Origin of the sequence: Streptomyces montanus (assembly GCF_005786655.1) — a bacterium.
In the GTDB taxonomy this organism is placed as follows: Bacteria; Actinomycetota; Actinomycetes; order Streptomycetales; family Streptomycetaceae; genus Streptomyces; species Streptomyces sporangiiformans.
The window spans coordinates 32,266-89,936 of sequence record NZ_VBZC01000025.1; the positions used below are offsets into that span (position 1 = coordinate 32,266).

At 68.1% G+C, this 57,671-nt stretch carries 47 protein-coding genes, 1 tRNA gene and 2 pseudogenes (1 of these 50 running past the window's edge); 29 read left to right on the top strand and 21 right to left on the bottom strand.

Going from position 1 to position 57,671, the window contains the following annotated elements; translation table 11 throughout:
- Nucleotides 1-181: pseudogene (locus FE633_RS47845) on the bottom strand (hypothetical protein); the annotation flags it as partial.
- 207 nt (nucleotides 182-388) lie between these two features.
- Here FE633_RS47845 and FE633_RS22875 point away from each other — a divergent pair.
- Together FE633_RS22875 and FE633_RS22880 are read left to right on the top strand one after the other, a co-directional pair.
- Nucleotides 389-1,063 carry a Crp/Fnr family transcriptional regulator gene (locus FE633_RS22875; protein WP_016642758.1) on the top strand — a complete coding sequence of 225 codons (675 nt, stop codon included), beginning with the start codon at nucleotides 389-391 and terminating at the stop codon, nucleotides 1,061-1,063.
- A 119-nt stretch (nucleotides 1,064-1,182) separates the two neighbouring features.
- A complete protein-coding gene (locus FE633_RS22880; RefSeq protein ID WP_138047026.1) occupies nucleotides 1,183-2,001 on the top strand; it encodes a nucleotidyltransferase domain-containing protein in 819 nt (272 codons plus the stop codon).
- A gap of 59 nt (nucleotides 2,002-2,060) precedes the next feature.
- On the opposite strand, the gene FE633_RS22885 is transcribed toward FE633_RS22880, so the two are convergent.
- The 4 genes from FE633_RS22885 to sp36 form a co-directional block, all read right to left on the bottom strand.
- Nucleotides 2,061-2,900 carry an MBL fold metallo-hydrolase gene (locus tag FE633_RS22885; RefSeq protein ID WP_138047027.1) on the bottom strand — a complete coding sequence of 280 codons (840 nt, stop codon included), beginning with the start codon at nucleotides 2,898-2,900 and terminating at the stop codon, nucleotides 2,061-2,063.
- Nucleotides 2,897-3,766 (bottom strand): NUDIX hydrolase, encoded by an 870-nt coding sequence (locus FE633_RS22890; RefSeq protein ID WP_138047028.1) that lies wholly within the window; start codon nucleotides 3,764-3,766, stop codon nucleotides 2,897-2,899. The genes FE633_RS22885 and FE633_RS22890 overlap by 4 nt, the downstream gene beginning before the upstream one ends.
- Nucleotides 3,767-3,842: 76 nt before the next feature.
- Complete coding sequence (locus FE633_RS22895) at nucleotides 3,843-4,310, bottom strand: RidA family protein (protein WP_119101526.1); 468 nt, start codon at nucleotides 4,308-4,310, stop codon at nucleotides 3,843-3,845.
- On the bottom strand, nucleotides 4,307-4,468 hold the full coding sequence (sp36, locus tag FE633_RS22900) for a Sp36 family protein (RefSeq protein ID WP_003975360.1): 162 nt from the start codon (nucleotides 4,466-4,468) through the stop codon (nucleotides 4,307-4,309). Before sp36 ends, FE633_RS22895 begins: the two co-directional genes overlap by 4 nt.
- A 72-nt stretch (nucleotides 4,469-4,540) precedes the next feature.
- Between sp36 and bagA the strand changes: the two genes are divergently transcribed.
- Both bagA and bagB read left to right on the top strand, forming a co-directional pair.
- The gene (bagA, locus tag FE633_RS22905) at nucleotides 4,541-5,518 is read left to right on the top strand and encodes an ATPase BagA (RefSeq protein ID WP_138047029.1); all 978 of its coding nucleotides are present in this window, start codon (nucleotides 4,541-4,543) and stop codon (nucleotides 5,516-5,518) included.
- Complete coding sequence (bagB, locus tag FE633_RS22910) at nucleotides 5,515-6,879, top strand: ATPase BagB (RefSeq protein ID WP_138047030.1); 1,365 nt, start codon at nucleotides 5,515-5,517, stop codon at nucleotides 6,877-6,879. The genes bagA and bagB overlap by 4 nt, the downstream gene beginning before the upstream one ends.
- A 246-nt stretch (nucleotides 6,880-7,125) precedes the next feature.
- Here bagB and wblA read toward each other — a convergent pair whose 3' ends face one another.
- A complete protein-coding gene (gene wblA / locus FE633_RS22915; RefSeq protein WP_059133594.1) occupies nucleotides 7,126-7,464 on the bottom strand; it encodes a transcriptional regulator WblA in 339 nt (112 codons plus the stop codon).
- Nucleotides 7,465-7,872: 408 nt separating this feature from the next.
- Here wblA and FE633_RS22925 point away from each other — a divergent pair, with 408 nt between their 5' ends.
- Nucleotides 7,873-10,134, top strand: coding sequence for a transglycosylase domain-containing protein (locus FE633_RS22925; protein WP_138047031.1), 2,262 nt, complete (start codon nucleotides 7,873-7,875; stop codon nucleotides 10,132-10,134).
- Between the two features lie 85 nt (nucleotides 10,135-10,219).
- Here the strand turns inward: FE633_RS22925 and FE633_RS22930 are convergent, their stop codons facing one another.
- The gene (locus FE633_RS22930; protein WP_138047032.1) at nucleotides 10,220-10,684 is read right to left on the bottom strand and encodes a GatB/YqeY domain-containing protein; all 465 of its coding nucleotides are present in this window, start codon (nucleotides 10,682-10,684) and stop codon (nucleotides 10,220-10,222) included.
- 119 nt (nucleotides 10,685-10,803) lie between these two features.
- Between FE633_RS22930 and FE633_RS22935 the strand changes: the two genes are divergently transcribed.
- Both FE633_RS22935 and FE633_RS22940 read left to right on the top strand, forming a co-directional pair.
- Nucleotides 10,804-11,730 (top strand): metallophosphoesterase, encoded by a 927-nt coding sequence (locus FE633_RS22935; protein ID WP_138047033.1) that lies wholly within the window; start codon nucleotides 10,804-10,806, stop codon nucleotides 11,728-11,730.
- Nucleotides 11,731-11,869: 139 nt separating this feature from the next.
- Nucleotides 11,870-11,943, top strand: a tRNA-Pro gene (locus FE633_RS22940).
- A 350-nt stretch (nucleotides 11,944-12,293) separates the two neighbouring features.
- Here the strand turns inward: FE633_RS22940 and FE633_RS22945 are convergent.
- The 5 genes from FE633_RS22945 to FE633_RS22980 all read right to left on the bottom strand — a co-directional run bounded on the left by FE633_RS22945 (nucleotide 12,294) and on the right by FE633_RS22980 (nucleotide 18,677).
- Complete coding sequence (locus FE633_RS22945) at nucleotides 12,294-13,367, bottom strand: hypothetical protein (protein ID WP_138047034.1); 1,074 nt, start codon at nucleotides 13,365-13,367, stop codon at nucleotides 12,294-12,296.
- Nucleotides 13,368-14,582: 1,215 nt separating this feature from the next.
- Entirely contained in the window at nucleotides 14,583-15,422 is an 840-nt protein-coding gene (locus tag FE633_RS22955) for a PE-PGRS family protein (protein WP_138047035.1), read from the bottom strand.
- A gap of 596 nt (nucleotides 15,423-16,018) precedes the next feature.
- A complete protein-coding gene (locus tag FE633_RS22965) occupies nucleotides 16,019-16,213 on the bottom strand; it encodes a hypothetical protein (protein ID WP_138047036.1) in 195 nt (64 codons plus the stop codon).
- A gap of 892 nt (nucleotides 16,214-17,105) precedes the next feature.
- On the bottom strand, nucleotides 17,106-17,663 hold the full coding sequence (locus FE633_RS22975) for an Eco29kI family restriction endonuclease (RefSeq protein ID WP_212747264.1): 558 nt from the start codon (nucleotides 17,661-17,663) through the stop codon (nucleotides 17,106-17,108).
- Nucleotides 17,664-17,837: 174 nt separating this feature from the next.
- Nucleotides 17,838-18,677, bottom strand: a complete 840-nt coding sequence (locus tag FE633_RS22980) for an Eco29kI family restriction endonuclease (protein WP_138047038.1) — start codon at nucleotides 18,675-18,677, stop codon at nucleotides 17,838-17,840.
- 118 nt (nucleotides 18,678-18,795) lie between these two features.
- Between FE633_RS22980 and FE633_RS22985 the strand changes: the two genes are divergently transcribed.
- Nucleotides 18,796-20,130, top strand: a complete 1,335-nt coding sequence (locus tag FE633_RS22985; RefSeq protein WP_138047039.1) for a DNA cytosine methyltransferase — start codon at nucleotides 18,796-18,798, stop codon at nucleotides 20,128-20,130.
- A 4-nt stretch (nucleotides 20,131-20,134) separates the two neighbouring features.
- On the top strand, nucleotides 20,135-20,932 hold the full coding sequence (locus tag FE633_RS48585; RefSeq protein WP_246113776.1) for a very short patch repair endonuclease: 798 nt from the start codon (nucleotides 20,135-20,137) through the stop codon (nucleotides 20,930-20,932).
- On the opposite strand, the gene FE633_RS49525 is transcribed toward FE633_RS48585, so the two are convergent.
- Nucleotides 20,913-21,104 (bottom strand): AbrB/MazE/SpoVT family DNA-binding domain-containing protein, encoded by a 192-nt coding sequence (locus FE633_RS49525; protein WP_342791202.1) that lies wholly within the window; start codon nucleotides 21,102-21,104, stop codon nucleotides 20,913-20,915. The genes FE633_RS48585 and FE633_RS49525 overlap by 20 nt on opposite strands.
- Before the next feature lie 511 nt (nucleotides 21,105-21,615).
- Here FE633_RS49525 and FE633_RS23005 point away from each other — a divergent pair.
- From FE633_RS23005 to FE633_RS23020, 4 genes are read left to right on the top strand one after another with little or no spacing between them, the layout of a single operon-like run.
- Nucleotides 21,616-23,970, top strand: a complete 2,355-nt coding sequence (locus FE633_RS23005) for an ATP-binding protein (RefSeq protein WP_138047040.1) — start codon at nucleotides 21,616-21,618, stop codon at nucleotides 23,968-23,970.
- Nucleotides 23,967-25,631, top strand: a complete 1,665-nt coding sequence (locus FE633_RS23010) for a DEAD/DEAH box helicase family protein (RefSeq protein ID WP_138047041.1) — start codon at nucleotides 23,967-23,969, stop codon at nucleotides 25,629-25,631. Before FE633_RS23005 ends, FE633_RS23010 begins: the two co-directional genes overlap by 4 nt.
- Nucleotides 25,628-26,227 (top strand): hypothetical protein, encoded by a 600-nt coding sequence (locus tag FE633_RS23015; RefSeq protein ID WP_138047042.1) that lies wholly within the window; start codon nucleotides 25,628-25,630, stop codon nucleotides 26,225-26,227. Before FE633_RS23010 ends, FE633_RS23015 begins: the two co-directional genes overlap by 4 nt.
- Nucleotides 26,228-26,254: 27 nt before the next feature.
- Entirely contained in the window at nucleotides 26,255-27,589 is a 1,335-nt protein-coding gene (locus FE633_RS23020; RefSeq protein ID WP_246113777.1) for a sigma factor-like helix-turn-helix DNA-binding protein, read from the top strand.
- A 328-nt stretch (nucleotides 27,590-27,917) separates the two neighbouring features.
- Here the strand turns inward: FE633_RS23020 and FE633_RS23025 are convergent, their stop codons facing one another.
- The 3 genes from FE633_RS23025 to FE633_RS23035 are packed head-to-tail and all read right to left on the bottom strand — an operon-like array spanning nucleotide 27,918 to nucleotide 33,899.
- Nucleotides 27,918-29,672 (bottom strand): hypothetical protein, encoded by a 1,755-nt coding sequence (locus FE633_RS23025; protein ID WP_138047044.1) that lies wholly within the window; start codon nucleotides 29,670-29,672, stop codon nucleotides 27,918-27,920.
- 22 nt (nucleotides 29,673-29,694) lie between these two features.
- Nucleotides 29,695-32,745, bottom strand: a complete 3,051-nt coding sequence (locus tag FE633_RS23030; RefSeq protein ID WP_138047045.1) for a helicase C-terminal domain-containing protein — start codon at nucleotides 32,743-32,745, stop codon at nucleotides 29,695-29,697.
- On the bottom strand, nucleotides 32,742-33,899 hold the full coding sequence (locus FE633_RS23035) for a sigma-70 family RNA polymerase sigma factor (protein ID WP_138047046.1): 1,158 nt from the start codon (nucleotides 33,897-33,899) through the stop codon (nucleotides 32,742-32,744). The genes FE633_RS23030 and FE633_RS23035 overlap by 4 nt, the downstream gene beginning before the upstream one ends.
- Nucleotides 33,900-34,756: 857 nt before the next feature.
- Between FE633_RS23035 and FE633_RS23040 the strand changes: the two genes are divergently transcribed.
- Nucleotides 34,757-37,021, top strand: a complete 2,265-nt coding sequence (locus FE633_RS23040) for an nSTAND3 domain-containing NTPase (RefSeq protein WP_246113778.1) — start codon at nucleotides 34,757-34,759, stop codon at nucleotides 37,019-37,021.
- 390 nt (nucleotides 37,022-37,411) lie between these two features.
- Here the strand turns inward: FE633_RS23040 and FE633_RS23045 are convergent, their stop codons facing one another.
- Nucleotides 37,412-39,508 (bottom strand): nuclease-related domain-containing DEAD/DEAH box helicase, encoded by a 2,097-nt coding sequence (locus tag FE633_RS23045; protein WP_138047047.1) that lies wholly within the window; start codon nucleotides 39,506-39,508, stop codon nucleotides 37,412-37,414.
- Between the two features lie 243 nt (nucleotides 39,509-39,751).
- Between FE633_RS23045 and FE633_RS23050 the strand changes: the two genes are divergently transcribed.
- Complete coding sequence (locus FE633_RS23050; protein ID WP_138047048.1) at nucleotides 39,752-39,952, top strand: SCO3870 family protein; 201 nt, start codon at nucleotides 39,752-39,754, stop codon at nucleotides 39,950-39,952.
- A 78-nt stretch (nucleotides 39,953-40,030) separates the two neighbouring features.
- Here FE633_RS23050 and FE633_RS23055 read toward each other — a convergent pair whose 3' ends face one another.
- A complete protein-coding gene (locus FE633_RS23055) occupies nucleotides 40,031-40,507 on the bottom strand; it encodes an ATP-binding protein (protein WP_246113779.1) in 477 nt (158 codons plus the stop codon).
- A 235-nt stretch (nucleotides 40,508-40,742) separates the two neighbouring features.
- Between FE633_RS23055 and FE633_RS23060 the strand changes: the two are divergent.
- Nucleotides 40,743-41,102: pseudogene (locus FE633_RS23060) on the top strand (helix-turn-helix domain-containing protein); the annotation flags it as partial.
- 109 nt (nucleotides 41,103-41,211) lie between these two features.
- On the opposite strand, the gene FE633_RS23065 reads toward FE633_RS23060, so the two are convergent.
- Nucleotides 41,212-41,784, bottom strand: coding sequence for a hypothetical protein (locus FE633_RS23065; protein WP_212747265.1), 573 nt, complete (start codon nucleotides 41,782-41,784; stop codon nucleotides 41,212-41,214).
- Between the two features lie 13 nt (nucleotides 41,785-41,797).
- Nucleotides 41,798-43,966 carry a DUF3289 family protein gene (locus FE633_RS23070; protein ID WP_171060079.1) on the bottom strand — a complete coding sequence of 723 codons (2,169 nt, stop codon included), beginning with the start codon at nucleotides 43,964-43,966 and terminating at the stop codon, nucleotides 41,798-41,800.
- 175 nt (nucleotides 43,967-44,141) lie between these two features.
- Here FE633_RS23070 and FE633_RS23075 point away from each other — a divergent pair, with 175 nt between their 5' ends.
- The 6 genes from FE633_RS23075 (at nucleotide 44,142) to FE633_RS23105 (ending at nucleotide 48,553) form a co-directional block, all read left to right on the top strand.
- On the top strand, nucleotides 44,142-45,140 hold the full coding sequence (locus FE633_RS23075; RefSeq protein WP_246113780.1) for a carbohydrate ABC transporter permease: 999 nt from the start codon (nucleotides 44,142-44,144) through the stop codon (nucleotides 45,138-45,140).
- Nucleotides 45,141-45,165: 25 nt separating this feature from the next.
- Nucleotides 45,166-45,498 carry a transposase family protein gene (locus tag FE633_RS23080; protein ID WP_171060090.1) on the top strand — a complete coding sequence of 111 codons (333 nt, stop codon included), beginning with the start codon at nucleotides 45,166-45,168 and terminating at the stop codon, nucleotides 45,496-45,498.
- Nucleotides 45,499-45,615: 117 nt separating this feature from the next.
- On the top strand, nucleotides 45,616-46,155 hold the full coding sequence (locus FE633_RS48590; RefSeq protein ID WP_246113781.1) for a DUF5753 domain-containing protein: 540 nt from the start codon (nucleotides 45,616-45,618) through the stop codon (nucleotides 46,153-46,155).
- Entirely contained in the window at nucleotides 46,067-46,249 is a 183-nt protein-coding gene (locus FE633_RS23090; RefSeq protein ID WP_246113782.1) for a DUF397 domain-containing protein, read from the top strand. The genes FE633_RS48590 and FE633_RS23090 overlap by 89 nt, the downstream gene beginning before the upstream one ends.
- Before the next feature lie 272 nt (nucleotides 46,250-46,521).
- The gene (locus tag FE633_RS23095; protein WP_171060081.1) at nucleotides 46,522-47,406 is read left to right on the top strand and encodes a hypothetical protein; all 885 of its coding nucleotides are present in this window, start codon (nucleotides 46,522-46,524) and stop codon (nucleotides 47,404-47,406) included.
- A 415-nt stretch (nucleotides 47,407-47,821) separates the two neighbouring features.
- Nucleotides 47,822-48,553: a dienelactone hydrolase family protein gene (locus tag FE633_RS23105; protein WP_138047053.1), complete on the top strand. Its 732-nt coding sequence runs from the start codon at nucleotides 47,822-47,824 to the stop codon at nucleotides 48,551-48,553.
- 556 nt (nucleotides 48,554-49,109) lie between these two features.
- Here FE633_RS23105 and FE633_RS23110 read toward each other — a convergent pair.
- Nucleotides 49,110-50,594: an alpha/beta hydrolase gene (locus FE633_RS23110; protein ID WP_171060082.1), complete on the bottom strand. Its 1,485-nt coding sequence runs from the start codon at nucleotides 50,592-50,594 to the stop codon at nucleotides 49,110-49,112.
- 148 nt (nucleotides 50,595-50,742) lie between these two features.
- Between FE633_RS23110 and FE633_RS23115 the strand changes: the two genes are divergently transcribed.
- The 7 genes in view from FE633_RS23115 to FE633_RS23145 are tightly spaced (at most 23 nt apart) and all read left to right on the top strand, a layout consistent with a single transcriptional unit that may run on beyond the window.
- Nucleotides 50,743-51,999: an ATP-grasp domain-containing protein gene (locus FE633_RS23115; RefSeq protein WP_171060083.1), complete on the top strand. Its 1,257-nt coding sequence runs from the start codon at nucleotides 50,743-50,745 to the stop codon at nucleotides 51,997-51,999.
- Complete coding sequence (locus FE633_RS23120) at nucleotides 51,996-52,886, top strand: Rossmann-like domain-containing protein (RefSeq protein ID WP_138047054.1); 891 nt, start codon at nucleotides 51,996-51,998, stop codon at nucleotides 52,884-52,886. Before FE633_RS23115 ends, FE633_RS23120 begins: the two co-directional genes overlap by 4 nt.
- Nucleotides 52,883-53,971 (top strand): PLP-dependent cysteine synthase family protein, encoded by a 1,089-nt coding sequence (locus tag FE633_RS23125; RefSeq protein WP_138047055.1) that lies wholly within the window; start codon nucleotides 52,883-52,885, stop codon nucleotides 53,969-53,971. The genes FE633_RS23120 and FE633_RS23125 overlap by 4 nt, the downstream gene beginning before the upstream one ends.
- A complete protein-coding gene (locus FE633_RS23130) occupies nucleotides 53,968-55,026 on the top strand; it encodes a dipeptide epimerase (RefSeq protein ID WP_138047056.1) in 1,059 nt (352 codons plus the stop codon). The genes FE633_RS23125 and FE633_RS23130 overlap by 4 nt, the downstream gene beginning before the upstream one ends.
- A complete protein-coding gene (locus tag FE633_RS23135; protein WP_138047057.1) occupies nucleotides 55,010-56,272 on the top strand; it encodes an MFS transporter in 1,263 nt (420 codons plus the stop codon). The genes FE633_RS23130 and FE633_RS23135 overlap by 17 nt, the downstream gene beginning before the upstream one ends.
- 13 nt (nucleotides 56,273-56,285) lie before the next feature.
- On the top strand, nucleotides 56,286-57,089 hold the full coding sequence (locus FE633_RS23140; RefSeq protein WP_138047058.1) for a class I SAM-dependent DNA methyltransferase: 804 nt from the start codon (nucleotides 56,286-56,288) through the stop codon (nucleotides 57,087-57,089).
- A 23-nt stretch (nucleotides 57,090-57,112) separates the two neighbouring features.
- Nucleotides 57,113-57,671 carry the 5' portion of an ABC transporter substrate-binding protein gene (locus FE633_RS23145; protein ID WP_138047059.1) on the top strand. Its footprint extends 1,016 nt past the window's final position, so 559 of the gene's 1,575 nt are visible here — the first part of the coding sequence; the start codon lies at nucleotides 57,113-57,115; the stop codon falls past the right edge of the window.

Here is a 57,671-nt window from a genome sequence, read left to right on the forward strand (position 1 = left end):
CCTTCTTCGAGGTTGTCGCCGCCTTCTTGGCGGGCATAGTCACCTTCTTCACCGGCGATGAATTTGCCGCTTTTGTCGTTTTATCTGTTCCGTCGGGACTGTGTTCGCCCACAGCGGAATCGCGACGTACAACCACCCGCCCAGCCCCCTTGGCCTGTGCTCTCACCGGCGATTTGGACACCCGGCCAGCCTAAAGCCCGCCACCGACATCCGCCCCGGCCCTCGAAGATCAGCCCCCAATTGGCCCCCTGCCTCACTGCTCGGCCCGCCGGTGCGGCAGACTTGTGACTGATCACACTGTTTGGACCGTCCGGCAAGATGGGAAGCACGGTCCCCTGGTACCACGGGGGAGCCACATCCCCTGAGCAGGTCGACAAGGAGAGAACTCGTGGACGACGTTCTGCGGCGCGCCCCGCTCTTCGCGGCGCTCGATGACGAGCAGGCCGCGGAGCTCCGCGCCTCCATGAGTGAGGTGACCCTCGCACGCGGCGACGCGCTTTTCCACGAGGGTGACCCGGGTGACCGCCTGTACGTGGTCACCGAAGGAAAGGTCAAGCTTCACCGCACGTCCCCCGACGGCCGCGAGAACATGCTGGCCGTCCTCGGCCCCGGCGAGCTCATCGGTGAGCTGTCGCTGTTCGACCCGGGTCCGCGCACGGCGACCGCCAGCGCGCTGACCGAGGTCAAGCTGCTGGGCCTGGGCCACGGCGACCTCCAGCCGTGGCTGAACGCGCGCCCCGAGGTGGCCGCAGCCCTGCTGCGCGCCGTCGCGCGGCGCCTGCGCAAGACCAACGACCAGATGTCCGACCTGGTCTTCTCCGACGTTCCGGGCCGCGTGGCCCGCGCGCTCCTGGACCTCTCGCGCCGCTTCGGCGTGCAGTCCGAGGAGGGCATCCACGTCGTGCACGACCTCACCCAGGAAGAGCTGGCCCAGCTGGTCGGCGCCTCCCGGGAGACGGTCAACAAGGCACTCGCCGACTTCGCGGGCCGCGGCTGGCTCCGTCTGGAGGCCCGCGCGGTGATCCTGCTGGACGTGGAGCGGCTGGCGAAGCGCTCGCGCTAGCCACGGCGTCTCATACGCGTCTGAAGGGCCCTGCCACACGGCGGGGCCCTTCTCGTATCGCACTGGTGCGCTCCGCGAAAAGACCTGACGCCGTTCCGCCGCCGATGCACAGTGGTCCCATGCAGAACCAGGGCCTGGACAGCCAGGGCTACATCGAGCGCGAGGGTTCCCTCGGCCGGATACCACGGGCGTTCCGGCCGGTCGTGGCGACGGCCCGCGACCGAGTGCTGGACGTGTTCGGGGCGCGGCTGCACAGCGCGTACCTCTACGGTTCGATCCCGCGCGGCACCGCACGCGTGGGACGCAGTGACCTCGATCTGCTGCTCGCTCTGCGCGAGGAGCCCACGGATGCGGACCGGGCGGACGCGCGCACGATCGAGGAGGCGCTCGACAAGGAGTTCCCGCAGATCGACGGGGCCGGAGTGCTGCTGGTCAGCAGGGCCGGCGCGCTGAGCGAGCTGGAGAGGTACGACCTCGGGTGGTTCGTCGCCTGCCTGTGTACGCCGCTGGCGGGCGAGGATCTCGCCGAGTACCTGCCGCGCTACCGGCCCGACTCTCTCCTCGCCCGGGAGACGAACGGCGATCTCGCGCTCTTCCTGTCCCGCTGGCGCGAGCGCATCGCCGAGGTCACGGCCGGGGCGGGCGACTCGGACGAGGCCGCGCGGCCGCTGGTGCGCTCCGCGTCCCGCCACCTCGTCCGCACCGGCTTCACACTCGTCATGCCCCGCTGGAAGGGCTGGACCAGCGATCTCCACGAGATGGCCGAGGTGTTCGGGCGGTACTACCCGGAGCGGGCGGCCGAATTGCGGGCGACGGCGGTCGCGGCGTACGAGCCCACGGGGGGTCTCGCCGTCCTGCGGTCGTACGTGGACGACCTCGGTCCGTGGCTCGCCGAGGAGTACGCGCGCGTGCACGGCGTCAAGGAACCGCGCCCCTAGGAAGACCTCGGGCGGTCCTCGGGCGACTCTCAGGCGGTTCTCAAGCGGTCCTCGGGTGGTCAGGCGTCCTCGATGAGCCCGTGCTCCCGCAGATAGTCCAGCTGCGCCCGCACCGACAGCTCGGCCGCCGGCCACAGGGAGCGGTCGACATCGGCGTACACATGCGCCACGACCTCGCCGGGTGACCGGTGGCCTTGCTCGACCGCCGTCTCGACCTGGGCGAGGCGGTGGGCGCGGTGGGCGAGGTAGAACTCGACGGCACCCTGGGCGTCCTCCAGGACGGGCCCGTGGCCCGGCAGCACCGTGTGCACCCCGTCGTCGACCGTCAGGGACCTGAGCCGCCGCAGGGAGTCCAGATAGTCACCGAGGCGACCGTCGGGGTGCGCGACGACCGTGGTGCCCCGGCCCAGGATCGTGTCGCCGGTCAGGACGGCCCGGTCGGCGGGCAGATGGAAGCAGAGCGAGTCGGCGGTGTGGCCGGGGGTCGGCACGACACGCAGTTCCAGGCCGCCCGTCCTGATCACGTCGCCGGCCGCCAGGCCCTCGTCGCCGAGCTGCAGCGCCGGGTCGAGCGCCCGCACCTTCGTCCCCGTCAGCTCCGCGAACCGTGCCGCGCCCTCGGCATGGTCGGGGTGCCCGTGTGTCAGCAGGGTCAGCGCGACCCGCTTGCCGGCCTTCTCGGCGGCGTCGACGACATGGCTCAGGTGTACGTCGTCCAGGGGCCCCGGGTCGATCACCACCGCCAGCTCGGAGTCCGGCTCGGCCACGATCCAGGTGTTCGTGCCGTCGAGGGTCATCGCGGACGCGTTGGGCGCGAGGACGTTCACGGCACGTTCGGTTGCGGGGCCGGAGAGGACCGCGCCTCGCGGCTGGCCGGGAAGGGCTGTCGCGTCCGTCATGCGGGGGCTCCACCGTTGGGGATGTGCTTGGTGAACTCGTCGTGTCCGGGCCAGGTGAGCACCAGCTCGCCGTCTTCCAGACGGGCCTGGGCCAGAACGGGGGCCAGGTCACGGCCGGGCGCCGCGGCGAGGGCTTCGTCGGCGGTGGCGTACGAGCGGAGTTGGCGCAGGGTCGCGATGGTGGGCGGCATCATCAGCAGGTCGCCCTTGTCGTACGCGTCCGCCGCGTCCCCGGGGGAGATCCAGACCGTACGGTCGGCCTCCGTGGAGGCGTTGCGGGTGCGCTGGCCCTCGGGGAGGGCGGCCACGAAGAACCACGTGTCGTAGCGGCGCGGCTCGAACTCCGGGGTGATCCAGCGGGTCCAGGCCCCCAGGAGGTCGGATCGCAGCACGAGCCCCCGGCGGCCCAGGAACTCGGCGAAGGAGACGTCCCGGGAGACCAGTGCCGCGCGGTCCGCTTCCCAGTCGTCGCCCGTGGTGTCGCCGACCACGGTGTCCGGGGTGGCGCCGGCGAGCAGCACGCCCGCCTCCTCGTACGTCTCGCGCACCGCCGCGCAGACGATCGCCTGGGCGGAGGTTTCGTCGACGCCGAGCCGGGACGCCCACCACGCGCGCGTGGGGCCGGTCCAGCGGATCTGCCGGTCGTCGTCCCTGGGGTCGACGCCGCCCCCGGGATACGCGTACGCGCCTCCGGCGAAGGCCATGGAGGCGCGTCTGCGCAGCATGTGGACGGCGGTGGCGCCGCCGGTGTCCTTGAGCAGCATGACGGTGGCCGCCCGCTTGGGGGTGACCGGTGTGAGCCTGCCCTCGGCGAGCGCACGGATCCGCTCGGGCCACTCCGGTGGGTACCACTGCCCATTCGCCATGGGCGGAGGCTATCCCGTAGTCAGCTGATGTTCGAGAGGCAACAATCGGCTGCTCCGGGGGTGGGCCCGGAACCGCCTACGCCTCCGTCAGCTCCACCTGGATCTCGACCTCGACGGGCGCGTCCAGCGGGAGCACGGCCACGCCGACCGCGCTGCGCGCGTGGACACCCTTGTCGCCCAGGGCGGCGCCCAGCAGTTCGCTCGCGCCGTTCACCACGGCGGGCTGGCCCGTGAAGTCGGTGGCCGAGGCCACGAAGCCGACGACCTTCACTACGCGCGCGATGCGGTCGAGGTCGCCCGCGACCGACTTGACCGCGGCCAGAGCGTTCAGAGCGCACGTCGCCGCGAGCTCCTTGGCCTGCTCCGGCGCGACCTCCGCGCCCACCTTGCCGGTGACCGGCAGCTTGCCGTCCACCATGGGGAGCTGGCCGGAGGTGTAGACGTACACCCCGGACTGCACGGCAGGTTGATACGCGGCCAGCGGCGGCACGACCTCGGGCAAGGTCAGTCCGAGTTCGGCCAACTTGGCCTCGACCGCGCTCACGCCTGCTTCTCCCGCTTCAGATAGGCCACCAGCTGCTCGGGGTTGTTCGGCCCGGGCACGACCTGGACGAGCTCCCAGCCGTCCTCGCCCCAGGTGTCCAGAATCTGCTTCGTGGCATGGACGAGCAGCGGCACGGTTGCGTATTCCCACTTGGTCATACGGCCGACTGTAGCCGCTGTTATCCACAGCCTCCCGCGTAGCCCGGGCACAGACTGGTTAGGCTCGAAGATGTGAGCAGGCTCCAGGTCGTCAGCGGCAAGGGCGGTACCGGTAAGACGACGGTCGCCGCGGCCCTCGCGCTCGCCCTCGCGACCGAGGGGAAGCGCGCCCTCCTCGTCGAGGTCGAGGGCAGGCAAGGCATCGCGCAGCTCTTCGAGACGGAGGCGCTGCCCTATGAGGAGCGGAAGATCGCGGTCGCTCCCGGGGGCGGGGAGGTGTTCGCCCTCGCCATCGACCCCGAGTTGGCACTCCTCGACTACCTCCAGATGTTCTACAAACTGGGAGGTGCCGGACGTGCCTTGAAGAAGCTCGGCGCCATCGACTTCGCGACCACGATCGCGCCCGGCCTCAGGGACGTACTCCTGACGGGCAAGGCCTGCGAGGCGGTTCGCCGGAAGGACAAGCGCGGGCGGTTCGTATACGACTACGTCGTCATGGACGCCCCGCCGACCGGCCGCATCGCCCGCTTCCTGAATGTGAACGACGAAGTGGCCGGGCTCGCCAAGATCGGTCCGATACACAATCAGGCGCAGGCGGTCATGCGGGTCCTCAAGTCACCGGAGACGGCTGTGCACTTGGTGACGCTCCTGGAGGAGATGCCCGTCCAGGAGACGGTGGACGGCATCGCCGAGCTGCGCGCCGCGAGGCTGCCGGTGGGGCGGCTCATCGTGAACATGGTGCGGCCCGCGATCCTCGACGAGGCCGACCTGGACCTCACGCGTGACGCGTCGCGTGCGGCCATCGCCAAGTCGCTGTCCGCGGCCGGACTCGGCGGCGCGCGCCGCGGCGGGGGCGCGGAGCGGCTGGTGGGTCCGCTGCTGACCCAGGCGGACGAATACGCCGAGCGGTACGCGCTGGAGCGCGATCAGCGGGCCGAGCTCCAGGAGCTCGGCCTCCCGCTGCACGAACTCCCGCTCCTCGCCGAGGGAATGGACCTGGCGGGCCTGTACGAACTCGCCACGGAACTGCGTCAGCAAGGGATCTCATGAGCTTGGACCCGGCCCGCATCCTGGACATCGACCCGCTGCTCGACGACCCGAAGACCCGCATCGTGGTGTGCTGCGGCGCGGGCGGCGTCGGCAAGACCACCACGGCGGCGGCCCTCGGACTGCGCGCCGCCGAGCGCGGGCGCAAGGTGGTCGTCCTCACCATCGACCCGGCGCGCCGGCTCGCCCAGTCGATGGGCATCGACGCCCTCGACAACACCCCGCGCCGGGTGAAGGGCATCGACGATTCCTCGGGCGGCGAACTGCACGCGATGATGCTCGACATGAAGCGCACCTTCGACGAGATCGTCGAGGCGCACGCGGACCGCGAGCGGGCGGACGCGATCCTGGGGAACCCCTTCTACCAGTCGCTCTCGGCGGGCTTCGCGGGCACGCAGGAGTACATGGCGATGGAGAAGCTGGGCCAGCTGAGGGCCCGCGACGAATGGGATCTCATCGTCGTCGACACCCCGCCCTCGCGCTCGGCCCTCGACTTCCTGGACGCCCCGAAGCGGCTCGGGTCCTTCCTGGACGGCAGGCTGATCCGGCTGCTGACCGCGCCGGCGAAGCTGGGCGGCCGCGCCGGGATGAAGTTCCTGAACGTCGGGATGTCGATGATGACGGGCACCTTGGGGAAGCTTCTCGGCGGGCAACTGCTCAAGGACGTCCAGACGTTCGTGGCCGCGATGGACACCACCTTCGGTGGCTTCCGTACGCGTGCGGACGCCACGTACAAGCTCCTCCAGGCGCCCGGCACGGCGTTCCTGGTGGTGGCGGCCCCGGAGCGGGACGCGCTGCGCGAGGCCGCGTACTTCGTGGAGCGCCTGGCCGCCGAGGACATGCCGCTCGCGGGTCTGGTCCTGAACCGGGTCCACGGCAGCGGCGCCGCTCAGCTGTCCGCCGAGCGGGCGCTCGCCGCCGCGGAGAACCTCGCTCTCGCCGCGGCTCCGTCCGCCGCGGAAAATCTTGCGGAAGCCCGCATTGTGGATCAGGAGGACGGGAAAGCTGGACTTCGTAACTCTCCCGACACGTATGGCAGTTCAGAATCTCCCGCTTCCCAGCCCGCCGTTCCCGAGGCTCCCGCACCCGACGCAGGCTCCCCCGCCGCGGACCGGATCAACGCCGAAGGGGCCGGGGCGGCCCGAACCATCGACCAACTCACCGCAGACCTGCTGAGGCTGCACGCCGAGCGCATGCAGCTGCTCTCCCGCGAGCAGCGCACGCGTGACCGCTTCGCCGCGCTCCACCCCGAGGTGGCTGTGACCGAAGTGGCCGCGCTGCCCGGAGATGTGCATGACCTCGTGGGGCTGCGGGACATCGGCGACCGGCTCGCGGCCGACGAGTCGCCGACCCGAGCTGAGTGAGCCTCCTGGGGCCGCGATGGGCCCCCACTGCGTGTGCCGCGTGCCGCGTACGGCCGTGTGGTGCCGCATACGGGCCACTCGGGCCCTGGTCACATACGAGCTGCACGGTGTGTGCAGCGCGTGTCGCATACGCCCTGTACTACGACTGACCTGTACGGCTGTACGGCCTGTACCGCTTGAGCGGCTTTGTACGCCTTGCGCGGCTTTGTACGGCGTGACCGCGGCAGGCGGTCAGCCGGCAGGCGGTCAGCCCACCGCCGCGTAGTTCTCGTACACCTCTTCCTCGTCGAGGGGCAGCAGTCCCGCCCCCCGCTCGTACTCAGTACGCGCGGTTTCGAGCAGCCTGCGCCAAGAGGTGACAGTGGGCCGCCTGCGCAGCAGTGCGCGGCGCTCCCGCTCGGTCATCCCTCCCCACACGCCGAACTCGACGCGATTGTCGAGCGCGTCGGCCAGGCACTCCGTGCGTACCGGACATCCGGTGCACACCGCCTTGGCCCTGTTCTGCGCTGCTCCTTGAACGAACAGTTCATCCGGATCGGTAGTGCGACAGGCCGCCTGCGCACTCCAGTCGGTTACCCAGCCCATACCGGCGCCGTCCTCTCCCGAATCGAGGCTCCCCCACGGCGGCAGCGGCATATTCACCGCCGCCAGTTGAGGACGTTACGGAAGGTGGGCACAGTCAACCAGCCCCTTCGGGCCCAATCTTGAATGGCCCGAATGGACTATGGGTACGCGGCAGATCACCCAACGGAGTGACCTGAGGACATACATAACCTTCCTGGCGAACCAGGACAGTTGAGCCGCGTCACAACGGGCGCCAGGTGACACATAAGGCGGATTCGGACACGCGGCCGAGAAAAAAGTTTCGGCACGACCGAAACGATTCGGGGTCGCCGGACGTATTGATACGTGGTCCTACTGCTGTGACAGTTGAGAGCAGCTTAGGCCAAGGCCTATACGCGTGTCCGGAGAATGAGAACGTAGGCTGCCCTCATGGCAAACAAGCGCTCGGGTGGGGGTCTGTCGCCGACTCAGCAGGCCGCCAAGTTCCTAGGGGTCAGCGTGCTCGCAGGAGCCGTCATGGCAGGCATCGCCCTGCCCGCGGCCGGCGCGCTCGGCCTGGCGGCCAAGGGTTCGGTCGAGGGTTTCGACGAGATCCCCGCCAATCTCAAGCGGCCGCCGCTCAGCCAGCGCACCACGATCCTGGACAACCAGGGCGGCCAGATCGCCACGGTCTACTCACGCGACCGCACGGTGGTCGACCTCAAGGACATCTCGCCGTACATGCAGAAGGCGATCGTCGCGATCGAGGACGCCCGGTTCTACGAGCACGGTGCGGTGGACCTCAAGGGCATCCTGCGCGCCCTCAACAAGAACGCGCAGAGCGGCGGAGTGACCCAGGGCGCGTCCACGCTGACGCAGCAGCTGGTGAAGAACGTCGCCGTGGAGGAAGCCGGTGACGACCCGACGAAGGTCGCCCAGGCCACGCAGCAGACCATCGGCCGCAAGATCCGCGAGCTGAAGTACGCCATTCAGCTCGAGGAGGAGTTCGGCAAGAAGCAGATCCTCGAGAACTACCTGAACATCACGTTCTTCGGGCAGCAGGCCTACGGCGTCGAGGCCGCGTCCCAGCGCTACTTCTCCAAGTCCGCCAAGGATCTGAAGCTGGAGGAAGCAGCGCTGCTCGCGGGTGTCGTCCAGTCACCGACCCGCTACGACCCGATCAACGACGAGACGGAAGCCACCAAACGGCGCAACATCGTGCTGCAGCGCATGGCCGACGTCCACGACATCTCCCAGGCGGAGGCCGACAAGGCCAAGGAGCAACCGCTCCGCCTGAAGGTGAGCAAGCCCAAGAACGGCTGCATCACGGCGGTCAAGGGCTCCGCGTTCTTCTGTGACTACGTGCGCGAAGTGGTGCTCACCGACCCGGTCTTCGGCAAGACCAAGGCGGCCCGGGCCAAGGTCTGGAACCAGGGCGGTCTCACGATCCGTACGACACTCGACCCGCAGTCGCAGAAGTCGATACAGGATTCGATCAAGACGCACGTCAGGAAGTCGGACAAGGTCGCCACGGCCGCGACGCTGGTCGAGCCGGGCACCGGCAAGATCCTCGGGATGGGCCAGTCGAAGGCGTACGGCTACGGCAAGAACCAGACCGAGTACAACTACTCGGTCAACGCGGCCATGGGCGGCTCGAACTTCGGCTTCCCGACCGGTTCGACCTTCAAGCCCTTCCTGGCCTCGGCCGCCCTCGAGCAGGGCAAGCCGGCGACTCAGTCGTATCCGGCGCCGTACGAGATGCCGTATCCGGACTCGGTGCAGACCTGCAACGGGAAGGCGTGGCGGAACTCGGGGAACGCCAAGGTCGAGAACGAGGACGAGTCGGAGGTCGGCCCGTACCGGCTGAAGCAGGCCATGGAGAAGTCGGTCAACACCTACTTCGTGGAGATGCTCGAGGACATCGGCATGTGCCCGGTGTCCAAGATCCTCGACAAGATGGGCGTGGTGCAGGGCAACGGCACCAAGCTCCCCATCGTGCCGTCCTCCCTCACCCTGGGCTCCACCGGCATCTCACCGCTGACGATGGCGAACGCGTACGCGACCTTCGCCAACCGCGGCACGTACTGCACGCCGGTCGCCATCGAGTCGATCAAGCAGCGGGTCGGCGGCGAGACGAAGTCGCTGAGGGTGCCGAAGTCGACCTGCAGGCGAGCGATGTCCGAGACGACGGCCGACACCATAAACACACTGCTGAGCGGTGTGGTCGACTCCGGTACCGGTAAGCAGGCCGGCCTCACGGACCGCGCCAACGCGGGTAAGACGGGTACGACCGACGAGCGCAAGAACGCCTGGTTCGTCGGCTACACGCCGAACCTGTCCGGCGCTGTCTGGGTCGGCAGCGCCACCCAGAGCGTCAAGATGACCAACATCACGATCGGCGGCGTCTGGCACGAAAAGGTATACGGCGGCCAGGTGCCCGGCCCGATCTGGAAGGACGCCATGACCGGCGCCCTCGCGGGCAAGCCGTCCCCGGGCTTCAACCTCGTCAACATCCCCGACCTGGACAAGGACAAGGACAAGGACAAGGGCCGCGACCCGGGCGACGGGGACAACAACGGCAACGGCGGGAACGGGAACGGCGGCGACAACGGCGGCTTCCCGTTCCCCGACCCCACCTTCACGATCCCGGACGAATGGACGATCGGCGGGAACGGGAACGGGGGGAACGGGAACGGCGGGCGGTTTCCGTAATCCCTGAGCGGTACGTCGGTGGGGCGCCCCTTGTTGCGAGGGGCGCCCCACTTGCGTATGGAGGTGGTATGGCTGGCTCAGGACCTCAGCCGGCGAGCAGCTTCTTGACCGCGGCGGCGACGCGGCCGCCCTCGGCCTGGCCCGCCACCTTCGGATTCACGATCTTCATGACCTGGCCCATGGCGCGCGGCCCCTCGGCGCCCGCCGCCTTGGCCTCCTCCACAGCCTGGGCGACGATCTGCTGGAGCTCGTCGTCGGACAGCTGCTTGGGCAGGTAGTCGGCGAGGACCTCGCCCTCCGCCTTCTCCCGCTCGGCCGACTCGGCGCGACCGCCCTGTGCGAAGGCCTCGGCCGCCTCACGGCGCTTCTTCGCCTCCTTGGCGATCACCTTCTGCACCTCGTCGTCGGAGAGCTCGCGCTTCTCCTTGCCCGAGACCTCCTCCTTCGTGATCGCGGCGAGGGTCAGCCGGAGCGTCGAGGAGCGGAGCTCATCGCGCCCCTTGATCGCGGCGTTGAGGTCTTCCTGCAGCTTCGACTTGAGCGTGGTCATGGTGTTGATTGTCGCAGGTGTGGGGCGAGGGCCGCCCGTTGATTACGGGCACCCCCTCCGATGGCCTCCGGGCCCCTGCGATGGCTTCAAGGACGCGTGCGGTCTGACACGATGGTCGTATGCGCGCGCGATACGGAGTACCCCTGGGAATCACGGCGGTCGGTGCCGCCGGACTGTTGTACGCGGCGGGCTTCGAGGCCCGCTCCTTCCGCCTCCGGCGGGTGACGGTCCCGGTCCTGCCGGCGGGTATGCGGCCGCTCCGCGTCCTCCAGGTCTCCGACATCCACATGGTGAGCGGCCAGCGCAAGAAACAACGCTGGCTGCGCTCACTGGCCGGGCTGCGCCCCGACTTCGTCATCAACACCGGCGACAACCTGTCCGACCCGGAAGGCGTGCCCGAGGTCCTGGACGCGCTGGGGCCCCTGATGGACTTCCCGGGCGCGTACGTCTTCGGCTCGAACGACTACTACGGACCCACACTCCGCAACCCCGTGCGGTACTTGTTCGAGAAGGCACAGGGGCGACACGGGCTGAACGGAAACCCTCCCGTCGTCGGCGCGATCCACAATCCGTGGGAGGACCTGCGCGACGGGTTCGACTCGGCGGGGTGGCTGAACCTGACGAACGTACGCGGGGCCCTGAAGATCGACGGCGTCGAGATCGAGCTGACCGGCATCGACGACCCGCACATCAAACGGGACCGGTACGCGCAGGTGGCCGGCGGCCCGTCCGCCTCGGCCGACTTCTCCATGGGCCTCGTCCACGCCCCCTACCTGCGCTCGCTCGACGCCTTCACCGCGGACGGCTACCCCCTGATCCTGGCCGGCCACACCCACGGCGGCCAGGTCTGCCTCCCCTTCTACGGCGCCCTCGTCACCAACTGCGATCTGGACACGGACCGGGTGAAGGGCCTGTCCACGCACACGGCGTCCGGACGGACGGCATACCTGCACGTGTCGGCGGGCTGCGGCACGAGCCGCTACACCCCGATCCGCTTCGCGTGCCCCCCGGAGGCGACACTGCTGACGCTCACGCCGCGGGAGTGACTGCACGGGGGACAGCGCTGGGGTGGCGTCGCCGACGCCCCACCACCCGAAAACCGGATTTCGTCTCCGGCCACCGGTGGGCTAAAGTAAACGACGTCGCCAGGCACAGACCACTTCAGTGGCCTGCAAACAGCGACATCGGGGTGTAGCGCAGCTTGGCAGCGCGCTTCGTTCGGGACGAAGAGGTCGTGGGTTCAAATCCCGCCACCCCGACAGTGAAACACCAGGTCAGGCCCGGTGCTGAGAGATCAGCACCGGGCCTGATTTGCGTTGTGCCCCTGTTTTGGGAGCCAACTGGGTGTGATCTTCGGGATCCGGCTCAGGTTGGCTCCCGAGGAATGGCTTTCCGCCTCCTCCTCGAGCGGCGTACGTCTCGCACCCCGAATGAGTCACCAGAGAACCGTCCAGGTGCACCCCAGTAAACCGAACAAGTGATCTATTCTGAAGGGAAAGCTACCCGTTTGCCCAGCCCTGCACCAAGCCTGCGACAGGCCGTCCAAGCAGAGCTGAATGCCCTGCCGGAGCCAGGAGCCCGCAAGCCTGCATACATGCCGCCCAGCGGGCTACTTTTTCTGGTCACGTTCAGGCTTGCGCAGCCTGATGCCTGAGTAGCGGCGTGGTGCGTTCGGGGGGCGAGACCAGTCCCCACGGGCATCCCGGCGTTGCAGCACCTCTTGCACCACTTCGCCGGCGTCCCTGGTGAACCCGTCCGGCGCCAACGCGACGCGATGGCAGGCTAGGTCGCTGCTGTCCTCCGCAAACTCCTGCCACCTGCCGTCGTAGTGGCGTTTTTCAGGTCGAAGCACATCGAGCAACTGGAAGGCGTCGAGTTGCTGATGAGTCTCATATGCCTCTCGCCCGAGCCCGTAGGCCCCTTGCCTCACCGCGCTCGTCACCCGCGTGACAAACACTGATGGATCAGAGGTCGGCGATGCGTCGTACTTCAGAGCATCGAGCCACATGAGCAGCGCGGCGATCTCACTGTTCGTCAGGGCATGCACCCAGCCCTCAGTGAAGAACTCCCGGGGGATCTCCACGAACGGCTCGGCGTCGACCGGCACTGTGTACGGCACCCCGGCCGCTGGCGTGCTCTTCCCGTTCTCGTGCAACAGGTCGAAACCTTGCCGCGCCCGCCCAGGCCCCTTGGTGGGGCGTATCAGGCCGAGCCCCTCCAGCTTCTTCAGGGCCTCCGTGACTTGCCGACGCTTGTTGGTCGCGACCGAGGCACCCTGGATGCCTGGGCCGCGGTATTTGGCGACGGTGGCCATCAAGCCCACCCATGAGTGATCGCTTTGCGGCGTCGGCCCAACCGGGTGCGGGTTCTTCCAGGCTTTGCCCGGCTTCGCAGCGCACTGCGCCGCGAACAACAGCATGAGATGCAGCTTCAGGGCGACACCCTTGGGAGTGATCATGCGAGCCGCCAGCGGCCGGTCCTCCATCGGCAAGGGTTTCCGCTCGTCCTCCACCGACTTGAGTTCGTCGTTCCGAAGGTGCGCGCGCCGCAGGCGGATACCGGCCGGCTGGCGACCTTCCCGCCAGAGGCGCAGCGTCTCAGCGGTTACGGCAGGCAACTCGCCGCGTCGTAGTACCCGTAGCGTCTCTAGCCGAACCTCGACCTTCCCGTCCTTCGGCGGCAACTTTCCCCTCCCCTTTGAGCGCTACGGATTGATCCGTATGTGGGCTAAGTCACTATTTATCCATTTCAAGTTAACTCAGCGCTCATGAGGATCAATCCGTCCGCCAGTCTACCCGACCAGGCGGAAATCCGAGGGGAATCTAGAGGTGAGCGGCAAGGGCCCACGAGGTGTAACGGGCCCACGGCCGCGGACAGTTACGCAGGCGCCAGGGCCACCAGCCTGGAAGCACAGCGCCCTGGTGCCTGCGGTTCCCCAGAAAAGCGAGGAACTTCTACATTGAGCACTGTTGAACGTACCCCAGGACCGGGCGAACAGCACGACCGCCCGACGGCACCGACCGGGTCCACTGAGACCGGCGGAAGCGCGCTGGCCTGGGCTCAGATCGGATTCTCCACCCTCTGCGTTGTGGCTGGCGCGGTGATCGGCCTCACCGCGAACGTACCGCTCGGGATGGCGATCGTCGCCGCTGCCGCTGGATGGCAAATCACGGTACACATCCGTAGGTAACCGGTTCGCCGCGCTACACGTCTGGGCCCGCCGTCCGTGGGCAGCCTGGAAGAGCCTGCTCCCAGACCAGCGAGGTGATCGGGGACGTCAAGCAGGCTGCCGATCGCGTTCGGGAGCAAGCCGTCACGAAGCCAAGCCGGACCGTCCCCGAGTAACGCATATGGGCGCCCCGCGATGTGGGGCGCCCTACGGCCTAGGCGCGGCCTCTGCTGCTCGCCGCCGGCTGTCAGTCCCCTCGTGTCGTGCTGATCCAGCTCCCGGACGCACAAGCCCCGTCGGTCGTACCGTCACAGCACAGACCCACCCGAAACGAGCGGCGGGAGTGGGAGGCGGTCGTCAGTGCGGCTTCGATCAAGGCGGTTCACGCGGTACGGGCCGAGCACTTCGGCACGGCCCTTGAGCAGTGGCGGGCCGCAGGTGAGATCCGGGCGTTCTGTGCCGCGCTGGATGAAGTCGCCGCGGCATCGGAAGACGGCCTCGAAGCTGAGAGGCTGCGCGAGTGGTCGGCTTGGGGGAACACGGAGGCCGATCAGCTCGACCCCACCACGAACGGCAGGGGCCTGGCCGCCCGCGACTTCGACGTGGAGCCGACGAAAAAGCAGCTGCGCCCGTTCCTCGACGGCTGGCACCCGGATCGGCCGGAGAAGGAGAAGCCTCCGGCTCAGCCAACGCCTCCCACACCGGAGCCAGACCCGTGGCGCGGCGTCATCAACGCACATCAGGATCAAGGGTGGCGATATGGACGCCAAGGTCACGCTCAATGGTGGAGGCGATGACGCCGTGACCTCGGTCGCGTAGGGCCTTGACCCCCTTCTCGACCAGTTCCCCAAGCCTGATGACCTCGGCGCGCAGAGCGACCAACTCGTCGTAGCGGTCGGCCTTGTCTTCGCCGCACCACGCCCGGACGGTTCGCAAGACGGCTGCCTCCGCGTCCAGCTTCCGGTCGTCCCGCCGACTGTAGGAGTACCAGGAGGACTGGGCACGCTCCTGCTCGATGCCCTGCTGCTTGCGGTCCACCTCCGGAAGGATCTCGTCGGCGAGGCGGCTGGCCACGTGGCGGGCGATCCGCTCGGTGACTGGCCACCCGGCCAGGCACATGCCATTGCGGTTCTCGTACACCATGGCGTCGCCGCGGAGTTCGGCGACGTCGATGCCGATGAGCGGTGCCGTCTCATCGAGACGGCTCAGCTCCAGAACCCCTGCGTCCGCCACCGTTCGGCGCAGGCGCAGCCTGCTCTTCGGGCGGACGAATCCGAGGATCATGCGGGCGGCCTCGAAATCCGCGCTGCCTCGGACGTGGCGAGAGGACTCCGCCAGTACCAACTCCGCCGCGTCGTCCGCGCGGAACGTACCGGCATCCGCCCACGGTGCAACGAGAGAGCCGGAACTGACCCACTCCTGCAGGCCGGCGGCATCGCCTTCGAGAAACCGCACGTGGATCCAGCCAGACCTGCCAGGGCCGCCCACACGAACGACCTCCACCTGGCGAACCTCGCTACCCAGATCCTTCGGCCTCGCGCGGTATGCCCAGTGTTCGCCAATCTCCATGTGCCTATTGAGCCAGGTCCGTTAGCCCGTCACTGGGCATTCGCCTTAACTGCCAGAGCGAACTGACCACACTCGGTTGACGCTGCCCCAGCGAGGCATCGGTGCTCTACAGGCACACGTGACTCCCTGCGTGCGCACAGGAGTTCGCCGAGTACGCGCACTCGTGAAGTCCAGCTCATCGCCAGGCGGACGTCGAGCGCCGGCTCCCACTGCTCGGTCAGGCCGAGCATGAGGAGCTTGCGCATGCCGGAAGTGCCGTGGGCGCAGCGTGCCGAGATGCCGGCGCGACAGTTGACGTCGATGCTGATCCCGTCCATCAGGGCGATGTTCTAACCGAGTCCAGGCCGGGAACGCCCCTCATCGGCTGGCTGACCTTGGCCGTAGCGATGGCCGAGGAAGCCGGACTGGCTGGTCATGCCGGTTGCGCGGCTTATCCCCGGGCCTGTAGGGCGCGAAAGACGAGGACGTGCACAGGGCAGCGGTGTATGGCCGATGGCCTTAGCAGTGCGGTTGTGCTGATTCAAGCCGTCGCGAAAATCCAGGTCGTAGCCGCATCGTGCGACTGATTCAAGAGCTTTCACTCGCAAAGTCGCAGGTCAGAAGCCGTGAATGAGGACGGCGAACAGCACAGACTGAAGGGGCACCGCGTCCTTGGTGCGCAGGACCTCGAGCAGCGTGGCCGGCGGCGTCCGTATGGACAACCGGCGGCCTTGGGCCAGGGATTCGAGCTCGGCCTTGCTGCCCTCGATGCCCGCATACGACCACACATTGTTGTCCAGGATCACCCTCATGCACCCATGGTGACGGTGCGATCGCGAGTGCGGACACGGGTTTTCCCTCGGACAACGCAGCCGGAGACGGATCGCTCCTGGCGGAAAGAACCTTGCCGGTGATCATCGCGACGGTGCCGGAGGTTGACGGTTAGGGCGTAGACATCCATTTGGTCGCCTCCGTAGGACCCGGCCCACGAAATTGGGCGCGCGCTGCAGGACGGTGCTTTCGCGCCTCATCACGCCACTCCGTCTCCGAGTTGCTCCCCGAAGGAACGGGCCTTGGCAGTGACCCCCATGGCCTATCCCTGGTCGGGCTGCGGCGCCGGAGGTTCAGGGGCAGAGTGTAGGTGGCCGCGCCCTCGCCTTCGCAGGGGCGAAATCGGCAGTGCCCCGCAACGTTGCGGGGCACCGTGGAGCTATCGGAGAGCGACTCCGCGTGCGCGTAGCCAGCTGCGTGCTCCGACCCCACGCCGCCCCGCACGAACCCCAAGTCCGCAATGGCCTGCTCCACCGTCACCCGCTTGGCTAAGGCTGGCCCGAGATGGTCTGGCACCGCTGGACCGGCTGGAACGCCAGTGATCCCCGATGGCGCACTCAGCCGCTCGACACCACGGAGGCACCAGTCACAAAATCCGTGGACCAGGTCGAGCAGTGGATCACCAAGCAACGCGACGCGCTCCAGGCCGACAGGCTCCCCCTGCGCCACGGTTGGACTTCATGATCCGCCTGAACGTTCGAACAGCGCGCGAGACGACCCTCGGATCGCTTACCACGCGAATTGCCTTACGGCCACATCGACTTGAGGCAAGGCCCTCGCTTTCGGGCAGTGCCTCGCATGGCCGCGTGAGCTGCGGTGGTCGGCCCCTGGTCCTGACCTGCCTAACTCAGTGGCACCCGGCAGCGGTCTGGATCACGGGGTGTCAAGGTCCAGGTACGTGTCTGTAGCGGGATGAGGCCACGGCCGTTCGTCATAGTCGCTCACCTGTCGCGCGATGTGAGCCTTGGCCCCCACAACCAGCTTCTCAACATCATGAACGACGCCACCGTGAGTGCGCCGACGCCCATCATGCACCGTGTCCCACTTGCTCTTCTTGCTCTGGCGGGTCGTCGCCCCCTGCTCTTTGCTGCCGAAGCCCGTGAGCTTGCTGTTCCAGACCGGCGTGTACCCGACGCGCAGCGCGTTCTCTCCCAGATCGGCGTGCACGTCAGGCAGCAGGAGGGCCCGGAACCGGAACTCGGCGACCGGCAGGCCGCCTTCCATGATCGAAAGACGGTGTTGCTTGAGCCGGCTATGGAGGGGGTACCGCTCCCGAACCCTCTCCCCGGTGGCGGTGTTACTGGAAAGGGCCTGCCCTGCGTAGACAGGGATTTGCAGGCTGGCGAGCGGGAAGTACAGGTCTTCGCTCGCACCGCGGTAGTACAGGGCGTAGAGCCCGGAGCCCTCGAACCTCGGGATCTCGTGCGTCATAGAGACCAGAGGTTGCCTCTCGAAGGTCTCACAGATGGTGTTCGCGATCTGCTCGGTCGACAGAGGTCGAACCATGTGGGGGTGTACTCGGCGGGCATGGCTTCCTGATCGGTGATCGACCCATTTGCGGGAGGTCCCATTGGGGCGGGCTAAGTTTGACTACTGCGTTCCTGGTCACTCATCGACGTCGAAAAGGTCACCCTGGGTGACCTCCTCGGACAACGCCTCGGGTTCGGTCTCGACTACCTTGCCAGACCGGTAGTACCGCCAAGCACTCTTGTACTCGTTCGGGGAGTCCGAGTACATGATCACGTACCCCATGAGGGCAGCGATCTGCCACGCCTCTGGAAGCACCTCGGACACCAAATGGAACGCCTCGCCGGCGGACAGACCAGCCTGCGGCACAGTCAAGAAGGTCGCCTTCGAGCGCGGCGGCTCGGTGTACCGGAAGTTGTAGGGCAGTCCGTTCTTGAGCGTCTTTAGAAAGGCGCTCAGCGCGATCTTCCCGGGCTCCAGGCCCTCGACGGGACGATCCAGGTCGATCGGGTAGATGACGTCGAAGTGGTTCTTCTTCAGGACCGTGCTGTCACGCTGACGCCCTGGGTCCTTATTGCCGAACCCGTTGTTGTTCCACGGTATGTTGCCCATTTCCTTGTGGTGGCTTATGAGCAGCTGCTCGGGAGCCAGGGCGGAGAAGTCCTCGTCGACGTACAGGCAGGAGAACGTAACGTCGCGGAGGTCGATGTTGCGCCGGCCTGAGAGCTTCCGCAGATGGTTGGCCAGTCGACTGGGCAGGGACTTATCAGCCTTGCCTACGTAGACGAACTTACCGTGGAGATAGAGCTGGTAGACGCCGGGCCGCTCGTCGAGGCTGGCGAGGTACTGCTCGTCGAGTGGGGCACGACCGAGGTCCGTCAGCGCCTGGGCCAGTTGATCACCAAGGGCCTTGGTGATGCTCAGCCGGAAGTCGTCGTGGTAGGTGCCACGGCCGTCCGACCTGGCCGCCTGCGTCATTCTCTTGGGCTCCTTCTGCCGCGTTGATCACCACGGACCCTATGGTCTTGCTCACTTATAGGCGACCCGTTCGAGTGAAAACCCGCCATGATCACAAACTCCGCGGTATGGTTTCCCCATGGTTGACCTGCCTGAAGAAGCAAAGAAGCCGCGGACCAGCGTTGAACTGTTCGCGGGCGGGGGCGGCCTTGCCATGGCGGTCCACCAAGCAGGCTTCCGCCCACTCCTGTTCAACGAGTTCAACAACCGGGCCTGCGAGACGCTCATCGCGAGTGCGCGGAAGACCCTTGGCGTCGACGGCCTGGAGCGCACCGAGGAGAAGAACCCCAAGCCGCCACGGCCGGGGCAGCCCGCCCCCCTCTACCCGGGGGACGTGCGCGACCTAGACCTGAGCGCCTTCGAGGGTAAGGTCGACGTCCTCGCCGGCGGCCCTCCATGCCAGCCGTTCAGCGCCGGTGGGGTCGCCAAGGGCGACGAGGACAAGCGGAATATGTTCCCGGCCATGTTCAAGGCCGTGCGAGAGATGCGACCGAAGGCGGTTATCTGCGAAAACGTCCGCGGACTGCTGCGACCGTCTTTCGAAGAGTACTTCCAATACATCCAGAACGAGCTGCGCCTTCCGTTTGAGAAGCGCGTCGATCGCGACAGGTGGCAGGACCACAACGCCCACCTGACGGACATCCTCAACCAGCTGTCCGATGATGACAGTGACCCGGATCATTACAGGGTTGTGATGGTGCGGGTCAACGCCGCCAACTACGGAGTCCCGCAAGTACGCAACCGCGTCGTGATTGTGGCCTTTCGGGCCGACCTCGGCGTGGACGTCGACGCCTTCGAAAAGTACGTCACGACGGAGAGGTTCTCAGAGGATGCCCTGCACCGATCCATGCGCGACGAGGACGGACCCTACTGGCAGCGCCACCCAGACGTAGAGGACCACGTTCGCGACCGCGTGCGAAAGCACCTCCCCAAGGTGATCAAGGAAGACGACTGCCAGCCGTGGCGCACGTTGCGCGATGCCATCCAGGGCTACGGCACAGACGTGGAGTCCCCGGCGCTGCCCTTTGTCGATCTAGAACGCCTCCACGAGAAGTTCGACTTCGGCCGGGAGATCGACGTCGTCGGTCACATTGGATGGCCTGGAGCCCGCATCTACAAGGGGCACACCCCGAACGAACTCGACCGTCCCGCGAAGACCGTCAAGGCCGGCGTTCATGGCGTGCCGGGTGGTGAGTCCGTGATGCGCCTGGACGAGCGGGTGCCCGACGCCTCGGCGCCGTACCGCTACATGACCGTGCGCGAGACCGCCCGGGTAATGACGTTCCCGGACGAATGGCACGGCTCAGGCCCCCGAGGCGAGCAAATGCGGCAGTTGGGCAACGCTGTTCCGGTGGTCCTCGGTGAGTTCTTCGCCAAGGCCGTCGCCGACGCCCTGTCTACGGCGGGACACTAGAGTCATGCCGCAGACAGGGGTCGGGGGGCACTGGAAGGACAGGCTGCCCCCGGAGCACGCGTATAAGCGCCGAGTCGGCGCGGCCGCGCCGGCGGTTGAGCAAGACCGCGCCGCCGGCGGCCGCAATCGACGCAACGTCGACCTGGGCGACGGGCGCCTCGCACGCGCCTCGATCACGCTCCGCTTGTACCGGAGCACACGGCGCATTCGCGCCTATCTGCGCTGGTCGCAGGACGGCAAGACCGAGGAGAGTTACGTCTGCGAGGTCGAGTTCGACTCGCGCAAACAGAACCTGGCTGAGGCATGGCGACAAGCACGAGCGAAGGGGCTTCTGGCGGAAGAAACACTGCCGCCCGAGTCGACCGCGTCGTCGCTCGAGGTGCGGGCCTCGATGCGCGGAAACCGCAGCAAGAACACCAGGCCGGAGCTGCTGCTCCGCAGCCTGCTCCATCGCCGCGGCATGCGCTACAGGGTCGACACCCGGCCAATCGCCGACGTCCGGCGGAGAGCCGACCTCGTCTTCCCCGGCGACCGCATCGCGGTATTCGTGGACGGCTGCTTCTGGCATGGCTGCCCGGACCACTATCGGCCTTCCACGAAGAACGCGGACTTCTGGCGGGAGAAGATCAACGGCAACAGGGCAAGGGACACGGAGACCAACGACACGCTGGCCGCAGCCGGCTGGACAGTCATCCGCGTTTGGGAGCACGACGACCTCAACCAGGCAGCGACTCGAATCGAGAACGCCGTCCGGCGAAAGCGCGGCTCAGCGCACCTCGTCGCTACAATTGGCGACCACTGATCAGGTCACTGACAGCGTCATCCAAACGGCGCAGGACGACCCTGCCGTCCCCATCACTGTGAGCCAGCAATGTCTCACCGGGGTTAATACCAGCCTCGGCCAAGATGCTCATGGGCAGGGCAACCGTGCCGTCGGCGCCGACGGTGACTTCGGATGGGCTTCGAATCACCACCCCAGTCTTTCATGCGTGGTGGAGGTGGGATCGGGTCAAAGGGGCGCTGCGGCGAGTGAGACAGCTTGCCGTGTGGTCTGAACCGACGCGGGTGCAGACGACTGGGCATGATCGCCCTCGGTAAGGGCCTCAATACGCGGCAACCGAGACAAGGACACGGTGCCGGAGTCGGCCCTCCAGTCGCTGCTGCACGGGCGGGGGAACACGAAGACCCTGAAGCTGCCGCGGAACGCGTCGCAAACCTGGTGCGTGAGAAGACCACGACCGCGACGGCCACGCGCTCCCCTCACCATCCTTGACCGGATCATCCCTGTTCACGAGGGTTCAACACTTTCATCCCCGCCCCGGTAGCCACACGATTCGCCGGGGTTCGCAAACTCCGGCCGGATTGTCAGTGGCCGCCTCTACCCTCGAGATCGAGCGCTCGGCTCATGAGAGTCGGGCGGCTTCGTCGTGCCCACGCACGCCGCGGCCGTCGTAACAGCGTCCCCACCAGGAGGGTTCCGCCGGAGTGAAGATCACCCCTTCCGCCCGCGTGCTCAGCATGCTGGGCGAGATCGATTTCGACGAGTGGCAGTGCGTGGCCGAACTCGTCGACAACTCCTTCGACGACTTCCTCGACATCCTCCGCTCGGGGACGGAGTGGCCAGCGGACGACTTCACGGTCGTCGTGACCCTGCCGTCGTCCCCGAAGGGAGTCCTGGAAGTCCGCGACACTGGACGTGGCATGTCGTACGACCGGCTGGCGCGCGCGGTGCGGGCTGGCTGGTCCGGGAACGACATGCACGACAAGCTCGGCCTGTTCGGCATGGGCTTCAACATCTCGACTGCCCGCCTCGGCAGGCGCACCCGCGTGCTGACGACCCGCGCGGGCGACACGGAATGGATCGGCGTCGAAATCGACCTCGACCAGATCAAGGATGACTTCGAAGCGAAGGACATCACCGAGCCGAAGAGCGATCCGTCCCAGCACGGCACGAGGATCATCCTCGACCGCCTTCACCGAACACGCGCCGAGTGGCTGCGCCGCAATGGTGCCTCGCTCCGCAACATCCTGGGCTCGGTGTACTCGTGGATCCTCACCGAGCATCCTTTCGACCTCTACGTCGGCGGGACCCGGGTCAAGCCGGTCCGCCACTGCCGCTGGGGCGATGACCGCTACGTGCTCTACAACGGCAAGGAGCGGATCCCCGCCTACATCCCGATCGACGAGAAGCTCCAGGACGGGACCGCCTGCCGGGACTGTGGGGAGTGGCAGATCGGTTCGGGCGAGGTCTGCGCGGTCTGCGGCAGCGGCAACCTGATCGTGCGTGAGCGCCGGATCCACGGCTGGCTCGGCGTCCAGCGCTACCTTGACAAGACCGAGTACGGAATCGACTTCCTGCGCAACGGCCGGAAGATCCTGCGGTGGGATAAGCAGCTCTTCACCTGGAACAACCCCGAGGGTCGCGAGGGCGACGAGGAGGTACCCGAGTACCCGGTCGAACTCGCCCACCAAGGCGGCCGCCTCATCGGCGAGATCCACCTCGACCACGTCCCAGTCACTTACCAGAAGGACGCTTTCGAGTACGGGGACCGCAGCTGGCTCGCGGCCGTGGAGTTGCTACGCGGCGTGGCGCCGCTCCAGCCCAAGCGGGCTCAGGGCTACTCGGAGAACGACAGCCCACTTGCCCTGCTGTTCAAGGGTTTCCGCCGCAACGACGCCGGCCTGCGCTGCCTCGTCCCCGGCGACGGCCACAAGCCGGTCCACAAGGACACCCGGGACTGGGGCAGGAAGTTCCAAGCAGGTGCCCCTGAGTTCCAGACGGATGAGCACTGGTGGCAGGCGGTCCTGCGGCACGAAGAGATCAAGAAGCGGGGCAAGGAAGCCAAGACGGCGGCCAGTGTGCCGAGCCAGCCCGATGAGAAGGCCGTTGAGGAAGCGCTCGGGTTCCCGACCGATATGCCCACCTCCGGCACGGCCCGGCCGGAGAGCGCGTCCACCACCTCCGCGCCGCCCGCCGCCCCGGCGGCCCCCGTGTCACTAAAGGAGGAGAAGGAGACCCGCAGCGAGCGCCTGGCCCGCTATGAGCAGGCGGCGACGCCCCACGCGTATCTGAGCCGGTCGTTCGGCCACCCCGAACTCGGCTACGTGAAGGTGCGGAGCCTGCTGCTGAAGCCGGGCGAGCGGCTTCTCGATGACGATCGGCAGCATGTTCCGGTCCTCCTCGACCAGCGGTCCGGTAACGAGCTCACCGCGCTCGTCGACCCCGAACACGCGGCGTTCCGTCGGTTCGGAGCGGACTACGCCGACCTCCTCCTGGTCGAACTGGCCGCCGTCCTGAAGGTGCGGGCGCGTTCCGACTGGAGCCCGTCCCAGCTCGTCGCCGCGATCCGCGCCGAGTCCCTGCAGGACAGCGTGCTCGACGGCACAACCGTCGGCGCGGAGGCCCGTGACCTGCTCGCGGAGATCCGCGAGCGTGTGGCCGAAGTCCTCGACCAGAGCGATGGCTACACGACGGCCTACGGTCACCTCACCCACGAGGAGAAGACCGCGACCGAGGACGAGATGATCGCCGCCGGACGCGTCGGCCTCATCGGCCGTCTCGGCCGCGACTCCGGTTTCGTCCACTACATGCCCGCACTGGCCCTGGTCCGGCTCATCGAGGCGATGCCGAAGTCGTTCATGGACGGTGGAGTCTTCCGTGGCCCGTACGCCGAGGTGTCGTCGCCCTCCGGGAAAGCGCTGAGCCTGGCCCGGGTCACGGGCTGCCTCGCGGACGTGGCGACGCATGGCACGTTCGCGGGTGGGGCCACCGCCCAGCAGCTACGGCGGGCCCGTCTCAGCATCGCCTTGCTGCGCGACGAGCTGGCGGGGGAGGGATGAGCGCCGTGTTCTTGACCGCCGGCGAACTGCGCGACGGCGGTCCGGAGGGACTGACCAAGGCACTCGAACGGGCTCTGTGGCACTTGGGGTTCCAGGACGTCCGAGTCATCGACGGCGCTCATGACCACGGTGCTGACCTGCTCGCGGTCCGCGACCGCGAGCAGTGGGTGTTCCAGAACAAGTGGAAGGCTAACGGCACGGCCGACCACGCTGGCGTCGACGACCTCGAGCGCGCGCGCACCCACTATCGCGCCGACAAGGCCGTCCTGGTCACCAACACGGACATCACCGCGTCGGCCGAGGCTCGGCGGAAGGAACTGGCGGGGATTGGCGTCGACATCACTCTGTGGCATGGGGCCACCCTGGACGCGATCGGTCAGAGGATGCCCAACCGTGCGCCCGCCGCGTACTCCCTGCGGCCGTACCAGGAAAAGGCCGTGGCCGCGATCGAGCGGGACCTTGACGCCGAAGGGACAGCGCTGTTGGTCCTGGCGACAGGGCTGGGGAAGACGGTAGTCGGCGGAGAGGTCATCGGGAACTTGCTGGCATCGCGGCCGGACGCGCGTGTCCTGGTCGTCGCCCACATGCGCGATCTGGTCGGCCAACTGGAGAAGGCACTGTGGCGGCACCTCCCGAAGAGCGTGCCCACCCGCCTTCTTACCGGCGAGAACAAACCCCGTGCCCTCGACGGAGTCGTCGTCGCGACCGTTGAGTCGGCACTGTCCGTCGTGCGCGCGGGCTACGAACCCGACCTCATCATGATCGATGAGACCCATCACGTGGCCGAGACCGGCAGGTTTGCGGAACTCCTCGATCTGTGCGGGACTGCGGGACGGTTCGGAGTTACCGCCACCCCTTGGCGCGGCGACAAATTCGACATCACCGCCCGCTTCGGCCACCCCAGCTTCAAGATGGGTATCGCCGAGGGCATGGCGGCGGGCTACCTGTCGGCCGTCGACTACAAGTTGTACGCGGATGGTGTCGACTGGGACGCTGTCCAGGACATCAGCCATCACGGCTACTCGATCAAGGACCTCAATCGGCGTCTGTTCCTTCCCCAGCGGGATGAGGAGATCGTCGAGCATCTGCGGGTGGCGTGGCGGGAGACAGCCGAACCCCGTGCCATCGTGTTCTGTCAGACAATCGAGCATGCCGAGCATATGGCGGGTCTCCTCGCCATCTCGGATCCGGCGTGGGGCAATGCCTCCCACTTGCACAGCGGCCTGCCGAAGCGTCACCGGGACGTCCTGCTCAATGAGTTCCGTCTCGGCCGGGTTCCAGTGATCACGTGCGTGGACGTGTTCAACGAAGGCGTCGACGTACCCGACGTGAACCTGATCGCTTTCCTCCGCGTCACCCACAGCCGGAGAATCTTCGTTCAGCAGCTCGGCCGCGGGCTGCGGCTGAGCCCCGGCAAGAAGGCTCTGAAGGTCCTCGACTTCGTCACCGACATCCGCCGCGCTGCGGCGGTGCTGAACCTACGCCGGACACTGGAGGCCGAGGAGACCGAACACCTGGAACTCCCGCATGTCTCCCGGATCGAGTTTCAGGACGAGACGGTCGGCTCCCTGATGGACATGTGGATCCAGGACGCCGCCGACCTCGAGACCGCCGCGGACGAAGTCCGTCTCCAATTCCCTCTGCCGAAAGGAATCCTGTGACCGACTACAAGATCCCGGCCGCCGTCGAGAAGGCCGTGGTCACACGGATCTACACCCAGGCCGACGAGGCCCGGTGGCCACACCTCCAGGACGCGGACCGCACCCGCCTCTACCGGGAGTGGACGGAGGACCCGGAGATCGGCGGCCGGCTTCTCGACTTCGTGGGGCAGCGGGCGAACATCCGCCCGTGGCTGAAGGACTGTCCGATGAAGGAGTACGAGCGGGCGCGGCGGGGGGAAGGCAAGTACGCCAAGTACGTGACGCGGCCGGCCGCGACGCTCGAGCAGATGGTCGCGGCGACCCTTGGCCCCGGCTGGGAGGTCATCCCGGGGACCACCCAGCAGAAGCCGATGCGCGCCAAGATCCGCGAAGCCGGCACCGAGGACGAAGAGCAGCACTTCGTGGTCGGCATGGCGGCGAATCTCAAGCATCTCATGTGGCCTGCGATCCTCGACCGATCTACCGGGGAGACCTGGCCCTGGACGATCTGCGTCGTCGATCCGTTCCGCGCCCCCGTGCCGCCCGAGAAGAAGAAGGAACACCAGCGCGTGGCCGAGTTCCTCGGCGTGCGGGTCGTCTATTTCAACGAGATGTAGGGGGAAACGATGGGGGATGAGTGGCCGATGAGCGAGTGGCTGGTCAGGGCGTGGGAGACGGGGGTCTTCAACGAGCGTGAGCGGGCCGTCGTCGCGGGCCGGGCCGAGGGTCGGACGCTGGACGAGGTCGGGGGAGTGTTCGGGCTGAGCCGCGAGCGCGCGCGCCAGATCCAGAACCGGGTGCGGAAGCAGCTTGTGGAGATGGCGAACAGCATCCAGGGCGATTGGCGGGAGACGGTCCGCGCCGCAGGCGCGGGCCCGGCCGCCCCACGAGAAACCTTCGCTGCGGCGCTCGGGGTTGTCGATCACATGGCGCTGGAAGAGCTGCTGGCCGCAGCGGGGCTGGAAGCGCCGCGGACATGGGCGGGGCCCTTGCGCGGCTGGTGGAGTATCGATCCCGGCGCGCTGGGCAGCGCCCTGGGCCGTCTCGCCGACGCCGCGCCCTTCCGCGGCGACGACCTCGGCCAGGTGGCCTCCGAGGCCGGACTGCCTGCGGGCCTCCCCCTGACCTGGCTCCTGAGCCACTCTGAGTCGCGGCTCGCCAGGAGCCCCGACGAGCACTGGGTGCGCCGCAAGGCGCGGGGCCGCGACGCCGCGTACCTGTGGCTATTGGAGACCGGGCGCCCGTGCCGGGCCGACGAGCTGCTCGCCCCGATGACGGCGACGACCGTCGCGGCCGTGCGGGAGGCTCTGCGCCGTGACGACCGGTTCCGACAAATCCGCCCCGAGGGAACCTGGGCCCTGGCCGAGTGGACGCACCTGCGCGCATCAACGTACGCCTCAGCGGTGGAGGCGATGGTCGCGGTGGTCACCGAGGCGGGCCCTCTGTCCCGGGCCCGGCTCTTCGCCAAAGTGACAGAGCTGTACCCGGTCACCCCGTGGCGCCTGAAGCAGTGCCTGCTCAGTGACCAGCTCGGTAAAACCTCCGACGGCCTCGTCGACCTCGTCTCCCGCGGCGCCCGCCCCTTCGAGGAGGAGGAACCGGCCCGGCCGGACACGATGGCCGTTGAAGGCAAGGTCCTCGGCGTGCGGATCCCCGTGAACCGAGGCATCCTGCGCGGCAGCGGCGTCAACGTGCACACCTGGCTGACCTGGCGGCTCGGGCTGCGCCGGGCCCCGATGAGCCGCGCGTTCACGACGCCCGGCGACCAATCGCCGCTCGTCGTCCGCCGCGGCACCAGCAGCGCCCAGCTCTCCAGCCTCCGCCACCACGCGCTCGAACTCGAGGTCGTCGACGGCTGCGTACTCGCCGTCCTCCTCCGCCTCGACGACGACACCGCGCGCGTCGGTCACGGCTGCGCGCCGGACACCTGCCCGGCGCGGCGGACGCGGGCCGCCGCGCCGCCGACGGTGAACGTCTGACGCGACGTCGGCGCCAGCGTTCGGAACCCAGCCTAGGGGCCGCTTACGCAGGGCCACCTGCGCTGGCCCTCATACGGAATTGCAGGCTGCACAGGGGTGTTGGGGATGCTCGTGTTACTGCACATCCCCCCGCTCGCGAGCCCTCGCTCTCAGCAACCACGAGTCGCTGACCAGGGAGTACTCTCAACGATCACGCTCGCATGTCCACGAACCGCAGGACCCGAGTTCCGCAGCGCCCGGTCCTCGGGCCAACCGCGTGGAAGGCCGGGGCCAGGCACTCGCCCGACCTGATTGGCAGGGCGAGCGCCGGGGTGATGGGCGTTCGGAGCTACGGCGTGTGGTGTGCGGACGTGGCGAGGAAGCCGTCGGGGCCGAAAAGGGCGGTGCGATTCAGATAGCGATTGAAGTGGTCGCAAGCGGGTTCACCCAGATGCAAACAGGCGGGGCAAGCGCCGCCGTTACGTTCACAGGCGGGATCCATAGCACATCGGGACTCGGCACCGGCGATGCTCGCGAGCAGGATGTGCAGGTCGTTCTCAAATACAGCTTGCAGGCCACCAAGGACAAAATCACCTCGGCTGGCTGCGAAGACGAAGAAGCCGTTGTGCCGAGGGATGAGGTATTCGCCCAATCCCTCGCGGTCGACACCAGCGAAGACAGCGAGTTGGCGGATGGCCCGGTGTGCGTAGGAGTGAATGAGGGTGAGAAGGTCCCGGCCGACGGGCGAGGCGTCGTCCGGGTCGCTGAAGCGAGAAGGGGGGGTGACATGAGCGGCGAGAACGGTGCGGGCGGTGCGCGCGTCGTCTGCTGGCGGTAGTACATGCCCGCGTTGACTCAAGGCTGTGTGGACCAGGAGGGGGTCGAGGCGGAAAAACAGGGCCTCCGTGGATCGTAGGTCGGCATAGATCCGTCGTCCGCTTTTGCCCGTGAACAGGCTCAGGCGGGAGGTACCAGGCTCACCGCCGCCTCGTGTGTACCCATATACGGCCTTGAGGACGGGGAAGTCTGTGAACAGGTCAACCCCAGCTAGTCCTGCGCGCTGCAGAGCGGCGGGATAGTGGACTTGGTAGCGGGTCTGAACAGCGGGCGGGGTAGCAGCAGTGACGAGGTCGGCAACGCGCTGGCGGGAGCCCTTCTCGGTAGCTGCCAAGGCGACGTCTACGGCCTCCCGTTCAGCGGCTTCGATTTGCAGGCTGTGGGCATTAGCCAGCTCGCCGAGGTCTTCCTCGGCACCCAGTTCTCCTGCTGCGCCGGCCACGGCGGCCATCTGCTCGGCAACCGCGCGGGTTAGCCCGGAAGCGACGAGCTGGTCGACCAGGGAGGTCTGGGTCTGGCGGCCTGCACCAGGCTCGGAGTCCTCAAAGCCGCCCAAGGCCCAAAGTAGAGCAGGACGCGGTCCGCCAGACTCGGTGACGCGGCGCATCGCGGCGCGGCTGGCTGGGTTGATCTGTGTGAAGGTCTGGGGCGTGTAGACGCTGGCAGATCGGTGGACGTTGTAACGCAGGTACTCCGCGTTCTTGGCCTCTGAGTATCGGCGCCCGCAGGAACACTTACGCCATGCGAAGCCCTTCTGGATCTCCTTCTGGCATACCGGACACTCGAAACGGATGCGTGCGGCATCCATGCTCGACTGGTGAGGCATGCGGACCTGTCGGTGCTCCCGGCATAGAGGAATCGAGGGTTGTTCCAGCAGTCCGCAGTCATGGAACCCGACGAAGTGCAGCTGCCTCCAGTGGTTGCTCCCGCACTGACAGGTCTTGACGGCGCCGGTCTCCACACGTCGGCATCCCCGGCACACCCATACCAGGGGAAAGCGCTCGACGCGTACTCCTCGTTCGGGGTTAACCCCCACGACTTCGACCGGGCCGCCTGCACGCAGATAATTCACGGCGGTGGCGTCCAGGCCGCGGCCTACCCAGCCTTCGAGTTCGGAGATCAGGCGACCCCTAATGATCGAATCCTCGACATCGACGGGGCGCGGGTCTTTCCACTCAGTGGTGCGCCAGATTCCGCCCTTGAGGTCAGCGGTCTGCTGTGGGAGGAAGCTGTAGAGGATCTGGGATCCGCTGCGCTCGTCCTTCATCGCTGTGCCTTCCCTGGTTTGGTTAGTCGTCGCTGACAGGGATCTGGGCTTCGACATCACGCAGGGAACGCATGGGTGCGCGTGCGAGCAGTTGATTGGGCCACTTGGCTCCGTCTCCCGGGTTCTCCAGGCGCATGAAGTACGTCTCGAGCTGACGGGTCACGTCGGTGAAGGCCAGATGGTGTTCTTCATACACGCCCAGAGCGGCGGTGCAGGCCCGCGCCTCCTCCTCAGCGGTCAAGCCCGTCTGGGCGGTGTACTTCCGGAGCAGGTCCACGGTGGTCAGCCGTCCGCCAGCCGAACGCGGTTCGTGGACGAACAGACGGCGGGACTCGATTGCCGCGCTGGTGGTTAGCTCCAGCACACGACGGCTGGCGCGGGTGATGGGAATGGGTTCCACGAAGCGGTCGCCCTGCTCGATGAAGGGCCTGAACTGGGAGAAGACGGCGGAATCCCGTTCGCGGCCGATCTTGTGGATGACGTACACCAAGCCGGGATGGGCGCGTCCCACGCGGGCCGTAGCCTGAATGAACTCCGCAGTTGTCAGCGGCACGCCGAGCACAGTCATCACATTCAGCCTGTCGACGTCCACGCCGTGCGAGATCATCGAGGACGCGGTGATCACGTGCAGGCGGTCAAGGAAATTCGTCTCAGGACGCAAGAGGCGTTGCAGGGTCTCGCGCACTTCCTCGAATGGGGTTTGACCGGTGAGTTGGGCGGCGTTGAGAGGTGTGACGGGGACCTGCGTTCCGAGGGAGCGCCTGGCGGCCTCAACATCACGCACAGTGTTGCCGTACACCACATGAGTGCCATAGAGGTTCAGAAGCATGGGCACGTGGACGGGGTCGACGCCTGCCTCGGCACATACGGCCTGGGGCTCGTCGTGTAGACGGCGCACAGACTGCTGGAGGATGGTCGTGGTCCGGTCTGAGACCCACTCAAGTGTGACTCCGCGCGGCCACACCGCGACGAACCTGCGGAGCAGTCGATCCGTCTCACGAGACCAAAAGGACTCGCGAGCAGAGGGACCAGGAACCGGGAATACCCGGCCGCGTCGGTTGTACAGAACCTCTACCTGACGCTCGAATCCCGTCAGAGTCGCCGACGAGGCAATAATTTTCGGGGCTCTACCGGTGAGTTCCGTCTGCAGGGCGTCCAGCAATGACTCGTAGTGGGAGTCCACCGCGCCCAGGGAGTCACGTAGCAGGTGCAGTTCGTCTTGCAGCCGGAAGGAGGGGGCGAATCGCGCGCGGTCCCTAGGTGCCAGCGGCGTGGTCTCGCCGGGACAATCGGGGACCAGGCAGCCGGTTGGCCGCTTAGCGCGCTTCGCGTACGTGAACCCATGGCCGGGGCGTGAGCAGCGTCCGGCCGGTCCCTCGAAGAAGCCCCGCATGCCTCCCTGCATGGCAATCAGTGCGGCCTTGTCCAGAGTGCCGATAACGACGGTGGGCAGGAAGCGGTAGATCTCCTGGTCGACGACATACACCGGTAGCGGCTTGCCATCGCTGGGGCACCCAGGTGCCGCGCACAGATGACGCAGGGTCCAGTCACCGCGGTGGAACTTCATGCGGATCTCCTTCGACCCGCAGAACGGGCAGGCGGTGAGAACCTGGTAGCGGTCCGCCATACGAGGCTCGTCCACGTCGATGGGGTTGTATTCGGTGGGCGCGATAGGAATTTCGTTGGGGGTCGCGCCCGCGCCGATGAAGTACCCCAAAGAAATAGGATCCCCCCCGATCGCGTGTTCACGACGCACCAGCTCGGCTGCGGCTAGGGCGTCCGCGAAGCGCTGGGTCTGTTGAAGGGACAGCATTCGTAGCGGGAATCGACTCCAGGCCGTGATGCCCGCGAGCTTCCCGCGAATTCGATCATAAAAGGCGGCTAGGACAAGCAGACCGAGATACGTCTCGGTCTTGCCACCGCCGGTGGCGAACCACACGATCTCGACCTGCTGCCAATCTTTGCCCTCGTTCACCAAGGAGGGCAGCACTGAGAGAATGAAACCGATCTGGAACGGGCGCCAGCCCGCGTAGCGCCCGCGGGCCGCGCGGCGCATGGCGCGATTCATGAGCTGGAAGGCTTGACGTAGATCGGCGTCCTGTTCCAGAACGGCCACGCCTGCACGTAGCCGCTGGAGTTCGGCCGTGTGCTCCGCAGCGGCTCCCACGGCTTCTTGGAACATCTCCGGCTTCCAAGACTCCTCTGTGGCGCGGCGTTGCAAGGCTTCCGAGGACCAGTGCTCGAGTCCCCAAGCCTCATACGCCTCCACCAGCCGCGCGAGGGTGGCCACCGGTTCTTGGGCCAGATGCTCGAAGGTCAGCGGCAACACCCCGGCGTTGGTCCGCTCAAAGGTGTATTCAGGGCGATATCGATCGACAACCACCTGATCGGTGGTAACAAGTTCATTGGCGCCCCGGAGAGCAACACCACAGTTTATGCCGATGGCCGGCAAACGCCGGTCGTAGCGGAAGCTCTCGGGCAGGGATTCCAGCAGGAAAGGGGCGGTCCGCAGGTCCAGGACCGTCAGCTCCACTTCGAAGAGATGGCGCTCGCCTCGCTGACGCGAGCCCTCAGGCGTGGTGTTGACGAGTTCCACCACGAGCTCAGGGCTGCCGCGCCAAGACTCGTCCGTTACGCGCACCTCCGCGCACGAGCCCACCGCACCCGCCACGTCCAGGGCCTCGGCGATCTGACGCCTGCCGAAGGCCACTCCCGCAGCACCCAATGGGACTTCGATCGGCACCACTACGTCGATCGACGCCGTCTTCTCCCACTTCTCGCCTCGCCCCTCCGAACCGCGCACCTGGTTCCAGGCCAGCGCACGCAGGCGTGCCCGCAGTGTCCATGGCCCCTCGACCTCGGGCCGCACTCGCAGGCCAATCGCGCACGGGTCCATGCGCCGCTCTCTACGTACGGCGGCCGCTTCACTTTCCGGAGCCAGCCGGCCCAACCAGTACACCCCGGCCGGGTCCGCGTCCAAGACGTTGTGCCGGTCCCCTCGCCCTTCTGCGGTTACCTGGCTGTCAAGCCAGTCCACGAACCGGCTCTGCGCCTCCACCACGTCCTGCGTCACGCCGCCTCCATCGCCAAGAATTCCAGCGTTAGCTGCCTGAGGCGGCAGTTATCCCGCAGCCGCTCAAGCAACTTCTTCTCCAGTTGCCGCACCCACTCGCGGGTGCAACCAAACTCCTTGCCCAAGGCGTCGAGCGTCATGGGATCCTCGCCATCCAGTCCGAAGCGGCCCTCCAACAACCGCGCCAGACGTGGGTCGGTGCCGTCGAGCAGAGTGCTGATGGTCGTGAGGATCTGCTCCTTCAAGAGCCCTCGGATGATCTCGTCCTCCGGCCGTTCCACCTTGGCGGCAAGCACCAGATCCCCGAGAGTGGCACCGCCTTCCTCGTCCACTGGGACATCCAGGTGGATGATGGGGGCGGAGTAGTCCAGCAGAGCCTGGATCTCCTCTGGCTTCTCACTCAATCCCTCGGCCAGCTCCGCCACCGTGGCGGAGCGTCCGTTGCGCTCCTCGAAACGGCGCGCGTACTGCTGCACACGCCGTAGGTCGTCGCGGACGTGCACCGGCAAGCGGACCGCAGAGCTAGTGTTCGCGATGGCCCGGCTTACCGATTGCCGCACCCACCAGCTGGCGTACGTCGAGAACTTGTAGCCCCGCGTCGGATCGAACTTCTCCGCCGCACGGTTGAGCCCCAGGACTCCGTCCTGGATCAGGTCGTCAAGCTCCAGGTCGCCCGCGCTCGGCAAGTACCGCCTCGCGATATCGATAGCCAGGCGCACGTTGTGCCGGACGAGCACCCTGCGGGCCGCCTCACCGTCACGTACGAGCTCAGCCACTTCATCCGACACCTCACCACCCTCTGCGGACTCCGCTGCCCGTAGTCCCATCTGGATGCGTCGGCCCAGCGCCACTTCCTCCTCGGCCGTCAAGATGCGGTGGCGCCCGATCCGTCCCGGGTAGGCATCTGACTGGTTGTCGCCACTGGACGCCGTCGGCCCGGTGTCCGTCCTGATCCCACCGCGATCCGCACCCTCGCCCCCCGGTTCTTCGCTCAGCACCCCGTACTCGCGCAGCACCGTGATGACGCGCCCCACCTGCTGCGGATCGATGCCTCGACGGCTCGCAACCTGAACCACGTGAGCACGCTCGAGCCGGCCCAGACGCTCGCTGTCCTCCATAAGCGCCTCGACGCAGGCTTCGATCACGTCTTCCACTTCGAAGACGCCTCCCCCTGGATTGAAAAGTGAATTACCTGGACCTCGAGCGATGCCGTTGGCCTCCCCTCGATCCAGTGGGGAAAGCTAGGACGACAGATCAGCCGAGCGCAAGCGAAAGCCCGATTAATTGACATACGGAGCGGTAATCGATAAGGGCCGAAGATGCGACGCGCGAGCGTCAACTTGGGCGCTAAGTCCGACTCGTTGACTCGCCACACTGTGGGCGCTAGGTTTGCCGCACAGGCTAAAACTCCTTTCAGCGGCGACGCAGCCGACTCCCGTGGGTCCTCGCCCATCCAGGCAAGACGTCTATGGCCCTTGGGAGACCTTCATAGCCACGGTCGGCAATGATTGACGAATATTGATGGCACGCTCGCCACGCGAGGCTCCTCGCTTTTGAGAAATCGCCCGTAAGACGACCAAGCTGGCTACATGGAGACTCGAGGTGCTGATGAGGTGGTCGTGCGAGCGGGAAAAGCAGCTCGGGCGTTCCCGATGGGCTCAGGTTCGACGCCCCTCGGTCCTGAACAACGCAGTCGATAATCTCTAGGCCATGGCAGCAAATCCAGATGCAGCAGCAACAAATTGGACGACTTACAGATTCAGATCCCGGTTGTCGACATCGCCATAACGGAGATGCGAGACACCCTTATGGCGGAGATACCTCGCACGGCGGGTGCCATCGACTCCCGCCCATGCTTTCCCCTTCCCAAGACAGTGGGGTCAGCTCTTCGCGGCGTAGGCCCAGACGTCTTCCGGAGACAACCCCACGACAAGGCCCTGACCCGCATTGGCCAGCGCCCGGACTGCTGCGGGAGAATGGAGGCTGGTCGGCATCCAGAGGCGAACACGACATGGACTCTTTCGAGTTGGGGCGGTTGACGGACCATGATTTTGAGGTGGTCTGCCGTGATCTGTTCAGTGATGTCCTCGGTATACCGCTGGAAATTTTCCCGCGCGGCCGAGACCGCGGCATCGACCTGCGGCACACCGGTCCCGCCGGGACAACCGTCGTGCAGTGCAAGCACTGGCCGCGCGCGACCCAGAAGAAGCTGATCGGACGCCTGATCAAGGATGAACTGCCCAAGGTTCGCGCACTTGCACCCGACCGCTACATCGTCGCCACGACGGTCGGTCTGACCGTCGGCGGCAAGGACGAGCTCCGCAGTGCCTTCGCCCCATACGTGCGCAGCACCGGCGACCTGTACGGCGTGGACGAGATCGTCGCCGAGCTCCTACGCCGCCCGGACCTGGTCCGACGGCACTTCCGGCTCTGGCTGAGCAGTACCGCCGTTCTTCAGACCGTGCTGAACCAGGACCAGTACCTGCGCTCGTCGTGGCTTCAGAAACGGCTACCCAGCGTCGCCGACACCTTCGTCCCGCACGAGGGCTTCGAACGAGCCAAGCAGCTTCTGGAGACGCAGCGGGTCTGTGTCATCGCCGGCATCCCCGGGGTGGGCAAAACGACGGTGGCGCTGATGCTCGCGGCCTGGCTGATGGGCAACGGCTACGAGGTCCACGAGATCTCCCAGGACGTCGAGGAGATCGGCACCCTGTGGCGCGGCGACACCCGGGAGGTGTTCCTCTACGACGACTTCCTGGGGAGTACGAGCCTAGGTGCGCCGTTGAACAAGAACGAGGACAACCGCCTGCTGTCCGTGATGAGGGAGATCCAGGAGACACCCGGCAAGGCACTGGTGATGACGACCCGCGACTACCTGCTGGAACACGCCCGTCTCCGGCACGACCGGCTGGCGGGGCCGGACGTGTCGGACGCGGTCAGCGTGATCCGGCTGAATGACCTGGATCTTCGCGTGCGGGGACAGATCCTCTACAACCACGTCCACCGCTCTTCCCTGGCACCGGACGACAAGCGCCGGTTCGCCGATCGGGATGTCTGGCGTCCGGTAGTCCGGCACAAGAACTTCAACCCGCGTCTGGTCGAGGAAACTCTCCGGCTGTCCACGCGCCGGGGCCAGGACGTCACCGCGGCGATGCTGGAGAACCTGGACGACCCGCGTCGCGTCTGGGAACACATCGTGGAGAACGAGCTGACGGACGAGGCCGTCCACATGCTGGAGGTGCTGTTCACCTTTAGGTCTGCCGGTCTGGACGACCTGGAGGAATCGTGGCACCGGTACCGCAAGGAGATGGGCCGGGTGGCGGATGGCCGAACGTTCCGTAGGGCACTGCAGGTGCTGGACGGCACGATGGTCTCGATCGAAGAGGGGCGCGTGGCGTTCCATAACCCATCGATCGAGGATTACGTCCGCTTCCACCTCAACGCCGACCGGGCCCAGTACTCAGAACTCCTCAAGGCACTCGTCCACGAGGAACAGGTGCAGCGGCTCGTCGCTGCGGCTCGTATGGCTGACGGGTTGGGCGTCCTGGCACGGCTGCGGGAGCACGAGTCGACCGTGAGCACCATCGTCCAAGCTGTGGGAGACGATGTGGAGACCAGGTTGTGGCGTGAGGACGAAAGCCGGTCGACCCGTCTGGAGTGGGTACTGGAGACCGCTGAGTTGCTGGACTCTGCGACGCTGGCCGCGTATGTGATGCGGGAAACGCTCTCCCCGTTCGCCCCCTACGGACCCTTCTCCCACTTGGAGGGCTTGATCAACTCTCTCGACACCAGTCCGTTGGTGCCGCAGGAGCACGCCCAACGGTTCCGGGAAAGGGTGACTGACGCCATCCACGCCGAAATGCTGGAGTACGTGGAGGCCGGCGACTGGTACTGGTCCATCGCGCTGTACCACCAGCTGCGCCGGACACCGTCCAGAGCGTCCCGCGAACAGGCGACCGAAGGTCTGGTTCGGAACGCCCTGGAGGAGCTGCGCCGACTCTCGGCGGAGCCTGAGCGCGAACCACACATCGAGTACCTGGAACTGTTGGAGGAACTGGTGGACTTCATCCTGAAGCAAGGGGTCAAGGATGAGCTGCCGGAGGAGTTCGCCGTCGTGTACGGCAGAGCCGAGCGCGTGTTCGCGGCCCGAGAAACGAAGCGGAATGAGTGGATCCAGAAGTACCGGATCCAGCTGGATCCGTCCGAGCGTTCCGACGTCGCTCGCGACCACGCGCTGGTCACTGAGCTGATGCGCCAGCTCGACAACATACGCTGACCGCTTCCCGCTGGGAGCCAACCCGCTCCCCGAGCCCTTTCGAGACCGCCCGAGACCACGACAGTCCGACGCTCTGACCAGGGCAGTCGCCATCCAGGCTGGCAAGATCAGCACCCGAACCTCATTCGGGACGAAGAGGTGGTGGGTTCAAATCCCGCCGCCCCGACAGCCGAAACACGAGGTCAGAGGCCTGATCCTCACTGAGGATCAGGCCTTTCCTGCGTCTCCGGTGATCGTTTGGGAGAAAACTGGGGGAAGATCTTGGGCGCAGCCTCCTGGGAGGACACCCAGGAGCTGCCCGCACTCAGCTTGTCCCCCTAGTCACACCCCACACGACTGTGCATCTGGGGTTCCGAGGCGAGCGAGCGGGGCCACGAGTCCCGTCCATCATCACCTCTCCCGCTGCCGATTCACACTGCCTAGCCACAGCACGTCACGCGCTCGGGTCATGGCCACGAAGAGCTGGCTGCGGGAGAGTTCGCTGCGCTCGCGTCCCGTTTCGGAGGCTTCCGCGTCGGGCGTGCGGGAGGCGTTCGACACGGCCGCGTCGTGGTCAGGGAGGTAGACGCGCTTGAACTCCAGCCCCTTGGCCCGGCGGTAGCTGCCGAGTTTGACGGCGTCGACGGGGCGGCCGTCGTAGTGCTCCAGCAGACATACGGGGATGCCCGACCGTTCGAGGAGCCGCTGGTAGTGGCCGATGGCTCGCATGGAGGGGCACAGCACCGCGGTGTCGGCGCGGGCTTCGGGAGGCAGGCTGTGCAGGGCCTTGAGAAGGGCTTGGTCGTGCTCGGGCGGTGTCGGTTTCGATACGCGGATCACGTGGCCGTCGTGGTACGTGAGGTCGACGTCTCGGCGGCCTGGTGTACGCAGGCCGTCGATGTCCTCGAAAGAGTCCTCGGCGACGATGGTGAGCGCCGCGTCGAGGATCTCCTTGCTGTTGCGGTAGTTGGTGCGCAGCACTTGTCCGCGGTCGCCGCGGATGTCGATGCCGGCGTCGGACAGACGGAACCCGCCGGGGTAGACGGCTTGTTGGCCGTCGCCGACCAGCAGTAACCCGTTGGGAGCGTCGCCGACGAGGGCGTGGAGGAGCCGCACCCCGATCAGGGTCAGGTCCTGGACCTCGTCGACGATCACGGCCGCGTAGCGATGTTGTCCTGTGCCGCGGCGTGCCTCTGCCAGGGCGAGGGAGAGGACGTCGTTGAAGTCGTGCACGCCGCGCTCGATGCGGAGCGCTTCGTACGCCTCATACAGAGCCCAGACGGCCTGCCGATGCGGACGTCGCAGGCTCGCACGGCGGCGTCGGCGGGGCACCGTGGCGTACTCCTCGAAGGAAGTGATGCCGCGCCCCTTGATGACGTGGTCGATCTCCTCCTTCCAGTAGACCGGGCCCGGGTCGATCTCGGTCAGGCAGCTGTCGCGGCCGACGTGCTTCCAGGCGAGACTGAAGGCGGTCTGGGCCTTTTCTCCGTGCAACCGGACCGGGACGCCGCAGTCGTGCAGGAACTCCTGGGCCCAGGAGTGCAGGCTGCGGAAGTCGACCCTGTCGGCCACGGCGGGAGACATTGCCTTGAGGAAGGTGGCCTGCACCCGTGGGAGGTTGTTGGCGAAGGTGACATACAAGGTCCGGCCGGTGGTGCGCTGGGCGAGGTGGGCCGTGCGATGCAGGCCGACGACCGTCTTGCCAGTGCCCGCCGGGCCGCTGATCCGTGCGGGGCCGGCCCAGTTGCGGCGCACCAAAGCCACCTGGTCGGGGTGGAGGAAGGTCATCCACTGTTCGATCGGGGCCCGCAGCGCTTCTTCCAGAGCCGCCTCGCGCAGGCCGTCGAGGTCGAACAGTCCGTCGGACAGCTCTTCTTGAGGCTGTGCCCGTGGCGGAGACGGTGCTGCCTGTGACACGGAGGATCCCTCGTACTCGGGAAAGGCCCGCTCCAGATGGTCGGAAATAGCACGTACGGATTCGGCGCGCAGTCGGTGTCGCTCCGCGAGCAATGCGGGTCCGACCTCGTGCTCCCCCAGCAGTCGAATCCTGCCCACTTCGGCATCCACGCGATGCCCCGCGAAAACCATGAGGGGTTGGACCGCCACCGGGGACATCCCCAAGGACGCCACCGCCGACTCGGCCACCTTCGTCACGGCAAGGAGCTTGGTCGCGTGCTCGTCACGGGGCTCGCCGCCGACGCAGAGCTTTCCGTCCGAAGTCTCCGGTGCGAAGCGCCAGTTCTTGACGTCGAGGACGAACACACCGCCGGGACCGACTAACAGCATGTCCACATTGGCCGCCCGCGTCCCCGGCCACCTGCGGTCCACCAGTAACCGCCACCCTCGCGCGGTCAGGACCAACAGTTGGGCCGCAACCCTGCGTTCGCCCTCACCGGCGGCTTCCCATCGGCGAGCCTGCTGCCGGGCCGCCTGCCACTGCTCCCTCAGCAGCCGTTCCTGCCGTCGCGCCTCCTGCGCCCGCCGCGACGCCGATCCACCAGCCGCCATACCACGCCCCCTCCTACGCAGAGTAGTGATCATAAGACGATCAGCGACGATGAGGTAGGGCGCACGACTGACGAGGTTCGTCCTCGCCGAACAGCGCGCCCTAGCCACGCCTGCGAGTGCAACTGACAGATGCGGAGTGGAATTTGGTGCTTGGCCGACCGTCCACAATCGCTTCCGGCAGTGACATGGCATGCATGTAGGCTCGGTCTTGATCAATCGTCTCGTGGCTTGGAGGAAGCACCAATGACGAAGGCCCCATTCGTCGCCATGGCTGCCGCTACCGCGGCGCTTGGGACTGCTCTTGGTTCCCTCGCGCTTCAGCTGCGCGCAGACGGTTACGAGCAGTACGTCGAATCCGTAGCCACCTTCAGCGTCCTGATGTACGTCACCGCAGCTCTGGTTGTGGTGACATGGGTCCGAGACGGTCGGCCGCACGCGAACTGAGCTTTTCGCGTACAAGCGCCAGGCTGATGCCCTGGCGCCCGCACGGCTCTTCGTGGCCCAGCGCGTGTCGATCCGTAATCACTGAGTAGTCCGGGTGAGTTCCGTTGAAGCCTCGGTCGACACCTCCGCCCAGACCGTCTTGCCCACGGGGTGACGAGGCGTCGAGCCCCAGCGCACGGATAGGACGTCCACCAGGAGCAGGCCGCGGCCCGACTCGCCGTCGGGGTACGACGAGGGCGGGGCGGCGGGTGGTCGTTTCGCGGCGGCTGCGTCGGCCACCTCGATCCGGACCAGGCCCGACACCTCGTCAAGGCGGAGCCGGAGGCAGAAGTCGTGCCCCGGTACGCGGCCGTGCTGCACGGCGTTCGCGGCGAGTTCGCCGACGACGAGGGCGATCGTGCACGACGTGTCCGACGCCGGCGGGTATCCCCACTCCTCCATGCGCCGCACGGCGAGGCGTCGAGCGAGCCTTGCGCCACGGGGTGAGGAGGCGAACTGCGCTGCGAGCAGCGGGTGTTCGGTGGCTTCGCCGTCGAGCACGGCGGATTCCGCCACAGGGGCTCCGGCGATCCTTCGAGGTTCTTCGCCCGAGGTGGTCGTACCTGTCAGCACAGCGTGTCCGCCCTTGCCTGTCGATTCCTGGGACGTCCCGCGATGTACGCGAGTCGTCACGTTCCGTACTCAAGAGTCGTCGGACGGCCCTACGCTCGGAAGGTGACACAGCCTTACCTTTCGGTTCGTAAGGAACGGAAGCGACGCCTTGGCCAACGGAATTGACCCCAGTACGTCGATGGCGGCGCTGTTCGGATCGCGGGTGCGCAGACTCCGTACGGCAGCCGGACTGACCCAGGCGGAACTCGGCCAGAAGACACACGTGGTGAGCACCCGGATCACGCAGATCGAGCGGGCCTCCGGGGCGAAGCCGACGCTGGAACTGGCACGGGTGCTCGACGCAGCCCTCGGCGCGGACAACCTGCTGGTCGAGTTGTGGCCGTATGTGTATCGCGAGGCGTTTCCGGACTGGTCGCGGAAGTTCATGGCGTACTCGGAGAGCGCGGTGTCCATCACGGAGTACGCAGCGCATGTCGTGCCAGGTCTGCTTCAGACCGAGGAGTACGCGCGGGCCGTTCTGCGTGTCGGCCTCACACTGAGGTGTGTTCATCCTGAACGTGCAGGTCGCGGGTGTGGCGTGGGTGGGGGTCTCCTCTCGTGCCTGCTGCTTCCCTGCTGCTTCCCGGCGAAGCGTTCTGCGAGCCCTCCTACGGGAACTGCTTCTCCTCGCGGCCGATGTCGTCGATCGGGCCGAGGATCGTCCAGCCGGGCCCGAGGGGGCGGGTGGAGCGGAAGCCGTGGGCGTCCGCGTACTCCTCGGCCTCCTCCGCGGTGTCCTCGGGGGCGCGCATGATCGTGTAGCGCGGGGGGTCCTCGTGGTAGAAGCGGTAGAACGTGCGGCCCTCGTCCTTGCGCTGGTAGAGGATCACGCTGACGCCCCAGAGGGCGTCGTACACCTTCTGGTCGCGCGGGGGCGTCGTCGTGCACGTGTCGGAGGGGCGGCCGGGCTCACGGACGCAGGTCCGGTACCGGCTCCAGTCGATGCGTTCGGCCCGGGGGTGTTCCGCGATCAGCTTCCGCATCCGGGCGTCGGCCCGGGCGAAGGCGTCCTCGCGGCGGTCGTACTCCTGCTGCAGCCGGTTGAAGCGCTGCTCGTCTGAGCCGCTGCCGAAGTGGGCCTCCAGGCCCGCGAGGACGGCGACCCGCCAGGCCAGGTACCCGGCCGTCACGACGAGCAGCGTGACGACCAGGACCCGGCCCGGCGAGCGCCTGTGGGGCATCAGGTCGGCGAGGTCAGAACGTGCCGCTGATGGGGATCTCGATGTCCGCCTGCGCGATCGGCGGGGGGTACTTCCCGTCGAACCGGTCATAGTGCTGGAGCGTAAACCAGTCGATGAAGCCGTACTCCGTGATCTCGTCGTCCGGGTCGAGACCGAAGTGGTCGTAGGAGTGGAAGACGAGCTTGCCGGAGAAGGAGTTGCCCTCGACCTTGTAGTCCTTCAGCGCGATCGTGTGGCCGTGGAACTGGTGGATCGCGATGGAGAGGGCGCGCTGGTTGGCGTCCCAGAGCGAGAAGTCGTACACCGGGTACTTCACGTCCTGGCGGAGGAACTCCTGGAAGAGGAGGTTCTTGGAGAGGTCCTCCTGGACCTTGAGCTGATCGGTGCGGCCCTTGTTGTCGATGAGGGACTGCTTGATGATCTGGCCGGCCTTGTCGGTGTACGTCTTCTCCTGCGGTGAGGCGCCGACGGCGCGGGAGAGGGCCGTGCCGGAGCCGCGGTAGAGGTAGCGGCCGGGGTCGAAGTTGTCGTCGACGGTGACCGTGCCCGCGCCCTGGCCGCCGCGGCCGTAGCGGAAGGCGTTGCGGAGGTCGTCGACGGACTGGGCGTAGTCGGCGTCGGCGCCGAGCTTGCCGAAGTTCATGATGTCGTTGAACTCGGCCCACATCCAGGACTCGGGCGTGATGCGGGCGACCCAGAACTCCCAGCCGAGGTCGGTGAGTTCGTCGAAGTTGTAGTCGTTGAAGGTGAGGTCGTCGGCGACGCGCGGGTCGGCCGGGACGGGCGGGCGCTGGGGGTCGGGGGCCTTGCGGCGGCCCTCGCGGAAGGACGACTGGTGGATCAGCATGTCGGTCGGGGGCGGGTCGCCCGGGTCACCCGGGTCTCCGCCGTCGCCGGGGCCGTCGGAGAGGATTCGCTTGCCAGGGGCCTTGGGGCCTGCCTTGTCGAAGGCGTGGCTGTCGAGGACGACGTACTTGGCGGAGCCGTCGGCCGTGGCCGTGATCGTGCTGCCGCTGCGCTGCTGGCCCGACTGCTTGACGAGGTGGCGGGCCTTCTCGTCGTAGCGGTAGAGGGCCGGTGCGGTGCCCTCCGTACGGTCGGGGTCGAGGCGGAAGGTGAGCCTTGCGGCGCCGTCCGCGGGGGCGGAGACCTGGAAGCCGTTGCCGAGGTAGCCCGGAGTGGACTCCGGGAACTCCCGCTGCTTGGCAGGGAGCCTGGTGACCTGGAAGCCGCCGACCTGCTTGGCGCGCAGGCCCTTGAGCGTGGCCTCGGCGGCGGTGGCGCCGCCGTCCGCGCGGCGGGTCACGTCGAAGGCGGAGTTCTTAGCGCGGGGGGAGGCGTTGAGCCTCGTCTCCTCGCCGTCCTGGACGCCGTCGCCGTCGGTGTCGGCCTTGGTGGGCTCCGTGCGGAGCTTCAGCTCGCGGGCGTCCGCGAGGCCGTCCTGGTCGGTGTCGGCGCGGGTGGGCGTGGTGCGGAGCTTGAGCTCGCGGGCGGCCGTGAGGCCGTCCTTGTCGGGGTCCTCGGCGCCGTCCTTGGTGCCGTCGCCGTCGGTGTCGGCCTTGAGCGGGGTGCTGAAGCGGTAGCCGAGCTCGGCGAAGTCGGAGAGGCCGTCGCCGTCGGTGTCCTCGGACTTGGGGTCGAGCTTGGCGCGCACCTCCAGGTCGTCGGGGAGGCGGTCGCCGTCGGTGTCCTCCGTCGGCGAGATGCCGTGCTTGGCGAAGGACGCCCAGGTCGGGGTATCGGCCTTGGCGCCGGGCTCGGCGCGGTACCAGACGGTCTCGGTCCTGCCCGGCTGGAGGGTGTTCGTGGGGCCGACGCCCTGGAGCGTCGTGCGCGCGTCCTGGGGGGCGGCGAGCTTCGCGGCGGAGGTGTCCGTGATGCGGTCAGAGAGCTCGAAGGTCAGCGACCATTTGGAGACGGGGTGATCGGAGACGTTCTCGAGCTGGAGCCGGGCGACGTACGAGCCCTCCGTCGCTCTGCCGCGGAGGGCGGCCGGGACCTGGCTCCACGCCGCGTCGCCGGGGGCGACCTGGCGGTAGGAGACGTCGACCGTGTTGTCGCGGTAGAGCGTCGCCCCGTCGGTGGCCGCGCCGTCGCCGGGGGTTCCCGCGGCGGCGGGCACGGCCGTGCCGAGGAGAAGGAGTAAGGCCGCGCCGAGGGGCACGGCGGCGCTTCTGTTCATGGGGCCTCCCATGTCTGAAGCCATGTCTGAAGACATGCCTGTTGTCTCGAAGCTGCCGTTGTGTCACGGCAGTTCGGGATCGAACGGGGAAGCTAGCAGACGTGAAGGATGGTTCCCAAGGTGTGGTGGAGGCGAAATTGAGACGTTTGGGAGATTGGTAAGCCCTGCTCCGCTTGTGTTCCTGCTCTGCCTGGGCAACAGCCTGGCGACCAAGGAGGAGCTCGCGGCCAACGGCGGCTACGTGCTCTTCCCGAGCAATCCGACCTTCGAGTCCTACAACGTGGTCCTCTCCGGCGGCGTGGTCACGCGGGCCGCGGTGGTCAGCGTCGTCATCACCCTGGTCGGCACGGCGCTCAGCCTGCTCTGCACGGTGGCCCTGGCGTACGGGCTGTCGCGGCCGGGCACGGTGGCGGGCAAGCCGCTGCTGCTGATCGTCCTCGGGACCTTCCTCTTCACCCCCGGCATCATCCCCAACTACCTGGTCATCCAGGAGCTGGGCATGATCGACACATACGGGACGCTGATCGCCCCGATCATGCTCAACGCCTTCAACATCGTGGTCGTACGGGCCTTCTTCCAGGGCATCCCGGACGAGCTCCACGAGGCGGCGCGCCTCGACGGCGCGGGTGATCCGCGCATCCTGCTGCGGATCGTGCTGCCGCTGTCGAAGGCCGTCATCGCGGTGGTCGGGATGTTCTACGCGGTCCAGTACTGGAACAACTTCTTCAACGCGATGCTGTACATCAACGACGGCTCGAAGCTGCCGCTGCTGGTCGTGCTCCGCTCGTACGTCCTGCAAGGCGATACCTTCAACGCCAAGGCGCTCGGCGTCGCCACGCTGCCGTCGTCCACCGCCGAGAGCCTCGGCGCTCGGGAAGGGCACATCGAGTGGGTCTTCGGCGGCCCTGACAGCGTGATCACCCGCGATGTGGTGGCACGCCAGGGCTACGCCCTGCGTCTACGCCTGCACACCGTAGGAAACGATCGCCAGGTTCACATCGGGACGGTCATCGACTGCTCGGCGCCCCGGCCCCGGCGTCCGATGCGGCTTTGCGGCAGTGGACCCGGGAAGCCACCGCCCGCACGCACGCCGCCTATGCCGGACATGACGCGCCAGATGCCGCTGACCTGCGTGCCGGTGGCGTGCGTCACTCTCGTCTGGCCCGTCGAGTGAAGGACGCGCAGGAGATCCTTCCCCGATCACCGCCTGCCGCCACGACGATCTCGTCGGCCACCTGCGCGCGGCCGGCCTGGCCGCGATCGCCGACCTCGGCTTCGTCGGCCTGGACGACGACGACACCGACGCCGATCCGGCGATCATCACGGGCTACAAGAAACCCAAGGGCAAGAAGCTCCCGGCCGCCAAGAAGCTGGCCAACCAGCTGATCGCGGCAGAACGGGCGGTGTGTGAGCACGCGTTTGCGCATTTGAAGAACTGGCGCGTGCTGACCAAGCTCCGCCTCGACGTGAAGTGGGCCACCCGACTCGTCCGCGCGCTGATGATCCTCAACCAGCACGAGATCGCCCGCTGACCGACGATCTTCACCGCAGACAGCCCCCGACGACCAGCACGAGCACGGCCCCACCCACGCCACACCCGCGACCTGCACGTTCAGGATGAACACACCTCACTCAGCAGTGACGCGCAGTTGGAAGAGAGGCTCACTGCGCGCATGGGACGGCAGGACCGGCTCAGCGCGCCCGATCGGCCGGAGCTGTGGGTCGTCCTCGACGAGGCGGTACTGAGACGCCCAGTCGGCGGCCAAGCGGTGATGCAAGCACAGTTGGAACGACTCCTTGATGCCGCAGCCGAAACCCCCCTCACCGTGCAGGTACTGCCGTTCGACCAGGGCGAGCACGACGCCATGGGGGGCTCGTTGACACTTCTCACGCTTCCGGACGACTCGGAAGTCGCCTACACGGAGGGCGCGCACTACGGCCAACTCATCGAGGATCCGGCCGAGGTCAAGAGGTTTGCGCTGACCCACGATCGGCTCCGGGCGGCAGCTCTGCCCCCGATCATGTCGCTCGACATGATCCGATCCGTGATGGAGGACAATCACCGTGGAGCGAAGGTCCCGTCCCGATCTGAACGGCGCCGTGTGGCGCAAGAGCAGCTACAGAAATCAGGAGGGCGGCAACTGCGTGGAGGTGGCCGACGGGTTCCCCGGCGCCGTCCCCGTCCGTGACAGCAAGGCACCGAACGGTCCCGCTCTGCACTTCGAGGCCGGCTCCTGGGCGGCGTTCATAGGCGAGTTGAAGACCGGTCAGCACCGCGTCTGAGGCGGCCAGGGCCCGGTCACGGCCCGTCTTCCGGGGCCGCCGGATCCTTGTCCGCGAGGGCCCGGCGGTCCGCCGGCCTCCTAAAGAACCGGGAGAAAGAACTACCCGCCCACCCACCCTCCCGGCTCGCGTCACCCGTCCGAGTGACCGGCTTGCAGGGGCGGGATACGGGCCGTTACGTTCGCCGCGACAACCGCAAACAGATACGGCCCTCGGCCGGGACGGCAATCCCGAACGAGGGCCTCACCGATCAGGAAGAGACAGACTTCCCGATGGCTGACCCGCAGTCTAACGCGCGCCTGCGCGCCGACGCCGGAGCACCGACCTCCGGCGTGATCCACGTACGTACCCGCCTCACGGCCGACTTCACCGTGGTCTCCAACGCCCTCGCCCAGCGACGCGGCAGCGCGGTCACGGTCGGCGTGGCCGTCTACATCCTCTCCCTGCCCACCGGTACTCCCGTGAGCATCGCCGCCCTGTGCGAGCACTTCACCGAGGGCGAGATCCTGATCTCCCGGGCGCTCAGAGAGCTTGAGCAGGCGGGCTACTTGGAGCGCCGCCGCGAGCGCGGGCCCGGTGGTCACATCCGTACCCGGACGTACTTCTACGACGTCCCCGGCGGTGGCCCTGATCCGGACGGGCCTCCCGAGCCGCCGAAGCCGCGTCGGTCCCGAAAGCAGCCCGCCGCTGCGGCGGCCACGCCCACATCCGCGACCGTGCAGGAAACGGTGCACGCACCCACCCAGGCCGGGGCGGAGACTCCGATCCCGCTGCCCGACGCCGACCCGCGGGCAGTCGCCGTACTCGCCGCCCTGCGCCGGGTCGATCCGCGTCTGGTCCTCTCCGGGCAGGAGGCCGCCCGCCTGGCACCGGCCGTTGCCCAGTGGCTCGCGGCGGGCGTCGAAGCACCCCAGATCACCGAGTTGCTCACCACGAGGCTCCCGGACCGTTTCCGAGCTCGTCCCGCAGCCATCCTCGCCTTCCGCCTGCGCGAGGCACTCCTGCCCGCTCCACCCCCGTCGGCGCACCCCGTGGACCGTCCGGCGGCTGTCCTGCCTTTCCAGACCTGCGACGGCTGTGAACGGGCCTTCCGCGCCCCCGCACCCGGACACTGCCGCGACTGCCGATCGGGGGACCGTCTCCGTGCGGCCGGCTGAGCCCGAGATGGTCGAGCGGCTCGTCGCACGCCGTGACGCGATCCACCGGGCCGTCGAAAAGACCCACGGAATCGTTGTTGCGATGCCCCCGGCCTCGCCAGAGCAAACGTCGCCTGACGATCAGTACCCCTATGGCACCCCACGTCAGGCACCGAAGTGCCCGGGGTAAGGGCAGATCTCCAGCTCCTCGTCCGGACGATCGCTCCAATCCACCAAAGGTGCCGTTCCCCGCACTGCCACACACTTCGACAGACACGCTTCCCGTCCTCCTCCGGCAGCGAGAGGACCATCGCGGTGCAGGTCATCGACTGGCCGCAGGACGGGCAATGGGATGCCGCACTAGCACTTACTCGTGATTTGCGGCGATCACACTGGAAAGCGCCCGCAGCAGGCATCCCGAAAGGCCCGACACGCTATGCGCTTTACCTCTGAGACGTCGTCCGACGGCGTCTTTGAACAGCTCTTTCTCCTCGGCGACATCCCTGGCGTGCTATGGACTCCACGAGGTGCCGACGGGACCCGCCCGCTGGTTGTAATGGGGCACGGCGGCGGTCAGAACAAGAAGGCCCCCAGCATCGTGGACCGTGCGCGCCGCTTCGTGGCCGAGTGCGGTTTCGCCGTGGTGGCGGTCGATGCGCCTAGCCACGGTGACCGGCCGGAACATGAGGAGTTCACCCGGATCGCGACCGAGTACGAGGCCCGGCTTGACGCCGGTGAGGGACTGGCCCCGCTGATCGCCAGCTTCCAGGCGCTCGTTGTCCGCCAGATCGTGCCGGAATGGCAGACAGTCCTCAACGCGGTCCAGAAGCTCAGTCATGTTGGCATTGGCCCAGTTGGCTACTGGGGTGTGTCGCTGGGCTGCGTGATCGGTGTCCCGCTTATTGCCGCCGAGTCCCGGGTCCGGGCGGCGGTGCTGGGCCTGGGCGGTGCTGAGGTGTCAGCCGAGACCGCCGCGCGGATTACCGTCCCGGTGGAGTTCCTCGTGCAGTGGGACGATGAGCGAGTGCCACGGACCCAGAGCCTGGCACTGTTCGACGCCTTCGCCTCGACCGAGAAGACGCTGCACGCCAACCCCGGCAAGCACGGTGAGGTCCCGGCATTCGAGATAGACAGCACGCTGCGGTTCTTCGCCCGGCACCTTGGCTGATACCGCCGCCTGTACTCCGTGACGCGCCGATCGGGATCCGTTCCCGATGGGAGCGTTCAGCGCGCACTGGCCACAGTGGCCGACAAAGTTCAGGTTCGGACACGTAACCGTTCCGGTGCCTGCGCAAGGACATCGCCAGGGCGAACGTTGCCTGACGCGGCACTAGTACGCCGTATTCGGCGAGCACCGCTACTGCCCCGTATGCGGAAACCTCCCCGCCTCCTCAGCATCGTGGAAGCCCTCGCCGGGCACACCGACATCCGGGCGCCTCTGGACCCCACGACCTGGCAGCGGCTCGCCGAGACCTGGGCAACCCGCCATGTGTTCACTCACAACGACGGTGTGGTGGACGCGAGGTACCTGGCGCGCGTAGCCACGTCCACCGCCGCCATCGGCCAACGTCTCGTCGTGACCGGTGCGGTGTGCCGTCAGGCACTCGCCGACGTCAGGTTGTGGCGCCGAGCGCGCGGCGGGACCCGGAGTCGGTGCCCGGTCCGGGTCCCGCCATGCCAGCCAGATGAAAACGCTTTTCAAAAATGCTCGGAGGGGGTCCGAGTCATCGCACCGCAGGCAGTCCGGGCCCCGTGCAGCGCACGTCCGCCGTCGGCACCGTCCCATCGACGAGGTACGCGGCCGCCGTCTCGTCCACGCAGGCGTTGCCACGACTGGCGAAGACACCGTGGGAGTAGTCGTTGTCGAGCGTGACCAGGCGGGAGCCGGGCAGGAGGCGGCGCAGCCGATGGGCTCCCTCGATGGGGGTGACGGGGTCGTGGGCGGAGGCCACCAGCAGAAGGGGCGGGGCGTCGGGGCTGCCGAGCGAGGTGCGCTGGACGGAGCGGTGGTGCCAGTAGGCGCAGGTGGACGCCTCCATGCCGGTCAGGACGGGCTGGGGGTCGAGGCGCCGGGTGCGGCGGATGTCCGACAGGATTCGGTGGGGGGTGGGTGCGGGCGCGTCGGCGCATTTGACGATGCGGTTGGCGGCTTCGTAGTTGCGTGAGTCGGGGCTGTCGAAGGCTGTGGCGGGGCGGAGGGCGTCGGGGCTGCCGTCGCGCAGGTAGGTGCGCAGGCCGTCGGCGAGACCGGCCCAGCGTTCGGTGCGGCCGAGGGCTCGGTAGACGGCGCGGTCGAACTCCGCCGGACCGAAGCCGGCGACCGGCCTGGCGGTGAGCCCTTCGCGGGCGTGCACGTAGGCACGGCGTACTGCCTCCGCGCTGCCACCGAGGGCGAAGCGGTCCGGATGGCCGGCGGTCCAGGCGAAGAAGGTGTCGCGCTGGCGCAGCAGTGCCCGGCTCTGAATGACGTCGAAGTCGTACCAGTCCCACGGGCCGACGACGCTGTCGAGGACCATGCGACCGGTGCGGTGCGGGAAGCGGGCCGCGTAGGCCGCGCCGAGATAGGTGCCGTAGGAGACGCCGAGGAGGTTCGCCCTCGGTTCGCCGAGTGCGGCGCGTATCGCGTCCATGTCCCGGACGGTCTGCTCCGTCGAGAGGTACGCCAGCATGGCGCCGGCACCCGCCGCGCAGTCGTCGGCCGTGTTCCGCAGTGACGCCAGGTAGGCGCGTTCCGTCGCCGGTCCGACGGGTACGGGGTCGGCGCCCGGGCTGCCGAAGAGACCGCCCATCGCGCCGCAGTCGGCCGGTGCGCTCCGGCCGACTCCACGCGGGTCGAAGCCGATGACGTCGTACGAACGCCGCACCCTCTCGGGGAGTTTGGCGCGTTTGGTGACCGCGTAGGGCAGGCCGGATCCGCCGGGGCCGCCGGGGTTGACCAGCAGGATGCCGCGGCGTTCCGCGGGGGTGCCGGAGGCGGGCACACGCGAGACCGCCACCTCGATGCGCGGTCCCTGGGGGCGATTCCAGTCGAGGGGGACGCTGATCCGCCCGCACTCGACGCGGTCCGGGCCCGCGGGCCTCGGCACGGAGTCGGGGCAGGCGTCGAAGTGGAGGGGCTGCGTTTCGGGGGCGGTGGCCTGCGCGGGGGTGGCGGGCAACAGGGCCGCCGCGGCGGCGAGGGCGCACAGCAGAGCGCTGGGACGAGGCAAGGGGTTGTCTCCCGACGGCTTCGGTATAGGGACTGGTAAATGAAAATGATTATCGATAGCGTGTGCGGTGCGCAAAGCCCGGTCCCTCCCGCCCGAGGGTTCTCCGGGCTGCCCTGACGTCTGAACCGCTGGCACGAAAAGGGGAGTTGTGGCTCATCTGCTGATGGTCGAGAGCTGGGTCGGGTCGATGAGCAGACTGCTGCCACGGGCGATCCGGGAGGGCGGGCACGAGTTCACGTTCCTCACCCGCGACCTGCACCACTACCTCCGCTCGGCGCCCGAGGGGGCGACGCACCCGCTGCTCGGCGCCCGCAACGTGATCACCGCCGACACCAACGACACCGACGCCCTGCTGCCGGAGATCGAGCGGCTGCACGAAGTGCTGCGCTTCGACGGCGTGATCACTTCCTGCGACTACTACCTGCCGACTGTGGCGCGGATCGCCGGGCACCTGGGGCTGCCGGGCTCGACCCCGGAGGCCGTGGAGGACGCCTGCCGCAAGGACGCCACCCGCCGTGTCCTCGCCGACTCGGGGGTCCCCGGGCCGCGCTTCGCCGTGCACGAGGAGTGGGCCGACATCGCCCGGGCGGCGAGGGAGATCGGCTACCCGCTGGTCGTCAAGCCGGTGGACCTGTGCGCGGGCATGTACGTGCGGCGCGTGGACGACGAGGAGCAACTCGCCGCCGCCGTACGCGCGCTGGCCGACCTCCCGGTCAATGCCCGCGGACAGCGCCGGGAGCCCGCCGTCCTGCTGGAGGAACTGCTGGACGGCCCCGAGGTGAGCGTCGAGACGGTGTCGCACGCGGGCGCGGTCCACGTGGTGGGCGTGACCGACAAGAGCATCGGCGGGGCGCCCGCGTTCATCGAGACGGGGCACATGTTCCCGGCCGCCCTGTCGGCCGCCGACGCCGAAGCCGCCGAGCAGACCGCCCTCGCCGCGCTCAAGGCCCTCGGCCTGACCGACGGCGTCGTGGCGCACACCGAGATCAAGCTGACCTCCGCCGGTCCGCGCGTGGTAGAGGTCAACCCGCGGCCCGCCGGGAACCGCATCACCGAGCTGGTCCGCCACATGACCGGCATCGACCTGGCCGCGGCCTTCGTGGAAGTGTCCCTCGGCCGCGAGCCCGACCTGCGGCGCAGCGACACAGGGCTGCGCAGCGCGGCCATCGGCTTCCTCGTGCCGGCGACCTCGGGGACGCTCGAGTCACTGGACGGTGGCGAACTCCGAGACGCGCCCGGTGTGCTGGAGGTGCAGCTCGCCGCGCCCGGCAAGCAGGTGAAAGCAGCGGGCAGCAACAACGAGTACCTCGGGCACGTCATGGCGGGTGACGCCGAGGGGCTGGGCGCCCGCGACCACGTCGAGGTCCTGCTCGGTGAGCTTCGGTCCGGGCTGGTGATCCGATGACCGCCACTGCCGGCATGGCCCGCCGGGCGGCATTCGAGACGTACGAGTCGTACGACGAGCTCGTGGCGCGCGTCCGCGCCGGTGAGGTGGGTCCGGATCCGGCCACGCAGCGGATCGCCGTGGCCTTCACCACGCGGCAAGCGGTACGGCACGACGGGCGCGGAACCGGCTACCGAAACGAGGTCCTCAGCCTGCGTCTCGCCGGCGCCGTCGGCTCGTGCGCGGTCGAGCCCGGGGCGCTGCCCGACCGTGCGGTCGAGGACTGTGTGGGCGCGAACGTGGCTCACCTGCTGGAGCATCCGCTGCTGCCGGTGCGCGTGGCCGCGCTGGACGCCTATCTGATGCATGGTGCTCCGCACACTCCACAGAACGGGGCGCGGCCCGTCCCGCTGCCCGCCGGGGCGTCGCTGGAGAAGTCCCGGGCCCGGGCGAAGGCCGTCGTCGCGCTGCTCGATCTGCCGACGGACGCGACCGTGCTCGTGGTGGGTGTCGTCAACTCCCTTCTGGAAGGGCTGCGTTCGCGTGGGCTGGGCTATGTGCCCTGTGACCTCAAGGGCGGGCTGACCGAGTGGGGTGAGGCGGTCGCCACCGACGCTCTTACCGAGGCCGGGCGCTGCGACGCCCTGCTGGTGTCCGGGATGACGCTGGGCAACGGCACCTTCGAGCCTCTGCGGCAGCACGCGCTGGCGCACGACAAGCAGCTGGTGATGTTCGCCCAGACCGGCAGCGCCGTACTGCCCCGCTTTCTCGGCCATGGCGTGAGCGCGGTGTGCGCCGAGCCGTACCCCTTCTTCTGGCTCGACGGCGGTCCCGGCACCGTGCACCGCTACGGCGGTCCCGGCACTGTGCACCGCTACGGCGGCCCCTGTCCGGAGGGCGGACGATGACCACGACGGCTGTACGCCCCCTCGCCCGCCCGGAACTGCTCGCCCTGCTCGGCCGCACGCCCCTGGTCCGCATCACGGCCGACCTGCCCGGCCCGCACCCCGGCTTCTGGGCCAAGCTCGAAGGGCTCGCGGCGGGCGGCATGAAGGCGCGGGCCGCCGTGTCGATGCTGCTGGGCGCCCGTGAGCGCGGCGAACTGCGGCCCGGCGCACCGGTGGTGGAGTCCACCTCGGGCACGCTCGGCCTCGGGCTCGCCTTCGCGGGCCAGGCTCTCGGCCATCCCGTCGTGCTGGTCGGAGACAGTGAACTGGAGCCGACCATGCGGCAGCTGTTGCGCGCCCATGGTGTGCGGCTGGAGATCGTGGACCGCCCGGCGCCCCGGGGCGGCTGGCAGGCCGCGCGGCTGGGCCGACTGCGGGAGCTGCTCGCCATGCTGCCCGGCGCGTATTGGCCGGATCAGTACAACAACCCCGACAACAGCGCCGGTTACGCCTCCCTCGCCGCCGAACTCGTCGACCGGCTCGACCACCTGGACATCCTGGTGTGCAGCGTCGGCACCGGCGGCCACAGCGCGGGCATCATCGGCCCGTTGCGGCGGCGCTGGCCCGCGCTGCGGCTGATCGGCGTCGACTCGACCGGCTCCACCATCTTCGGCCAGCCCGCACGGCCGAGGCTGATGCGCGGCCTGGGCAGCAGCATCCACCCGCGCAACGTCTCCTACGACGCCTTCGACGAGGTCCACTGGGTCGGCCCGGCCGAGGCCGTGGACAGCTGCCGCCGCCTGGCCCGCGGCAGCTTCGTCAGCGGCGGCTGGAGCACGGGCGCCGCGGCCCGCATCGCCGCCTGGGCCGCCCGCGTCCACCCCGGCGCGGTCGTCGCCACCGTCTTCCCCGACGGCCCGCACCGCTACCTCGGCACGGTCTACGACGACGACTTCGCCACGGCCCACGGCCTCGACCCCGCCACGGCGGCCACCCGCCCGGTCGAGATCCCGCACCCCGGCGCGGCCGAGGCCACCGGCTGGGTGCGCTGCACCCGCGTCACCGACCCGCTGAAGGCCGTACCCCATCCGGAAAGGACCCCGTGAAGGCCAGCCTGCGCACCGTACGCCTCGATCTCACCGAGCCGCTGCGCATCTCCCGCTCCACCATGACCACCCGCGACGCCGTGTGGCTGACCGTCGAGCACGACGGCGTCACCGGCCATGGTGAGGCCGTCACCAGCGTCTACTACGGGCTCGACGTCGAGACCCTGAACCCGCTCCTCGCCGCCGTCGGCGCGGAACTCGCCCGCTTCCCCGACCCCGAGAGCGCCCTTGAGGCCCTACGGACGGGCGAGCCGGCCAACAAGCACACGCCCCCGGCCGTGACCGCCGCCGCCGAAGCCGCGCTGCTCGATCTCGTCGGCAAGCGCGCGGACAGCCCCGTCCACCGGCTGCTCGGTGCCGCCGCGCCTCCGGTCGCGGCCACCGCCCGCACCATCGGCATCACCTCCCTTGCCCACGCGGCGACACAGGCCCGCTGTCTCGCGGCGGGTGGCTTCGAGATCATCAAGGTCAAGGCGGGAGCCCCCGCCCCGGAGGACGACGTAGAGCGCGTCCGCGTCATCCGCGACGCAGCGCCCCGGGCCCGGCTCCTGCTCGACCCCAACGGCGCCTGGACGGTGGCGCAGGCCGAGGCGCTGCTGCACCGGTTCGCCGACATCGGCGTCGAGGCCGTCGAGCAGCCCGTCGCGCCCGGCGACCCGGAGGCGCTGGGCGCTCTGGCCGAGCGCTCGCCGCTGCCGGTCATCGCCGACGAGGACGCCGTAGACCTGGAGGACGTCCGCCGCTTGGCCGGCCGCGTCCAGGGCGTCAACGTCAAGCTCGCCAAGTGCGGCGGGGTGCACGCGGCCCTGCGCATCGCCGCGCTGATCGAAGGCAGCGGAACCGACCTGATGCTGGGCTGCCTGACCGCCAGCAGCCTGGGCCTCGCCCCCGCCGTCCACCTCGCCGACCGGGCCCGCTGGGCCGACCTCGACGGGCACCTGCTGCTGGCCCACGACCCGTGGACCGGAATCGGCGGCGAGAACGGCGTCGTCCGCGCAAGTGACCGTCCTGGCCTGGGAGTTCAAGAGGCGGGGGCGTATGAAGACGTGGCGTGAGATGCGCCGTTTCCCGCTCGCGGTCCAGCTCCTGCTGGTCAACCAGCTCGGCGTCAACACCGGCTTCTACCTCCTCATCCCCTACCTCGCCACCCACCTCACCGACCACCTGGGCATGTCGGCGGCCGTCGTCGGCATCGTGCTCGGCGTGCGCAACCTCAGCCAGCAGGGGCTGTTCATCATCGGCGGCTCCGCCTCCGACCGGCTCGGCGCGCGCGGCGTCATCATCGCCGGCTGTGCCCTGCGCACCGTCGGGTTCGCCCTGTTCGCGCTCGGCGACAACCTGGCCGTGCTGCTCGCCGCGTCCGTCCTCAGCGGGCTCGCCGGGGCGCTGTTCAACCCCGCCGTGCGCACCTACATCGCGCAGGAGGCCACCGAGCGGAGGGCCGAGGCGTTCGCCCTGTTCAACGTGTTCGCCACCACCGGCGCCCTGATCGGCCCGCTGCTGGGCAGCGCGCTGCTGCTCGTGGACTTCCGCACGTCCGCTCTGACCGCCGCCGGGATCTTCGCCGCCCTCACCGTCGCGCAGGCCCTCGTGCTGCCTGCCCGGGAAGTCGAGCCCACCAAGGGCACGGTGCTCGCGGACTGGCGCGAGGTCCTGGGCAACCGTGCCTTCCTCGCCTTCGCGCTCGCCATGGTCGGCATGTTCACCCTGGAGAACCAGCTGTACCTGCTCCTGCCCGACGGAGCCCGGCAGGCCACCGGCTGGGACGGCGCCGCCGGACTCGTCTTCGTCGTCGGCACCCTCACCAATCTCGCCCTGCAACTGCGCATCACCCGTGCCCTCAAGGAGCGGGGGGACCGGGCGCGTTGGATAGCGACGGGCCTGGGTCTCATGGCACTGGCGTTCCTGCCGCCCGCCGTGGTGGCGGTCGGCTCCGACGGTCCGGGCGGCGCTGCCGACGCGGTGCTGCGCGCACTGCCCGTCCTGGTCGGCGCCCTGCTGCTCTACCTCGGGGTGATGGTCGCCCAGCCGTTCGTGATGGAACTGATCCCCGGCTTCGGCCGGCCGGAGCTGACCGGCACCTACTTCGGCATCTTCTACGTGGTCTCCGGCATCGCCGCCGCCGTCGGCAACACCGTCGTCGGCTGGGCCATGGACACCGGGGAGCGGGGCGACGCCGACTGGCTGCCGTGGGCGTGCTGTGCCCTGTTCGGGCTCGCCTCCGCGCTGGGCGTGGCCTGGCTGCACCGGCTGGGGTCGCTGCCGACGCCGTCGAAGCCCGCCGTACCCGCAACGGCCTGAGGAGGGACACGCGATGACTTCCACGACCGTTCCGCACAACCTGCTCACCGACAACCCCGAGCTGTACGAGGCCCGCTTCCCCGACCCCGACCGGCTGGCCGGGCGCTGGACGGAGGACTGCCTGCGACGGCACGGCGCGGGACCGCGCGTGCTCGACATGGGCTGTGGCACCGGACGCGACGCCGCCCACCTCCACGGCGCCGGCCGCAGCGTGACCGGTGCCGACCTCTCCGAAGCGATGCTCGCCCACGCCCGCGCCAACCACCCCGGACCCGAGTTCGTCCGCGCCGACCTGCACGGCTTCGACCTGGGCCGGGGCGTGTTCGACGCCGTCGTGTGCCTGGACAGCGCCCTGCTGTACTGCCACACCAACGACCAGCTCGACGCCTTCCTCTCCTCCTGCCGCCGCGCCCTGGCCCCCGGCGGCCTGCTGATCGCGGAGATGCGCAACGGCGCGTACTTCCTCGGCCGTACCGACCTGCTGGACGCCCCCACGGTCAACGAGTTCACCTGGCAGGGCGCCGCCTACCGGTCCACCACCACGCTCACCGTGGACCGTGCGGCCCAGCTCCTGCGCCGTACGCGCGAGTGGACCGCCGCCGACGGGTCGGCACCGGTCGAGCAGCGTTCCGCGTGGCGGCTGCTGTTTCCGCAGGAGCTGCGTCACCTGCTGGCCGCACACGGCTTCGAGGTGCTCGAACTCCACGACGGGCCCGGCCCACGCACCGAGCCGCCATGGCAGGCAGGCCAGCTGCCCGGCGACACGACGGACGCGGACCGGCTGCACGTCGTCGCACGCCTGAAGTCCAACCACTGACACCCACACCCCAAGGAACGGTCATGTACGAAGAACGCTTCCCCGGCCTGCGCCGCCGCGGCTTCCTCGCCGCCACGGGCGCCGCCTCACTCGGCGCGCTCGCTCTCGCAGGATGCGGCGGCTCCGGCAGCGAGGGCTCCGACGCCAAGGGCGACGGCACTCCGAAGAGAGGCGGGCGGCTGCGCGCCGCGTTCGCCGGAGGCGGCGCCGGCGAGACCCTCGACCCGCACCTGGCCAACCTCTTCGCCGACGCCGCCCGCGCCAAGGCCATGTACGACAAGCTCGCCGACTACGGCGCCGACCTCTCCGCCCAGCCCCGCCTCGCCGAGAAGTGGGAGTCGAACAAGACCCTGGACCGCTGGCAGGTAACCCTGCGCAAGGCGACCTTCCACGACGGCAAGCCGGTCACTGCCACCGACGTCCTCTACAGCTACCGGCGCATCGCCGCCCCGAAGCAGGCGTTCCGCGCCAAGGCGTCCCTGGAGCCCATCGACCTCGACGCCAGCCGCGCCACCGGCGAGCGGAGCATCGAGTTCGTCCTCAAGCGGCCCACCGCCGAATTCCCCAACGTCCTGGCCGCGT

Coding starts and splice junctions, on each gene's coding strand:
- FE633_RS22880 (WP_138047026.1), top strand. CDS start 1,183: ATGCAGAACCAGGGCCTGGACAGCCAGGGCTACATCGAGCGCGAGGGT.
- FE633_RS22885 (WP_138047027.1), bottom strand. CDS start 2,900: ATGACGGACGCGACAGCCCTTCCCGGCCAGCCGCGAGGCGCGGTCCTC.
- FE633_RS22890 (WP_138047028.1), bottom strand. CDS start 3,766: ATGGCGAATGGGCAGTGGTACCCACCGGAGTGGCCCGAGCGGATCCGT.
- sp36 (WP_003975360.1), bottom strand. CDS start 4,468: ATGACCAAGTGGGAATACGCAACCGTGCCGCTGCTCGTCCATGCCACG.
- bagB (WP_138047030.1), top strand. CDS start 5,515: ATGAGCTTGGACCCGGCCCGCATCCTGGACATCGACCCGCTGCTCGAC.
- wblA (WP_059133594.1), bottom strand. CDS start 7,464: ATGGGCTGGGTAACCGACTGGAGTGCGCAGGCGGCCTGTCGCACTACC.
- FE633_RS22925 (WP_138047031.1), top strand. CDS start 7,873: ATGGCAAACAAGCGCTCGGGTGGGGGTCTGTCGCCGACTCAGCAGGCC.
- FE633_RS22930 (WP_138047032.1), bottom strand. CDS start 10,684: ATGACCACGCTCAAGTCGAAGCTGCAGGAAGACCTCAACGCCGCGATC.
- FE633_RS22935 (WP_138047033.1), top strand. CDS start 10,804: ATGCGCGCGCGATACGGAGTACCCCTGGGAATCACGGCGGTCGGTGCC.
- FE633_RS22955 (WP_138047035.1), bottom strand. CDS start 15,422: ATGGAGATTGGCGAACACTGGGCATACCGCGCGAGGCCGAAGGATCTG.
- FE633_RS22965 (WP_138047036.1), bottom strand. CDS start 16,213: ATGAGGGTGATCCTGGACAACAATGTGTGGTCGTATGCGGGCATCGAG.
- FE633_RS22975 (WP_212747264.1), bottom strand. CDS start 17,663: ATGACGCACGAGATCCCGAGGTTCGAGGGCTCCGGGCTCTACGCCCTG.
- FE633_RS22980 (WP_138047038.1), bottom strand. CDS start 18,677: ATGACGCAGGCGGCCAGGTCGGACGGCCGTGGCACCTACCACGACGAC.
- FE633_RS22985 (WP_138047039.1), top strand. CDS start 18,796: ATGGTTGACCTGCCTGAAGAAGCAAAGAAGCCGCGGACCAGCGTTGAA.
- FE633_RS48585 (WP_246113776.1), top strand. CDS start 20,135: ATGCCGCAGACAGGGGTCGGGGGGCACTGGAAGGACAGGCTGCCCCCG.
- FE633_RS23010 (WP_138047041.1), top strand. CDS start 23,967: ATGAGCGCCGTGTTCTTGACCGCCGGCGAACTGCGCGACGGCGGTCCG.
- FE633_RS23020 (WP_246113777.1), top strand. CDS start 26,255: ATGAGCGAGTGGCTGGTCAGGGCGTGGGAGACGGGGGTCTTCAACGAG.
- FE633_RS23025 (WP_138047044.1), bottom strand. CDS start 29,672: ATGAAGGACGAGCGCAGCGGATCCCAGATCCTCTACAGCTTCCTCCCA.
- FE633_RS23040 (WP_246113778.1), top strand. CDS start 34,757: ATGGACTCTTTCGAGTTGGGGCGGTTGACGGACCATGATTTTGAGGTG.
- FE633_RS23045 (WP_138047047.1), bottom strand. CDS start 39,508: ATGGCGGCTGGTGGATCGGCGTCGCGGCGGGCGCAGGAGGCGCGACGG.
- FE633_RS23050 (WP_138047048.1), top strand. CDS start 39,752: ATGACGAAGGCCCCATTCGTCGCCATGGCTGCCGCTACCGCGGCGCTT.
- FE633_RS23065 (WP_212747265.1), bottom strand. CDS start 41,784: ATGCCCCACAGGCGCTCGCCGGGCCGGGTCCTGGTCGTCACGCTGCTC.
- FE633_RS23070 (WP_171060079.1), bottom strand. CDS start 43,966: ATGAACAGAAGCGCCGCCGTGCCCCTCGGCGCGGCCTTACTCCTTCTC.
- FE633_RS23095 (WP_171060081.1), top strand. CDS start 46,522: ATGGCTGACCCGCAGTCTAACGCGCGCCTGCGCGCCGACGCCGGAGCA.
- FE633_RS23105 (WP_138047053.1), top strand. CDS start 47,822: ATGCGCTTTACCTCTGAGACGTCGTCCGACGGCGTCTTTGAACAGCTC.
- FE633_RS23120 (WP_138047054.1), top strand. CDS start 51,996: ATGACCGCCACTGCCGGCATGGCCCGCCGGGCGGCATTCGAGACGTAC.
- FE633_RS23125 (WP_138047055.1), top strand. CDS start 52,883: ATGACCACGACGGCTGTACGCCCCCTCGCCCGCCCGGAACTGCTCGCC.
- FE633_RS23135 (WP_138047057.1), top strand. CDS start 55,010: ATGAAGACGTGGCGTGAGATGCGCCGTTTCCCGCTCGCGGTCCAGCTC.
- FE633_RS23140 (WP_138047058.1), top strand. CDS start 56,286: ATGACTTCCACGACCGTTCCGCACAACCTGCTCACCGACAACCCCGAG.